The sequence below is a fragment of the Sulfitobacter sp. EhC04 genome (assembly GCF_001650875.1).
Taxonomy (GTDB): Bacteria; Pseudomonadota; Alphaproteobacteria; order Rhodobacterales; family Rhodobacteraceae; genus Sulfitobacter.
The window spans coordinates 170,487-226,568 of sequence record NZ_LXYI01000009.1 but is presented as its reverse complement, the minus strand read 5'-3'; the positions used below and the strand labels follow the sequence as shown (position 1 = coordinate 226,568).

The following is a 56,082-nucleotide window of genomic DNA, read 5'->3' as shown; positions in this document are numbered from 1 at the left end:
CTGAGACGAACCAGCGCGCGGCGGTTCGACGGCTTGCCGTACACGCCGATCAGGTTGACCTTGCGCAGGTTGATGGCGTTCTTGACCGTGGCCTGTTTCGCAACCGAAGTCTTTGACGGGATGCTGGGGGCGACCGTGCGCGGTGCCACGGAGGCTGCACTGGCCACGCGGGTCTCTTCTGCCGGGGCCGTGCGTTCGGCGCGTCTGACAATACGGTCAAAGTTGCGGGGCCGTGTGTCTGGCCGGGCCGAGGCGGCAACGGCAAATTGCGTCGGGTTCTCGAAAGCGACCGGCTGGGCAGGTGTCTCCAGCGCCAATGCCACGGCTTCGGCGGTATCGGCGGGGTTCACTGTTGGCGCGGCGGCTTCTGCCGCCTGTTCCTGTACCGACTGCGGACGCAAGGCGGGTCGGTACTGGGCCAGCTCATCAATCGTCAGCCCATCAAACTGCGCACGTTCGGCATTTTCGACCAGCCCGCCGGGCCGGGTCCTGGGCCGGAACGCGGCCAGCACATTCAGCACCGGAATGTCCTCTGCGGTTTCGCCGGTCTGGGGCTGATAGCGGGCCATGATGCTGTCGGGGGGCAGGATATCCGGTTTGCCCAGATAAATGGTGACACCTTCGGGGCTTACCGTTCCTGACGTTGTGGGAATGACAAGGCCATTCGCGCCGATTGCAAACCGGGTTCCGGCGGCAGCGGGGCTCGCGATCTCGCCCAGGGCGGCATCGGTCAGCAGGCTGTCAAGCGCCGGCAGGGCGATTGCATCCGCAGCTGTACTGACCGGATCAATACTGGTCAGGTAAAGGTCTTCGATCACGACTTCGCCCGCAGGATCAAGCGGCACAACGGGGGCGCGGGGCCAGATCCCGGTCGCTGCATATTTCGCTTCCAGCTCAGCCTCGCTGAGGTCCAGCTCAACCGTGGGCATCGGTTCGCGCAGGGCGTCCAGCACGGCACCGTCTTCCTCTGTCAGGCCACTGTCCAGTGCGGCAGTCCGAACCGGATCGTTTGTTTCGGGTGTCGGCTGCTCTGGCACCGGGGTGTCAGGGACGGCGGCCACTTCAGGCGTGGGGCGCGGACCAAACAGCCGCGACAGGCTCATCCCTTCGTCAAGAAACACCGAAGCCCAGGCCGCGACACCGGCCAGAAAAACCAACAGTACCGCCGTCAGGACAAGGCCAAGGAAACGGGGTTTGCCACCGACCTCGGCCCTGCGCGCGCCGAAAATGGTCATCCGCTCTGCTTCGGACACCGCCGCGCCGCCGGGCTGCGGGGCCGGGGTGGCCAGAATGCGCTTGTCGGGCGCGGAGGTGCCTTTGCGCCTGCGGCTCAGGAAACCGCCGCCTGCGGGCGCAGGTTCGGCGGCGGGGGGCGCGGCAACATCCGGCGTCGGGGCGGGCGTATCGAAGGATGAACTGTCCGGGCGGATGACCGCATCTTCCCCTGAGGGCAAAGCGGCGGGCGCGCCGACCAGCGGCTCGCGCCGCGCGCCTTCAAGCCTGGGTTTCGCCGGTCCGCTGCGTCGGCTGGCAAACCCGCTCGGCTCGGCGCGCAGCGGCGGCAGGGATGCTGCGGTTGCCCCCTTTTCCACCCGCGCGGCCCGCAGGGTCGGCATGACAGGCAGATCCTGTGCTGCACCGGCGCTGTCGGGATTGTCGGATTTGTCAGGAGCAGCGGCATCCGCCTTGTCCGCGGATGTGTCCTGAGCGTCATCTGAGGTTGTTGTCGCAGCGTCCGGCGTGATGATCACCGGCGCGGCCCCGATCGGAGGGGTCACCGCAGCGGGTGCCCCCACGGGGGCCGGGGGCATCTTGACGGTGACGTCCTCACCTTCCGGGGCGGCTGGTTGTGCGGCTTCGGGTTGCGGCGGCGGGGGCGTTGGTGCGCCTTGGGTTTGTGCCGGTGCCTGCGCGGCTGTCACATCGGCCCTGGGTGCGGCGGATTGTCCGGCCTCTGTCGGGCTGGGCCTTTCATCTGGCGGGACACTGCGGGCGGCAGCGGTGTCAGAATGATCGGATGTCTTTTCGGCTGGCGGTGCCTTTGGCGCCTGCGCCTTGGCGGCAGCCTCTGGCTTGTCCTTGGACACCGTGTCGGCGGCAGCCGCGGGCGGCTCCGCGGTGTCGGGCCGTGGGGCCTTGGGGGCCGGTGCCGCAGGCGATGGTTCTGCCGCGACAGGGCCGTCCGGCACGGTGACATTGCCGATCACGACAACGGCGATGCCGTCTGCCTCTACGCTCTCGCCGTCATCCAGAAGCTCCGCAGCCGCCTCTGTCTGGCCAAAGAACGGCTCCCCCAGGTAGGGATGATTGCCGGGGACGGCGGCAAAGCTGACCGGATGAAAGCGGTGTTCGACGGCAAAGGCCTCTGCCTCTGCCAGGGTTTCGCGGGCGACGGCGGCCACATGGGTGCGCGGCCCGTCGAGGCTGATGTCAAAGGCCAGTTCCGCGACCGCATAGGGGGTGGCCCCGTCCAGCGCCGCGCGCGCCGCATCCCGGCGCGCGTCTTCGGCCAGGTCGGGCGTGTCGATGGTCAGGTATTTGATCTGCGCGTCCGGCAGCAGCAGCTTGGTGCGCAACCCGCCCGGTGCCAGCGCGGTGGCGGATTTCCGCAAGACGGCAAGTTCGGCGTTCAGGTCATCGGTGGTCAGCGCCACCTCGCCGACAATACGCCAGCCCCCGGCCGCGCGATGCAGCAGCCGAATGCCTTCAAAAGACAGTGAAAGAGCAAAATCTGGCTTCATCGTCACAACTTTAACACAGTGGTTCTACGCTTTACAGGCACCTTCCCCGTGAAGCCTAGGTTAGCGCAGGGTCCCGCGCAAGAAAAGGTGCGCACCCGGCAGCCAGGACCGCCGGGCAGGGGGCAAGGGCCTGGTTTCGGCCCTTGCCGCCCAGCTCAGCTTGCCGCCTTGCTGAGCGCCTGATCGAGGTCCGCAATCAGGTCGTCAGGGTCCTCGGTGCCGACGGAAATCCGCACGACATTGGGGCCTGCACCGGCGGCAACCTGCTGTTCGGTGCTGAGCTGGCGGTGCGTGGTGGAGGCCGAGTGGATCACCAGCGACCGGGTATCGCCGAGGTTGGCGACATGGCTGAAAATCTCAAGCGCTTCGACCAGTTTCACACAGGCTTCATAGCCGCCCTTGACCGCGATGGTGAACAGCGCACCGGCCCCCTTGGGGCAAAGCTTGGCCCCGCGCTCGTAATAGGGCGAGGATTTCAGACCGGCATAGGTCACCGCCTCGATCCGGTTGTCGTTTTCCAGCCATTCCGCGATCTTTTTGGCGTTGGCCACATGGCGGTCCATGCGCAGGGACAGGGTTTCGATCCCCATCAGGGTGTAATGCGCCGCCTGCGGGTTCATCGTCATGCCCAGATCGCGCAGCCCGATGGCAATGCCGTGGAACGTATAGGCCAGCGCGCCGAAGGTCTCGTGGAATTTCAGGCCGTGGTAGGCGGGTTCGGGTTGGCTGAGGGAGGGGAACTTGTCATTCGCGGACCAGTCGAATTTGCCTGAATCCACCACGCAGCCGCCGGTCACGGTGCCATTGCCGGTGAGGTATTTTGTGGTGGAATGTACCACCAGCGTCGCGCCGTGTTCGATCGGGCGGCAGAGATAGGGCGTGGCGGAGGTGTTGTCGATGATCAGCGGCACGCCGGCCTCGTCCGCGATGTCCGCAATGGCGCGCACGTCCATGATATGGCCGCCGGGGTTCGCAATCACCTCGCCAAAGATGGCGCGGGTGTCGTCATCCACCGCCGCCCGGACCGCATCGAGGTCGTCGAAATCGACGAATTTGCAGGACCAGCCAAAGCGTTTGATGGTCTGGCTGAACTGGGTGACGGTGCCGCCGTAAAGCCGGGTGGAGGCGATGATGTTCTTGCCCGGACCCATCAGCGGAAAGATCGCCATGATCTGGGCCGCATGGCCTGAAGAGCAGCAGACCGCGCCGACGCCACCTTCGAGGGTGGCGATGCGTTCCTGCAGCACGGCGACGGTGGGGTTGGTCAGGCGCGAGTAGATGAAGCCGACTTCCTGCAGGTTGAACAGCGCCGCTGCATGGTCGGTGTCGCGGAACACATAGGCGGTGGTCTGGTAGATCGGCGTCTGGCGCGCCCCGGTGGCGGGGTCGGGGCGGGCGCCCGCGTGGATTTGCAGCGTATCAAAGCCGTAGGTCGGTCCGTCGGTCATGGTCTCTCTCCCAAGAATGTTTGCGATATGGGTAAGCGATTGGCCCGTGCCGCACAAGGGAGCGGCGTTGGTGTTGGCTGGTCGCGGGCGTGATCAAAAGGCGCGGCTGCGCCGCATGCGATTATTGGTGCCTGTGGCTTGCCTGAGCCCCTGGGGGCAGCGCTGTGCGGATGCTGGCGGGGCGCTGTGTATTTGGGGGAACAATGAAGCGGATCAGCGAATCCAGAAGCCGTTTTTCTTGATCCGGTTGCGGATCGCCTGTTCCTTGCGCGGCAGGTCGTTCTGATCGAAAAGCGCGCGCACCTTGTGGCCCCGGCTTTGGTAGACCGTGCGTTTGACCGCTTCGGAGCCCTTGAGCACCTTCTTGAGCTTGTTGGGGGCGGTGACCCGTTCCAGCACCTCGATCGCATGGTCGCTTTCGCGGGCGTAAAGCAGGGGCAGCAGGCGGTAGTGGCAGGTGACGCTGCCGTCCAGCAGGCCCGGCGGCAGGGTGTCCTTGCCGCCGCCCAATGCGTGGATGACCAGCGGCAGGGCGATCTGGTCAAGCCAGGGATCGAAGCTTTGGGCGCAGAGTGCGACCGGGGGGGTGTCGCGGATCGCCAGGGCGTATTGCAGGAATTTCTCGCCAAAGACATGGGGGCAGCGGTAATAGAAGAACCCGGCGTTGAAGTAGAGGTAGCGCTGCCAGTATTCGTCGGGCTGGGTCAGGTCGAGGCTGCTGTCGAAATCCAGGCCGAACTTGTCATAAAGGCTTTGCCACAGGCCCGCGTAGCCTGGCCCGTAAAGCTGGGGGATCGGCCATGTGCCTTCGCGGCGCAGCGAGGCGCTGGGGCGGTCGAAGTCGAAAGGGACCGTGGTAAGGTCGCCCGTGATCAGCGTGTCGGTGTCGAAAAAGACGAATGGTTCGCCCTTTGGCAGGGCGCTGAGCATCTCGATCTTGTTGCCATAGGGATAGCTGCTGCCGAAGTATGTGCTGTCGAAGGGGATGATTTCTGCCCCCAGGTCGGCCAGGGCGGCGCGGATGTCGGCGGCCTGAATCCGGGGGTCGGATTTCCACAGCGGGCCGGGTTGCGGTTCCATCACCAGCAGGCGACCTTTGAAATCCGGGCTCATCTCGCGCAGGGAGGCGGCAAAGATCAGGGCCTCGTAGGACAGCCGTCCGGCCTGTCCCACGATGGCGATGTTGTAGGTTTGCGATTGCACGGGTTTGCGTGCCATACTTCGATTGCCCCTGTGACCTGCCCGGTTTTTTCTTAGGGTGACTATAGGGGTTTATGCAATTTCGCAAAAGGCGGCATTTGGGCCGGGAGTGAGGGATTGAAATGATGTTGGATTTCTTTTTTGCCATTTTGGCGGCAGGTGTGCATGGGGTGGGCGAAGACACGCCCAGGCCCATGGAAACGGCGGTGGCCGAGGCTGTGGCACCGGCGGCACCGGCTGAGCCGCCCGCCAGTGTTTCGGTCGGCCAGGGATCGGTTGTGATCGGGCAGGGGGCCTTGCTGGAGGGGGTGCCTGCCACGCCTGCACCCGCCGCGACGCCTGCACCGGCTGTTGCGGCCCCTGCACCGGCAGCCCCGCCGCCCGCGCAGAACCCCTTCAACATGGCTGTGGTGCCTGCGGGCCTTGTGGCAGAGCCGCAGACCCCCAGTGGCAAGTTCACCACCGCGACCGAAATCAAGCCGATCCTGAATGCGACAAAGGGCAATTGGGTGGCCGTGCGCCAGTACGATGGCAAGGACCTGCTGTATATCACCCATCTGTGGAGCTGGCGCTGCGGTCTGGCTGCGGTCGCGATTTCCGTGAACGGCGAGGCGATGCAGAACTGGCCCTTGCCGCCCTGCCATCTGGAATATGCGACACCCAATGCGATCCTCGAAGAGGACGGGTTACCCTATCTGTCCTTGCGGGAGGGGGCGGTCGAGAGCATCACGATCCAGATCGTCTATGACGATCTGAGCATGGATGTGGCCAGTTTCGACCGTGGTGCTGTTCTGATCCCATGACCCAATGCACCTGCGGTGGCGCGGTCAGATATCCTTCATCAGTCTGAGCGCGTCATAGATCGCCGCATGGGTGTTGCGCGATGAGACGGCATCGCCGATCCGGAACAGTTGATAGCTGCCCTCGGGGTTGCGGGTGATCGTCTGGGGCTGGCCTGCAATCAATGCGCTGTGGTCGACTTCGCCGCCATTGCGCGAGGCCGCGCGCAGGTCGAAATAGAGATCGTCCAGCGGGCGGGTCCCGTAATTGACCACCACCTGATCATAGCTCGCCTGATAGCTGTGATCGCTGTAGTCCGTCCCGATGGTCGCGGTCAGGCGGTTGCCGTCGCGGATGACATCCAGCAGGCGGCGGGTGACGGTAAAGGTCACATCCTTGTCCGACAGGTTCTTGAGGTAGGGCGTCAGCGTCATCCCCATCACCTCGGGGGCGAAGGTGCGGTCCGGTGTCATCACCTCGACCTTCGAACCGGCTTCGGCGGCGATTTCGGCGGCCTGCAGGGCCGGGTGGTCGCCGCTCTCGTCGTAGATCAGCACATGGCCCGCCGGTTTCACGTCGCCTGCGATCAGATCCCAGGCTGTGACGACCTCCGGCAGGTCGCCCTTGGTTTCGTACAGCTCCGTATTGGGCAGGCCGCCGGTGGCGACGATCACAACATCGGGGTTCAGCGCCAGGACATCTGCCGCCTCGGCCCATGTATCGAAGTGGAATGTGACGTCGCGCGCCATGCATTGCGCCATGCGCCAGTCGATGATGCCGATCATGTCGCGGCGGCGCGGGCTTTGCGCGGTCAGGCGGATCTGGCCACCGGGGAGCGGGGCGGCTTCGAAGACGGTCACATCATGGCCCCGTTCGGCGGCGACGCGCGCGGCCTCCAGCCCGGCGGGGCCTGCGCCCACGATCACGATTTTGCGGCGCTTGGTCGCGGGGGGGATGCGGTGCGGCATGGTCAGTTCGCGCCCGGTGGCGGCATTGTGGATGCACAATGCCTCGCCGGCCTGATAGATGCGGTCGAGACAATAGGTGGCCCCGACGCAGGGGCGGATGTCGTCTTCGCGCCCTTCCACGATCTTCTGCACGATATGGGGGTCGGCCATATGCGCGCGGGTCATGCCGACCATGTCGAGCAGCCCGGCCCGCACCGCGTGGCGGGCTGTCGCGACGTCTGGGATCTTGGCGGCGTGAAACACCGGCAGGTCCGCGATCTGTTTGATGCGGCCTGCAAAATCCAGATGCGGGGCAGACTGCATGCCCTGCACCGGGATCACGTTGACCATCGCCGGGTCACTGTGGACCCGCCCCCGGATCACGTTGAGGAAATCAAGCTGCCCGTCAGCACAGAGCCTTTTGGTGATCTCGATCCCTTCCGCTTCGTCGATGCCACCCTTTTGCGCCTCGTCGGCGGTGTAGCGGAAGCCGACGATGAAATCCCTGCCCACCCGTTTGCGCAGGGCGCTCAGCACATCCATGGGAAAGCGCATGCGGTTTTCCAGGGTATCGGCGCCGTAGGGGCCGGTCAGCTGGTTGGTCAGCGGTGACCAGAACTGATCGAGAAGGTGGCCGTAGACTTCCAGTTCGATCCCGTCCATGCCGCCCGCCTGCATCCGTTCGGCAGCATCGGCGAAGTCGTTGATGATGCGTTCAATATCCCAATCCTCGACCAGCTTGGGAAAGGCGCGGTGCGCGGCTTCCCGGTGCCGGGTGGAGGAGACGGAGGGCAGCCAGTCGCCCGTGTTCCAGACAGTTCGGCGGCCCAGATGGGTCAGTTGGATCATGACCGCACAGCCATGGGCGTGCAGGGCATCGGTCAGGTCACGGGTATAAGGCACGACCTCGTCCCGATAGGCGAGGATGTTGTTGAACACCGGCGGGCTGTCCCGCGCGACAGAAGCCGAGCCGGCAGTCATTGCCATGGCCACGCCCGCCTTTGCCCGTTCCTCATGATAGGCGATGTAGCGGTCCCGGGGCATGCCGTCCTGCGCATAGGCCGGTTCATGGGCGGTTGTCATGATCCGGTTCTTCAGGGTCAGGTGCTTGATCTGGAAGGGTTGTAGCAGGGGATCGGTGGACATTGGGGGGACCTTGGGTTGCGGAGCGTTTCCGCGACCGTCTCCGAGCGGGCGGCGGTCTGTCAATCGTCAATCGGTCCGGGGAAGGCGGCCAGGTCGCTGGAAAAGTGGTGGGCGACCCTGGAATCGAACCCGGGCAGTGCGTCTCCGCGAGGGAACCGCAGGTGGCCCCTGCCATATGGGGGGGGCAGGAACGATCCGGGGGATCGTTCGGGTCGGGCGCGCGCCCAGGATAATGGGGAAGCTGACCTTAACGGATGGGAGGAAAGTGGTGGGCGACCCTGGAATCGAACCAGGCGTGCGTCTCCGCGAGGGAGTTACAGTCCCCTGCCACACCTTGCGGCCTGTCGCCCACTTACGCCTGATGCATTGCGCCCGGCGTGGGGGCGTGATTACAAGCGACCCTGAGAGGCGTCAAGGCGAAATTGACGCCGGTGGGGCCGGTCGGGCCAAACGGGGATGATGCGATGAAAAAGCCGAAATGGGTGGTCCAGAAAGAGCAGGACAAGAAAGCCGAGGCGCAGGCGACGGTCTGGCTGTTCGGCCTGCATGCGGTGCGCGACGCCCTGGTCAATCCGGAACGGGAAAAGCTGACACTGATGGTCACGCCAAATGCGCTGGCCAAGCTGGAAGATGCGGTTGCCGAAGCCGGTATCACGCCGGAGGTTGTGGACCCGCGCAAGTTCCGCCCGCCGCTTGACCCTTCGTCGGTGCATCAGGGCGCGGTGCTTGAGGTCAAGCCGCTGAACTGGGGCCGGCTGGAGGATGTCTGCATCGGGCAAACCACCGCGCCGCGCGTGCTGCTGCTGGACCGGGTCACGGACCCGCATAACGTAGGCGCGATCCTGCGCTCTGCCGAGGTGTTGGGGGCGTCTGCCGTGATCGGAACGCGCCACCATTCCGCGCCCGAAACCGGCGCGCTTGCCAAAACGGCGTCAGGCGCGCTGGAGCGTCAACCCTATCTGCGGGTGCGCAACCTGGCTGATGCGATCCGGGCCTTGCAAGGCATGGGTTATCTGGTGCTGGGGCTGGACGGGGAAGCGGAGGTGACCATCGAGGCCGCTGTGGAGGGGCGGCGCGACCGTCCCGTGGCGCTGGTGCTGGGGGCCGAGGGGCCGGGTTTGCGCGAGAAAACACGCGAGACCGTCGATGCCCTGGTACGGATTGACGCAGCCGGTCAATTCGGATCGCTCAACGTCTCAAATGCTGCGGCGATTGCCCTATATGCTGTCAGAGAAAACGGCTGACGGAGCAGAGATTTGGGCTATCCGACAAAGATCGCAACCTGCTGCTATTGCGGGACACGCGCGGCGCTGACGCTGGACCGGGGTCGGCATGAACTGTCCTGTGCGCGCTGTGCTGCCCCCTTGCATGACCTCAAGGCGCTGCCGGTGGCCGATGTGCGCCCGAAACCAGCGGTCAGCCATCTACCGGGATTGCGCCAGTTTCCCGTCGCAAGGAAAGCCGCTGAAAAAGCCAGCCGGAAACCCCGGAAGGTGAAGCCGCGCAAATCGCTGTTTCGCCGCATGGCCGAAGAGGCCTTTGACGTGGTCGAGGATATTTTCGATTGATCGGGGGGATCGGGCGGGATCATGTGGCAGGCCGGGCTCGGCGGAATATTGCCCGGTGTTCACCCGATCTTCACAAAATTGCGCGCCCCCTTTTTCTGCCTCTGAGGATGCCTATCTTTGAGGTAAGACGGCGGGCCCGGAACGCCCGCGCGTCATTTTACTGTCCCTCGTTCCGTACCTCACGCGCCCCCTGATTTTTTCAGGTGGGCGCTTTTTTATGAAATGATTGCAGGATAGGGTTTGCCGATGAATTATTCCGACGCCTTGCTGAAAGAGATTTTGACCCGGACCAAGCGGATCGCGGTGGTGGGGGTGTCGCTGAACCAGGTGCGGCCGAGCTATTATGTGGCGCGCTACCTGGGGCTGCGCGGCTATTCGGTGATCCCGGTCAACCCGGTGCATGAAGGTGCACAGGTTTTTGGCCGCGACGTGTTGGGATCGCTCTCGCAGATCGAGGGCGGGGTCGACATGGTCGATATCTTTCGCCGGTCCGAAGCGGTGCCCGAGATCGTCGAGGAGGCGCTGGCGTGTTTTCCCGATCTGCAGACCATCTGGATGCAGGTCGGTGTCGAGCACGCCGAAGCCGCGGCAATGGCAGAGGCGCGGGGTGTGACGGTGATCCAGAACCGCTGTCCCAAGATCGAATACCAGCGGCTGCATGGCGAATTGCGGATGGGCGGCTTTGCCACGGGGATGATTTCCAGCAAGCTGTGATCCCATGGTCGCGCTGCGCGCGGCACGATCTGATTTTGCTGATGAGGGGGCTTTGCCCCCTCAAACTCCCCCCGAGTATTTCAGGCATAAAGAAGAGGATCAGCGGGAAGCTTTTTCAGCGAGGCCGGATTGCGACTGGCGGCGGGCAAGTTCATCCATCACGTCAGACAGGGGGACATCGCGCGCGGCGAGCATGACCAGCAGATGGTAGAGCACATCGGCGGCCTCCGAGGTGAGGCGTTCGCGGTCGCCCTTGACCGCTTCGATGATCGCCTCGATGGCTTCCTCGCCGAATTTCTCGGCGCATTTTTCGGGGCCTTTTGCCAGCAATTGGGCGGTCCAGCTGCTGTCGGGGGCGGCACCCTTGCGGGCGAGGATTGTGCGATAGAGGTCGTCGAGCGTTGGTGTCACCTGGGTCATGTCAGCCTCATCGGGATGCCGGCAGCGGCCATGTGCTGTTTGGCCTCGTGAATGGTGAATTCGCCGAAATGGAAGATCGAGGCGGCCAGCACGGCGGATGCGCCGCCCTTGGTGACGCCTTCGACAAGGTGATCGAGGGTGCCGACGCCGCCGGAGGCGATCACCGGCACATTTACCGCGTCAGAGATGGCGCGGGTCAGAGGCAGGTTGAAGCCGGATTTGGTGCCGTCGCGGTCCATCGAGGTGAGCAGGATTTCACCGGCGCCTTTTTCGGTGACCGTGCGGGCAAAGTCGACGGCGTCGATGCCGGTGGATTTGCGGCCGCCATGGGTGAAGATTTCCCATTTGCCGGGGCTCACGGTCTTGGCGTCGATGGCAACCACGATGCACTGGCTGCCGAAATGGTCCGCAGCCTCGGCCACCACATCGGGGTTGGCAACGGCGGCGGAGTTGAAGCTGACCTTGTCGGCCCCGGCCAGCAGGAGTGCCCGCACATCCGCCGGGGTCCGCACGCCGCCGCCAACCGTGAGGGGGATGTAGCAATGTTCGGCGGTCCGGCGCACCAGGTCGAACATCGTGCCGCGGTTCTCATGGGTGGCGTGGATGTCGAGAAAGCACAGCTCGTCCGCGCCCGCGGCGTCATAGGCGATGGCCGCATCGACGGGATCGCCCGCATCGCGCAGTCCGACGAAGTTCACGCCCTTGACCACGCGGCCATCGGCGACGTCGAGGCAGGGGATGATGCGGGTTTTCAGCATGTCTTGGGTCCGGGTGTGGGGCGGGGGCGGAGTGTGTATTTTGGGAACAATGAAATCATCGGGACAGGGTTGTCAGCGCAGTGGCAAGATCAATTGCACCGTCATAGAGGGCGCGGCCCGAGATGGCACCTTCGATCACGCCAGTGTCGCGCAGGGCGATCAGATCATCAAGTGAGGACACACCGCCGGAGGCGATGACGGGAATGCTGACCGCGCGGGCCAGGGCAGCGGTGGCGTCGATATTGGGGCCGCCCATGGCCCCGTCGCGCATGATGTCGGTGTAGATTATTGCGGCGACGCCCGCGTCCTCGAAAGACTTGGCAAGGTCGGTGACCAGCACATCGGTTTCAGTGGCCCAGCCTTTGGTCGCGACGCGGCCTTCGCGCGCGTCGATGCCGACGGCGACCTTGCCAGGAAAGGCGCGGGCGGCGTCGCGCACCAGATCGGGGTTTTCCACGGCGACCGTGCCGAGGATGACGCGCGCAAGCCCCTTGTCGAGCCAGCGTTCGATGGTGGCCATGTCACGGATGCCGCCGCCCAGCTGGGCGGGGACCTTGCAGGCTTTCAGGATCGCCTCGACCGGGGCGGCATTGACCGGGGTGCCTGCAAAGGCACCGTTGAGGTCCACCAGATGCAGCCAGGTGCAGCCGGCGTCGACAAAACTGCGGGCCTGGGCGGCGGGATCGTCGTTGAAGACGGTGGAACGGTCCATGTCACCGTGAACCAGGCGCACGGCCTGTCCGTCCTTGAGGTCGATGGCGGGATAGAGGATCATGGGCGGGTCCTGTGCTGCGTTGTCAGCGCGGTTTTGCACGCGTGGGCGGGATTTGCAACGCGACCCGAGGTCAGGCTTGCCAGAAACCGGGCGCTGATCCAGACTATGCCGCAAAAGGGGAGGATATTTCATGAAAAAACTGATGACGGCGGCGCTGCTGGCCTTTGGTCTGGCGGGGACGGCACAGGCGGCGGACCCGGCGGTTGGCACCTGGCAGACGCAGGTGGATGATGGCGCCTATGCCCATGTGAAGATGGCCCCCTGTGGCGGCGCGATTTGCGGCACCATTGCGCGGACCTTCAACGATAGCGGTGAATACAAGTCGCCCAACCTTGGCAAGACGCTGGTGATCGACATGAAGCCGGAAGGCGGCGGGAATTACGCGGGCAAGGTCTGGCGACCGTCGAACGGAAAGATCTACATCGGCAAGATGAATGTCTCTGGCAATGCGTTGAAGCTGTCGGGATGCGTTGCGGGTGGGCTGATCTGTTCGAAACAGACCTGGAAGCGGATCAACTGATCCGCATTCCGGCCATTGCGCCGGGGTGCAGTGTTCTGGAGCCCGCGCCGGTCATGCCGCGACATGCAGGACGCTCGTCTGGACGCGGAACGGATCGTCTTGCCTGAACCCTGCAGCGTCCCGCCTTTAGCCAAAAGCAGATCACATCGCCAATGTCCCGAGAGCGCGCAGCGCGGCAGGGTATTGGCGTTTCAAGTTCAAGGCGGGGCGCTTTAAGGTGCCCATTTCAGGAAGTTCGAGATCAGCCGCAATCCGGTGGTCTGCGATTTTTCCGGGTGGAACTGCATGCCCAGCATGGTGTCGCGCCCGATGATGGCGGTAACGTCGCCGGCATAATCGACATGGGCCAGCCGCTGGGCCGGGTTGGTCACTGCCATGTGGTAGGAATGCACGAAATAGGCGTGGTCGCCAGTCTCGATACCGTCAAAGACCGGGTGCGGATGGTCGATCACCAGATCGTTCCAGCCCATGTGGGGGACCTTCAGGCTGCGGTCACTGGGCGTGATGCGCGTGACCTCGCCGCCGATCCAGTCCAGGCCCGGCGTATCGTGGTATTCACGGCCCATGGTGGCCATCAACTGCATGCCGACGCAGATGCCGAGAAATGGGCGGCCTTTGGCCTCTACCGCCTCGACCATGGCATCAAAGACGCCACCTGCGCCCTTGAGCGCCGCCATGCAGGCGGGAAAGGCCCCGTCGCCCGGCAGCACGATCCGGTCGGCGCGCGCCACCACATCGGCGTCGGAGGTGACGGTGACCTCGCCCGCGTCCGCTTCGCGGGCCATGCGTTCGAAGGCCTTGTGGGCGGAATGCAGGTTGCCGCTTTCATAGTCGATGATGGCGGTCAGCATGGGCTTTGGTCCCTTTGTGCACGGTGGGCTTGAAGTGATGTCCCGAGGGCCGCAGCGGATGGCCTGGGGCAGGGTGGGCCTGCGGGTCGCGAATGAAGACATGTCATAAATGACATGTCTTCATTGGGGTGTCCGGGGTCAAGGGAGGGTAAAGGCGAGAATTCCCTGTTCAGAAAGGATGGGTCTTGCGCGGCGGTGGTCAGACGGCTGGCATATCGCGGCGCACTTTTCGGCGCTTGGTGGCTGTCCGGATCTGTCATCCCCTGCATCCGGATCAAAGCGCACCCTTCGTCGACGGGATATCGCCCGATTTGCGCGGATCGACTTCGACCGCCTCGCGCAGCGCACGGGCGACGGATTTGAATGCCGCCTCGACGATGTGGTGGCTGTTCAGCCCATGCAGCATGTCAACATGCAGGGTGATGCCGCCCTGCGTGCTGAAAGCCTGAAAGAATTCACGCACCAGCTCCGTGTCGAATGTGCCGATCTTGTCGGTTGGCAGATCGACATTCCACACCAGGAAAGGCCGGGCCGACAGGTCAAGCGCAGAGCGCACGAGCGCATCATCCATCGGCAGCAGGCAGGACCCGTAACGCCGTATGCCGCGTTTGTCCCCCAGCGCCCCGGCCAGCGCCTGGCCCAGCGTGATGCCCACATCCTCGACCGTGTGGTGATCGTCGATGTGCAGATCGCCGGTGGCGCGCACTTTCATGTCGATCAGCGAATGGCGCGCCAGCTGGTCCAGCATGTGATCAAAGAAACCCACGCCGGTCTGGTTGTCATAGCTGCCGGTGCCGTCAAGATTGATCTCGACGCTTACATCGGTTTCGGCTGTGGTGCGGGTCAGGCTGGTCTGGCGCATATCGGGCCCCTCTGGCTGGCGTCAGCAGCCTTATAGCAGCGCTGGCCCAGACGCCAAGGCCGGAAGAGGGATTGCAGGCGACCGGGCCTTGTGTCAGCCTGAGCGCAACGCAATTTTCGAGGGTCCGATGACCACCTGTGTTTTTATCCAGATCAGATGCCGCCCCGGTACAACCTACCGTGTGGCAGAGGAAATTGCCCTGCGCGAGATCCATTCCGAACTCTATTCGACGTCAGGCGAATACGACCTGCTGATGAAGCTTTATATCCCCAAGGGGGAGGACGTTGGCGTGTTCATCAATGACCACCTGCTGACCATCGAGGGGATCGAGAGGTCGATGACCACCATGACCTTCAAGGTCTTTTGATGGTCCGTCAGACCTTTCTCGGAACGCTGGTACTTGTTTTCTCTGTCGCCGCCGGGCCGGGCATGGCGGCCGAAAAGGTCTATGAGGGCAAGGAGGCCGCGGCGCTGCGCTGTTCCAATACGCTGGCGCTGACCGCTGTGGCGCTTGCGGGGGCTGAATTGATCAGCGTTGAGGAAAAAGAGGTGATGCTGGGTGTGACGATCCTGATCCTGGAACGCCATGTCAGCGGGACCTGGGCCCAGAAAAAGGCGGCAATGGCGGTGGTGCGCGACCGGCGATCGGTGACCGATACGCTGGAAGACTACCGTCGCAATGCCGCCCGTTGCCTGAGCCAGTTTCCAATCAACTGAGGCCGGTGGGTCAAGGCCTTTCAGCCTTGCTGGGAGATACCGTTGCTAGAGCGATGGCGAGGAAATCGGCAACGATTTCCGACTCGGACATCGCGCAATATCAAAGGGATAGAGCACCGCCATTGATTCAGGTAAACTGGACGGTGCTCTAAAACACACCCGCCGGTGATTTTCCGCTCATCTTCGACCTTAGGGCCGCATTGCTGCGGCTGCGCATCATGGCGCGGTCGATGGCGCGGTCGAATGTCTTTTTCACCCGCTGGTTGCGGTTGGTATAGGGCGGGATCGGGTTGCCGATCGACACCCTGAGGTCCATTGGTGTGCCGTCGGTATAGACCGCCGAGCCGGAATCCAGCAGAGCGTGGGTCCGGTCCTCGATCTCGGGCCATTCCGGCGGCTCAACCCCCTGACTGATGGCCAGTATCATCCCTTTGCCTTCGTATGCCAGCAACAGGTTGGGATGATCGACCACTTCGACGATGGCGTCGACGATCTCGCCCAGGGCAATGGCATATTCCTGGCTGGTGCAATTGTTGTACAATGCTTCGATCTCTTCGATCCGCACCGCAAAGACACAGCATTGGTCCAGCGCCTGCCGCGAGAGTTGCGACAGGTAGTTGCCCAGCGAGAAGGGCAGGATCAGCTGCTCGTGATGGTTGAGCCGGACGGGACAGCCGATGCCGAAGGCATGGTTGCCCTTCTCCGCGTCGACGGCGGGCAAGAGGGGGTCGAGACGGGGCGCGCTTTCGGTGGTTTCCGACATGCGTTTCGCCACCCGGATCCGGGTTGTGATTTCTTTGACGTCAAAGGGCTTGGTGACATAGTCATTGGCCCCGGCGGCAAAGGCACTTTCGATCTTGATGCGGTCCCTGACCGAGGTCAGCATGAGGATCGGCGTTTCACGGTAGTCCGGCATGGTCCGGATCTTGCGGCACAGTTTGATCCCGTTCATGCCCGGCATCTCGATGTCGAGGATCAGGCAATCGAAGCGGGTGTCACTTTCCTCCAGCATGGTCAGGGCCTGGTCGGCGGACTGGGCGCAGGTGATATCGGGCATATCATCCTGACCAAATACGACGGTCAGAAGGTCAAGAACAACCGGATCATCATCAACAGCGAGAAGTCGCATATATCACCTTTTTATCTTGCCACGTGGGGCCTCAGCACCCGCAGTATTCAATGACTGCGCTTGCTATACCTAAACGGGAAAAGCGGGCGAAATTATGACGACAATGCAATTAAAGATTGTGCAAACGCGCCAATATAGGGGGAGTCTGGCGTTTACAGCGATAAATCGCTCATGATTTCTGCCTTGGGGTAGTCCAATTTGTCGCGGCTTCGCTTGACCCGGCCACCCTCCATCACGACAAAGGAGTCGCCAAGCCGATAGGCGAAATCGGCGTTCTGTTCGACCAGCACAATGGCCATCTGACCCTGTTCCCGCAAAAGCTCCAGCGCGTCGCCGATCTGTTGTATGATATTGGGCTGAATGCCCTCCGTCGGCTCGTCCAGCAGCAGCACCTTGGGGCGGGTGATCAGGGCGCGGGCGATGGCAAGTTGTTGTTGCTGCCCGCCCGACAGATCGCCGCCGCGCCGCGATTTCATGTCGCGCAGCACCGGGAACAGCTCAAACACATGATCGGGAATCACATGATCGGATTTCGGCAGACAGGCAAAGCCGGTTTGCAGGTTCTCCTGCACGCTCATCATGGGAAAGACTTCGCGGCCCTGCGGCACATAGGCGATGCCGGCCCGCGCCGCGCGCACGGCCGATGACAGGGGCAGGGTGGCACCGCCGACCTCGGCCCGGTCAGCGCGCGCGGGATGCCGCCCGGCAATGGCCTTGAGCAGACTGGTCTTGCCCACGCCATTGTTGCCCATGACGGCAGTGATATGCCCCACATATGCGGTCACCGAGACACCGAACAGGATCTGGCTTTGTCCGTATTTCAGGTCGAGATTCGCGATATCAAGCATGACCGCGCCCCAGATAGACGTCGATGACCGTCGGATCGGCAGTGACGTGATCAAGCCGTCCCTCGGCCAGCACGGCCCCTTCGTGTAATACCGTTACCTTGCAGTCCAGGCGGCGCACGAATTCCATGTCATGTTCCACCACGACCACCGCGCGGGTCTTTGCCGCCTCGCGCAAAATGTCAGTTGTCTTTTCGCGTTCTTCCGCCGTCATCCCGGCGGCGGGTTCATCCACCAGCATCAGGCGCGGTTCCTGCGCCAGCAGCATGCCGATCTCCAGCCATTGTTTCTGGCCATGGCTCAGCTCGCCCGCGACGCGGGTCAGGCTGTCGCTCAGGCCGATATCCTCGGCGATCTTTTCGATTCTCGCGCCATTGGCAGCGGTTTTCTTGTGCATCAGCACCGCAAAGGGCCCGCGCGGGTTCTTCAGCGCCATTGCAAGGTTCTGCCGCACCGTCTGATCCTCGAACACGGTGGGCTTCTGAAATTTGCGCCCGATGCCTTCCTTGGCGATCTCGCTTTCTGACATGCCAAGCAGGGAAATGTTGCGCTCGCCCCAGATCACCTCGCCCTTGTCCGGCCTGGTCTTGCCGGTGACGATGTCCATGAAGGTCGTCTTGCCCGCCCCGTTCGGCCCGATGATGGCGCGCAACTCGGCTGGGGCAAAGTTGATCGACAGGTTGTTGATCGCCCGGAACCCGTCAAAGGTGACGGTGACGCCGTTGACCTCAAGCAGCATGCTCATGATTGTTTCCTCACCAGATAATCGAACAGCCCGCCAATGCCCTTGGGAAAGAACAGTGTCACGGTCACAAAGCTGAGGCCCAGCAGCACCAGCCACCAGTTGGTCCATTGGATGGTATAGACCCAAAGGTTGATGTCCGGCGCACCGCCGCCGGTGAACCAGGACGACAAGAGCGATACAATGGCCGCCCCGATGACGGCACCGTAAAGCCGCCCGCGCCCGCCGATGGCGACCCAGACCGCCAGATAGATCGAGGCGATGGGCGCGATCTCTCCGGGGTTGATGATGCCCGCCTGCGGGTAATAAAGCGCCCCGGCGATGCCTGACACGATGGCTGTGATTGTAAAGATGAACAGCTTGTAGCTTTCGACGTGATAGCCCAGGAACCGCACCCGCGCCTCGTTATCGCGGATGCCCTTCACCACGCTGCCCATCTTGCCCGATACCACCCAGGCAAAGAACAGATAGGCTGCCCCAAGCGCAAAGGCGGAGACCAGGAAGAACACCAGCGATATGGCGGCCTGCGAGGTGTCCTCGAATCCGGGAATATTCTGCAACCCGGACAGCCCGTTGTTGCCGCGCAGCCCGCTGTCGTTCTGGAACAGGTACAGCGACAGCGCCAGCGTCATCGCCTGGGTCAGGATTGACAGGTAGACGCCGGTCACCCGGCTGCGGAAGGCCAGCCAGCCGAACACCAGCGCCAGCAGACCGGGAACAACGATGACCATCAGCAGTTGCAGGAACAGATTGTCCGCAAAGGCCCAGATCAGCGGAAACTCGGAACTGCCGACAACGCCAAAGATCTGGTTGCCGATGGTGTCCGAAATCTCTGCCGGGGTGGGGGGCAGGGGCTGGCCCGCGAGGCTGCCCATCACGATCCCTTCGGTGCGCGCGTACATCAGCCACATGCCGATGGCATAGCCGCCGATCCCGAAAAAGGCGAAATGCCCCAGGCTGAGGATGCCGCAATAGCCCCAGACCACATCCATCGCGATGGCGATCAGGCACAGGCACAGCGTCTTGCCCAATGTCTTTACAAAAGAAGTTGAGATCACGCCGATGCCGAAGCCTTCGGACAGGATGGTGACACCCAGCGTGAACAGCGCAAGCGCGCAAAGAAACCACAGGATGGACGGGTTCTGCGCGATGAAACTGCGTCTCATGGCGCGACCCCCCCAAGGCGGGGCGTCAGAAGAGCTGTTGCACCCGGCGCGACAGCATGAAGCCGTGCCCCTCTGCATTGCGGCAGGTCAGCCCGCTGCGTTCCGACTGGCAGGTAATCTCTGCGAAATGCCCGGTTTCGCCGTAGGGTGCCACATCCGTGTAGCTTGATTTGCGTGGTGCGGCCTGGCTGCATTCCATCTGCACCGGCCCATAGCGGTTCAGCGTGAAGGTATGCCCCCAATAGCCGTTGCACCAGCCGGGGCGCGGCAGAACCGGCCCCGACGACCGCTCTGCAATGGTGCAGCTGATGTCGCCGCCGTCCAGCGAGCCGTTGCAATAGATATTGCCTGACGGTGTTCTGAACCCGTAGCCGTCGGCCTGCGCCGATGTGGCCAGCAAAATGACTCCGAGGAATGCGGGAATAAGCTTCATCTGAAATTTCCGTCGTTGAATGGGATTGAACCCGCAGGATACCGCGATCATGCATCATGTGAAGCCTCAATCTGCTGCCGCCCGGCCCTTGAGGGCGACAATGCCCTTGGGACGGAACTGGATGAAAAGGATGATGAAAAGGATCATGTAGGTCTGCGCCGCCAGCGTGTTCGAAGGGTTCAGCCATTCGATGCCCTTTTGCAGGAAGCCGATCATCGACGCCCCGGCAAGCGTGCCCCAGACGTTCCCGACGCCGCCGACCACCACGGTCATGAAGCTTTGCACGATGTAATCGGCACCCATCTCGGAGGTGACTTTTGCGTAAAGCCCGATGGCCACGCCTGCGATTCCAGCGATGCCGGACCCCAGACCAAAGGTCAGCATGTTGATCCGGTCCGGGTTGATCCCCATGGAGGCCGCCATGCCGGGGTTCTGGGTCACCGCGCGGACCTCAAGCCCCAGGCGGGTACGGTTCAGCACCAGCAGGATCAGCGCCAGAAACATCAGCGCCAGCACAAAGATCGCGATGCGGATATAGCTGATGGCGATCACGTCATTGATCACCAGCGCCCCGTCCAGCCAGCCGGGCGAGGTCAGGGGCCGCGCCTGGGTGCCAAAGATGTTCTTGGCCAGTTGTTGCAGGGCAATGGAGATGCCGAAAGTCGCCAGCAGCGTCTCCAGCGGGCGATGATAAAGATGGCGGATCACCAGGCGTTCCATCGCCACGCCCGCGCCAAAGGTCAGGGCAAACGCCAGTGGCAGGGCGATGATGATCGACACGGTGTAGTCGGGCACGAACTGCTGCACGACAAAGCCGGTATAGGCCCCCATCATGATGAATTCGCCATGCGCCATGTTGATCACGCCCATCACGCCAAAGGTGATGGCCAGGCCGATGGCGGCAAGAAAGTAGATCGAGGCGAGCGAAAGCGCATCAAGGCCCAGGTCTGCGGCCTGACTGAACGACACCCGCGTCTCGATCCCGTTCAATACGGCACGGGCGGCGTCGGTGACGGCGGGGTCAGGTTCGGTATAGCTTTGGAAAAAGACGTGGTTCGCAATCGCCTCCGCCTCTTCTTGGGCGCTTACACGCGGCGGCACCGCGCCTTCGGCGGCCAGCGCGTCATAAGCGGCGGCGCGATCCGCATCATTGTCAAGCTGTGCAACGGCAGTGCCGCCGACCGTACCGTCGACGATGTTTGCGATCAGGGCGGCGCGGATATCACTGCGGGTCACAAGGGCGGGGGCCAGACCGGCCTCCGCGAGCCGCGCATAGGCTTGCGGCGCGGTCAGATCGGTGCTGGTTTTCAGGATGCGCGCGATATTGGCGTCGTTGGGCTGTTCCTTTGCCACGCCGTCCTGTGTGGCCAGAATGGTGTTCAGCACCGCACGCACATCGACGGACAGATCCCCCGACAGCGCCTCGATGGCTGCCACGCGCCCCTCGGTCGTTTCGGCAAAGAGCGCGCCCAACATCCCGGCCAGGCGGGATTTTACCCGTTTCAGCCGGGGGTCGCTCTCCGCCGCGATGGAGGCGGTCAGCGGTTCAAGCTGGCTGGCCTCCATGCTGCGGGCAATCGCCTCGACCGCCGCGCGGCGCTTGTCGATATCGGGATCGGACAGCTGGAATTGCACCAGCGCCTCGCTGATCGCGCGGCGCACGCCGCCGTTGGGGCGGGCCTCTGTCAACGTGGCACCTGCGGCGGGGCCTGCAACTATGGCGGTGTCCAGGTCGATCAGATCACCACCCTTGCGCCGAAAGAACAGCCCGTCGCCCGCGCGCTGCACGATCTCGCGGTCGCGCCAGGCCTCAAGAAAGGGGACCGCCTGCGGCAGGCCGCTGGCCACCAGATCAACCAAAACCACATCGACGCTGCGCCGACCGGGCTTGAGAACCTCTTCGGCATGGCTTTGCAGGATCGGTTGCAGGCTTTGCGCGCTGACGACAACGGGAAAGGTCAGGCAAAGCGCCAGGGCCAGGAAAAACGGGCGAAGCATCAGGGGAAGCCAATCATTCAATCAGGAAAGTCGGCGCGAGGGGGAACCCCGCGCCGCGCTGGTTCAGTAGTTGGATGTCAGCTGTACGCAGGACTTGGTCTCGGTGTTGTACATGCCGCAGCCCAGGTCCTTCCAATCCGATGTCAGCACAGCGGATTCCGGCAGGAAGTCGGTCCAGGCGTCGCCCGGCACTTCGCTGGTCTGGCTGACGATATCGAACTGGCCTTCGGCGGTGATTTCACCAATCAGCACCGGCTTGGCAAGGTGATGGTTCGGCAGCATCACGGCTGTGCCGCCGGTCAGGTTTGGAAATTCCTGCCCGTACATCGCGCTGCGCACCGCATCCACCTCCGTGCTGCCTGCCGCTTCAACCGCGTTCACCCACATGTTGAACCCGATGTAATGCGCTTCCATCGGGTCGTTGGTCACGCGGTCTTCGCCCATCTTGGCTTTCCATGCGGCAACCCAGGCATCGTTGGCTTCGGATTCTGCCGACTGGAAATAATTCCAGGCCGCCAGATGCCCGACAAGGTTGGAGGTATCGAGGCCTGACAGTTCTTCCTCACCGACGGAGAATGCCACCACGGGGATGTCATCGGCAGAGATGCCCGCCGCCGCCAGTTCCTTGTAAAAGCCGATGTTGGCGTCGCCGTTGATGGTGGAGATCACGCCAACCTGTTTGCCGTCCGCACCCAGTGCCACCACATCGGCCACAATGGTCGCCCAGTCGGAATGACCAAAGGGTGTGTAGTTTACAAAGATGTCCTCCTGCGCGATCCCCTTGGACTTCAGATAGCTTTCAAGGATGTTGTTCGTGGTGCGCGGATAGACATAGTCGGTGCCCAGCAGCGCGAATTTCTCGACGCCCAGTTCCTCAAGGAAATAGTCGGTCGCGGGGATCGCCTGCTGGTTCGGCGCGGCCCCAGTGTAGAACACGTTCTTCGAGCTTTCCTCACCTTCGTATTGCACCGGATAGAACAGCAAGCCGTTCAGTTCCTCGATCACCGGCAGTACGGACTTGCGGGAAACGCTTGTCCAGTTGCCAAAGATCACATCGACATCATGCACTGTCAGCAGTTCACGCGCCTTTTCGGCGAAGAGCGGCCAGTCGGAGGCCGGATCGACCACAACCGCCTCGATCTGGCAGCCCAGAACGCCACCCTTGGCATTCTGTTCCTCGATCAGCAGCAGCATCGTGTCTTTCAACGTGGTTTCGGAAATCGCCATTGTCCCGGAAAGGGAGTGCAACACGCCGACCTTCACAGGGTCGGCACATTCGGCGGCAGCCATAACGGCGGAGCCCATCAAGGCGCCGGTCACAAGAGCAGAGGTTTTCAGTTTCATTTATCAAACATCCCGGTTGTCGCTGCGGACGATCGGAATACCGCGAACGGCACTTCCCAACCGGTGGCTGACCCGTGTAGTCAGACCCCGCAACTGTTGTTGTAGTCGCGTGGGGGAAGTATCTGCCAAGATGGCCCCCGCGCGGCGCTGTTGCCCGGATTGGGCAGCGCTACTAGGCGGGATGCCTCCGGGGATTCACTAGAATTTGCAGCCGATTTAGGGGGACAGCAGGGCAATCTGCATAATTGTTGCCCGCGCAGGGGGCGCTTTGCACAAATTTTCGCCGGTTGCGGAATCTGTGATGTGGATGCGGCGCGCCTCCCCGAAGGGTCAGAGGCTCGGGAAACGGCATGGCCGCCCCGAGATTCTGCTGTTCGGCATGTTCAGAAAATGAAATCCGTCGCGTCCAGATCACCCAGATTGACGTTCAGCAAGGTAATCGTATTGCCCCCGCCTGCGTCGATCAGCACGTTCGAGCCGACCTGATTGGTGTGATTGTTCAGTAGATCGCTGAGGTTGGTGATAGAGGCGACCCGGCTGAGGTCGATCCGTTCGAACACATTGGTGGCGGCGAAATCGGCAATCGTGTCCTGTCCGAAACCGCCCCCGAAGTCCGCGAAGATAAAGACATCGGCGTTGAACAGGCCCCAGAGTTCGTCGTTTCCGGTGCTGCCGACGATGGTGTCGAAACCTGCACCGGCATAGATGGTGTCATTGTCGGCACCGCCGTCAATCATGTCATTGCCGGAGCCGCCAAAGAAGCGGTCGTTGCCAGCCTGACCAAACAGCGTGTCATTGCCTGCTTCGCCGAACACCCCGTCCCCGGCGCTGCCGCCATAGGCCAGGTCATTGCCGTTGCCGCCAAACAACCTGTCGAAACCGGCACCGCCCAACAGCGTATCATTGCCATTCTCACCGAACAGGTTGTCCGCCTGTGCGCCGCCGTCGATCAGGTCATCGCCCGCGCCGCCCGACAGGCTGTCAAAGCCGCTGCCGCCGAGGATGGTATCGTTGCCAAGACCCCCAACTGCCGTGTCGTTGCCGGCGTCGCCAGCGATCAGGTCGTTGTCATCGCCGCCGTTCAGAAAATCCGCCCCGTCCGCGCCGATCAGGGTGTCATTGCCGGCCTGGCCAAGCAGGGTGTCGGCGCCATCGCCGCCGATCATGTGGTCGTTGCCGGCGCCGCCGTCCATGCTGTCTGCACCGTCATCGCCGCGCAGGACATCCTGCCCGCTGCCGCCCAGGATCGTATCCGTCCCTTCGCCGCCAAAGATGGTGTCGTTCCCGGCATTTCCTTCCAGGCGCTGGTCCGTGTTGTTCCCGCCGATCAGGTCACTGCCTGTTCCTGCCAGGACAATTTCAAAGTTGGCGGCTGTCCCCGTCGCGCTGCCATTAGCATTCCGGAAGGTGCCGATTTCCGTATTCAGGCGATAGTCTGCGGTAAAACCGGAAAAGTTGAAGGTGTCGATGCCCTCACCGCCGTCATAGACTTCACCGCTCACCAGTTCGCCGACGCGCGCCAGGATCGTGTCATTGCCGCCATTGCCGAACAAACTGTAGACCGCATTGACGTTGTCGCCTGCGACCAGGGAATCGTTGCCGCTCCCGGCGGACGCCTCTTCGATGCTGGTCAACGTGGTCGCAAAACCACCGTTAATGGTAGAAAATACGCCGTTCAGCAGATCGGCGATATATGAGACCGATTGATTTGTGAAATCGAACCTGTCGGTGCCCGCACCGCCATCGAAAATCTCCCCGCCAGCAACTCCGGATCCCGCCGTGGCAAGCGTGTCATTGCCCAGCCCGCCATGAAGCGTGGATTGCACGCCGGTCTGCTCGCGTATGAAGTCATTGCCACTCCCGGCAAAGATTTCTTCAAAGCCCGAAATCGTCGCGGTGAAACTGCCTGTGTTGAAGCTTCCGGCGTTCATGTCGATGACAAAATCCGTGGTCAGATTGGAGAAATCCAGAACATCCGTGCCGCTGCCGCCGATGTATTCTTCGCCATTAAAGATCCCGGCGCTTCCCGGCGAGATGGTGTCATTGCCAGCACCACCGTCCAGATTGTACGCCACTGCGTCGGTGCCGCCGATCATGATGTCATTGCCGTTGCCGCCAATGCCTTCTTCGAAATTCAACATGGTTCCGACAAAGTTGCCATCCGTGGTGGCAATGACTTCGTTTGAGAAATCAAACAGATAGTTGTTGTTCAGCGACGAGCCATCAATCGTGTCCTGCCCGCCAAGTCCATCAAAAACGTCGCCGTTGAACAGGTTGTTGAAGTCAAACAGGTCGTTGCCGGAAGTTCCTGTGTAGTCGGGCATTGAGTTAGTCCTTTCATCTTGAAATCACTGAAGCCCGCGCTGTCTGGCCGGGCCGATGAGGATCGAAACTGACAGTTCAGAAAAATCGAAGGATCGAAAATAGCAGAGTATATTCAGCGCAATGTAACAGACATTCAGGATATCGACAAATTGGATGAAACGGGGAGGGGTAGCGCGGCTCACGCGCCCCGGCTCGAGCCGCGTCAGATCGGCGAAAGGTGACGATGACAGCGCGCACGGCCAGAAGAGCATGACCTGAAATGAAAAAGACCGCCAACTGGCGGTCTGTTTCAAAAGGTCCCATTGGAGCGGGCGAGGCGATTCGAACGCCCGACCCTAACCTTGGCAAGGTTATGCTCTACCCCTGAGCTACGCCCGCATCCTTGGGTGAGGGGGAGATACCCATCCCTGCCGCGCGCCGCAAGGGGGAAAAGGCGGTTTGAGGCGAAATTTTTTCGATCTCTCCCACCGTGGTCCAGAACAGCGCATGTCCGATCAGGCCAAGAGCGCGCTGCAGGATCATGGCCGATGTGATCACCTTGCCGATCTGTTGCAGGATCAACTTTTTCAGGGCGGAGGAAAAGCCCGCCGCAAGCAGGATGCGTCCCGTCAGCAGCGATGCGCCCTGCAGGCGCGGCGCGATCCCCGGCGCAGCGTTCAGGTCGCTGACACACAAGAGCAGCAGACCGCGCAGCGGTGCAGGATCACCCGCGCGCTCAGGATCAGGAACAACAGCGCGATCAGCGCCGTAAGAGCGACATCACGGGTACTTGCGCGCAGCCCGTGCAGTGGCCAGCGCGCCGCCGTTTTTCTTGGTCTGGGCGGTCGCGGTCCATTCATAGGTATGGCGGCCGCTGGGCGGGCAGGGGCTTTTGTACTTGAAGGCACCGGGCGCAATGACCTTCTGACCGTTATAGGCCACCACCCCGCCGCCGTGGTTGTAATTGGGCACGTCGCGGTCGGTCAGTTTGAACCGGATGAACTTCGTGCCGGCAGGGACGCCATTGACCTGAAATGCGGGATTGTTGACGGTATTGGGCCGCCCGTTGGTGCAGGATTTCAGCCCGGACCAGTCAAAGCCGACGTCAAAAGCAAGGGCAGGGCCTGCGGCAAGAACGCAGGTCACAGCGAGAAATATCTTTTTCATAAGCAAACCTCGAATGTTGTCTTGTCAGATTTCACGCGAGCGGCGCTTCTGTCAATCGCACCAAATGCAAAAGGCCCCGACGGATGTCGGGGCCTTGTGATGTTTTTCGCAGCCTTAGTGGCCGTGCTTGATGTCCCAGTCTTCCTGTTTCGGAAGCTGCTCGAACGTGTGTTCGGGCGGCGGGCTGGGCAGGGTCCATTCCAGCGTATCGGCGTATTCGTTCCAGGGGTTGTTCGCCGTCACCTTCGCACCGCGTGTCAGCGAATAGGCGATGATTCCGAAGAAGAACAGGAACGATGCAAAGCTCAGGAATGCGCCCATCGAGGACCAGTGGTTCCAGTAGGCGAATGCCTCGGGATAGTCGATGTAGCGGCGCGGCATGCCCTGACGGCCCAGGAAGTGCTGCGGGAAGAACGTCAGGTTGGCCCCGATGAACATCGCCCAGAAGTGCAGCTTGCCAGCCCATTCGGGATACATGCGTCCGGTCATCTTGGGGAAGTAGAAGTAGACCCCCGCAAAGATCGCGAACACGGCACCAAGGCTCATCACATAGTGGAAGTGCGCCACGACATAGTATGTATCGTGGTAGTAGCGGTCCACGGCAGCCTGTGACAGCACGATGCCGGTCACGCCGCCCACGGTGAAGAGGAACAGAAAGCCAAATGCCCAGAGCATCGGTGTCTTGAACTCGATGGAGCCGCCCCACATTGTGGCGATCCAGCTGAACACCTTGACCCCAGTGGGCACCGCGATGACCATGGTGGCCAGCATGAAATAGGCCTGCTGGTTCAGGGTCATGCCCACGGTGTACATGTGGTGCGCCCAAACGACAAAACCCAACGCGCCGATGGCAATGATCGCCCAAACCATCGGCAGGTAGCCGAAGATCGGTTTGCGGCTGAACGTGGCGATGACGTGGCTGATGATGCCGAAACCGGGCAGGATGATGATGTAGACTTCCGGGTGGCCGAAGAACCACAGGATGTGCTGGTACAGGACCGGGTCGCCGCCGCCGGCAGGATCAAAGAAGGCAAAGCCAAAGTTGCGGTCCATCAGCAGCATGGTGATCGCACCGGCCAGAACGGGCAGGGCCAGCAGGATCAACCAGGCGGTGACAAAGATCGACCAGGAGAACAGCGGCACCTTGAACAGGGTCATGCCGGGGGCACGCATGTTCAGGAAGGTGGTGATCATGTTGATCGCACCCAGGATCGAGGAGGCGCCGGAGACGTGAACCGCGAAGATCGCAAGGTCCATCGACATGCCGCCTTCTTTCACCGAAAGCGGCGGATACAGCACCCAGCCAACGCCGGCACCGGCCTGGCCGTTGCCGCCCGGTGCCAATACGGAACAGACCGCAAGGGTTGTCCCGGCGACATAGAGCCAGAAGGAAAGGTTGTTCAGCCGCGGGAACGCCATGTCCGGCGCGCCGATCTGCAAAGGCATGAAATAGTTGCCAAAACCGCCAAACAGGGCGGGAATGACGACAAAGAACATCATCAGGATGCCGTGGCCGGTGATCAACACGTTCCACAAATGCCCGTTTGGCGTACAGGTGGCTGCGGAATCGGCGAACATCCGTGCGCCTTCCATGCACATGTACTGAACGCCGGGGTTCATCAGCTCAAGCCGCATGTAGACGGTGAAGCCTACCGAGACGAAACCCGCAAGCGCGGAGACGACAAGGTACAGAATACCGATGTCTTTGTGGTTGGTGGACATGAACCAGCGGGTGAAGAAACCGCGCTCGTCGTGGTGGTCATGGCCTTGAATGGCTGCGTCTGCCATGCGGTGCCTCCTGAAACTTGAACTCATGGGTCACACCACGCCTGTTGGCTGTCACGCGGTGCGGATTGAGAGCCGTTCTAAAGCGGCTTGGCGCAGGGGGCAATGGGCGAGGTGTCGCAGGGCGGGGTTATTTTGCGGCTGCGGCGCGGTTTTTGCACATGATATTGGACCTCGGGTGATCTGGACCCTTGCGTCCTCAATTGGCGCAAATGGAAAACCGGAACTTCGCGCAGATCGCCGCCAGCGACCGGAACGCATCCTTCTTGAACCTCGGATGCGAATCGCAAGTCGGGCCAGCGCCTGCCCGGGGTGGGCGATACTGACCTTGGCTCATGCCACTTTATTTCTCAGCCATGATGAATCCTATCGAGGGAGTGCCCAGCCTCACCAAATCGCCTACCCGAGGGGCGGGCAGGCGATGGCCCGGCGCCTGCGGCTTGTTCCGGGCCTGGAGGATCTGCGGCTGCGGCGCGGTTTTTTCGAAGCGGGCGGGGAAGGTCGGAGGGTTCCGGGCTTTCGCTCAGGCGGTTACAGCGGGCAGGGGGCCGAACACCTGATCGAAGGCCGCGTGCAGCGCCACGTCAACGTCGGCCATGCTGACCGGCAGGCCAAGGTCCACCAGTGACGTAACCCCGTGGTCACTGATCCCGCAGGGGACAATGCCGGAAAAATGATCCAGCTCCGGCTCCACATTGATGCTGATGCCGTGAAAGCTGATCCATTTGCGCAAGCGGATGCCGATGGCGGCGATCTTGTCCTCGGCCGGGGTGCCGTCGGGCTGGGGCAGCTTTTCGGGGCGCTGCACCCAGACGCCGACGCGGCCCGCGCGGATTTCGCCGGTGACATTGAACTGCTCCAGCGTGGCGATCACCCAATCCTCCAACTGGCGGACAAAGCAGCGCACGTCGCGTCCGCGCGCAGCAACGTCCAGCATCACATAGGCAACGCGCTGGCCCGGCCCGTGGTAGGTGTATTGCCCGCCCCGCTTGGTGTCATAGACCGCAAAGCGGCCCGGATCGGTCAGATCCTCCGCCCGTGCGGATGTGCCGGCGGTGTAGAGCGGCGGGTGTTCGACCAGCCAGATGCATTCATCTGCCTCGCCTGCGCTGATCGCGGCCACGCGCGCCTCCATCCACGCCTCGGCGGCGCGGTAGTCGGTCAATCCGTCCGTGACGATCCATTCCACCATGGCGGATGTTTAGGCGCGATTGGCAGGCGCGACAAGATCATCCGTGCCGGGACTGAACCGGTACGCCCGCGTCAGGGCGGTTGAAATGCGGCAGGGAAAGACATATAATAATTTTTGAATGTTTTATCATGCTCGCGCGCCGCGATGTGCCCGGCGGGCGCTGAGCCTTGGAAAGGGAACCCGACCATGACATTGAACAAGGGCAACCTTGACCCTGCTGCCATTGGTCCGGCGCGGAGGGCGCGGTGATGGAGACCGCTTTCACACCATTTCAATCCCTTGCAGGCGGCGCGCTGATCGGCGTGGCTTCCGTTCTGCTGATGGGGCTGATGGGCCGGATCATGGGCGCAACCGGCGTTCTGGCCGGTCTGCTGATGCCTGCGAACCTTGCGGACTGGTCGTGGCGTGCGGCTGTCGTGGCGGGGATGGTCAGCGGGCCCATTGCCGTGATGCTGGTCACGGGTGAATTCCCGCAGGTGCAGGTTCCGGTCTCCAGCACGATGCTGGTCATCGGCGGGTTGATCGTCGGGGTTGGCGTGACCTTCGGGGCGGGCTGCACCTCGGGCCATGGGGTCTGCGGGATGGCGCGGCTGTCGCCCCGCTCCATCGCGGCCACGCTGACCTTCATGCTGGCCACTGGCGTCACGGTCTATGTGCTGCGCCATGTGATGGGGGGCTGAGCCATGCGTATCGTCATCTGCTATCTGATCGGCCTTGTCTTTGGTGTCGGCATCTCGATCTCGGGCATGGCCAACCCGGCCAAGGTTCTGAATTTCTTCGATGTCGCGGGCAGCTGGGACCCCAGCCTTGCCTTTGTCATGGGCGGCGCGCTGATTGTCACCTTCATCGGCTACCGGGTGGTGCTGAAACGCCCTGCGCCGCAGTTTGACAGCCGCTTTGACCTGCCGACAAGCAAAGATTTCGACCTGCCCCTGATCGCGGGCTCCGCAACCTTTGGCATTGGCTGGGGCATTGCCGGTTTCTGCCCCGGCGGCGCGCTGCCCGCATTGGGCACAGGGCAGGCCGAGGTTGTGATCTTTGTTGCCGCGTTGATTGGCGGTATCGTGATTGCACGGCTCATGCAGACGGCCCTGCGACGCAGGTCCGATGTTGCAGCTTAACGGAGGAAATCCAATGACCTACCCCGTGGACATGTCCGTCAAACCCGAAGTCTCGGCGCATTTTGACGAGGCGACAAACACCATCAGCTATATCGTGCGTGACCCGGCAAGCGTGCATTGCGCGATCATCGACAGCGTGATGGACATCGACTATGCCGCTGGCCGCATCACCTATGACCATGCCGATGCCCTGATCACCGAGATCGAGGGCAAGGGCCTGAAACTGGACTGGATCATCGAAACCCATGTCCATGCGGACCACCTGAGCGCCGCGCCCTATATCCAGCAAAGGCTGGGGGGCAAGATCGGTGTCGGGGAAAAGATCATGGTGGTGCAGGAAACCTTCGGCAAGATCTTCAACGAAGGCACCGAGTTTCAGCGCGACGGCTCGCAGTTCGATGCGCTGTTCAGGGATGGCGACACCTACAATGTGGGCGAGATGACCTGCTTTGCCATCTACACGCCCGGACATACTCCGGCCTGCATGGTGCATGTGATGGGCGATGCGGCCTTTGCGGGGGATACGCTGTTCATGCCCGATGGCGGTTCGGCACGGGCGGATTTTCCCGGCGGTGATGCGGGCCAGCTTTTCGACAGCATCCAGAAGGTGCTGTCACTGCCCGACGAGATGCGCCTGTTCATGTGTCACGACTATGGCCCCAACGGGCGCGCAATCCAGTGGGAAACCACGGTAGCGGCGCAGAAGGCGGACAACATCCATGTCGGAGGTGGCAAGACCCGCGAGGATTTCATCAAGTTCAGGACAGAACGGGACGCGCAACTGGCGGTGCCAAAGCTGATCATCCCGTCGCTTCAGGTGAACATGCGGGCCGGTGAATTGCCCCGTGACAAGGATGGCAACCTGATGCTCAAGGTGCCCGTGAACGGCATCTGAGGCAGCACCGCCGGGCGTTTTCGCGCGCGCCGGGGATGATCAGGCGGCATCCTTTTCGTTCAACACCTTGGTCAGCATCTGCGCATAGGTTTCAGCACCCTGCGCGCCGGTCAGCAGATAACGTCCGTCGAACACCATCGACGGCACACCCGATATCCCGCGCGATGTCCAGAATTCCTGACGGGTGCGGGTTTCCTGCGCATGGCTGCCGCTGTCCAGCACCACCCGCGCCGCATCGCGGTCAAGTCCGACGGAGGCCGCAACCTCAAGCAGCACATCATGATCCGACACATCGCGCGCTTGTGTAAAATGGGCATCGAACAGGGCCAGCTTCAGCGGATGCTGCAACTGTGCCTCCTGCGCCCAGTCCAGCAATTGATGCGCGGCAAAGGTATTCACGATGCGGCTGTCCGCATCGAAATTGAAGGTGAACCCCAGGTCCTGGCCCAGTTCCACCAGCCGTTTGCGGTTTTCGGCGGATTGCGCGGCGCTGGCACCGTATTTCTCGGCAATATGCTCGGTCAGGTTCTGCCCTTCGGGGGCCATGGCGGGGTTCAGCTCGAACGGATGCCAGCGGATAAAGGCCCCGGCCCCGACCATCGCGAGGGCCTGTTCAAGCTGTTTGTAGCCGACGATGCACCAGGGGCACATGACGTCCGACACGATATCCACCTGCACGACCTTGTCCTGCGGCGGAGGGGCGGTATCGGGCATTGATGTATCCTTTCGGCTGGCATTCACCTTTCTACTTCGGTGTTCGAGCGTATTTTTTCAATATTAAAGCTTTCCGGCAGGCCCAAAAAGGTTCCCGCGCCGGATTATGTTGTGTTAGCCTTTTTCCCAATACCCTTAAAACGATTCATTTTCGGAGCGGACAGATGATTTATAAACTTATGACAGGGGCTGTTCTGGCCCTTTCGGTGGCGGTTATTCCAGCAGAGCGGGTCGAGGCGGATGCAGGTGATTTCATCGCCGGGGCCATCATCGGGGGCATTGTGGGGGCCAATGCGAAAAAGCAGCGGCGCACGACAACGCGGCGCACCTATCGCAAGAAATCCACCCGGTCATCGCTGCCCTCCACGCAGGAAGGCAAGAACATCCAGGCATCGCTGAATTATTTCGGCTTTGATGCCGGGTCGGTGGATGGCCAGCTGGGGCGCAAGACGCGCAATGCCGTGTCGCAGTACCAGGCCTACCTTGGCTATCCCGTCACCGGGCAGCTTTCCGCCTTTGAACAAAACCTGCTGATCTCCAGCTACAACCGCGCGCAGGCGGGGGGCTATGCGGTTCAGCAACAGGTCGCCGCGACGCCGGATGGCACCCGTGGCCTGCTCAAGAGCTACCGTGCGGAAATGGCGGGCCAGTCTCCGGCAGGCAACGTCACGGCACCCACGACAACCATCGTCGTCGCACCGCAGCAAGTCCCGCAGTCCGGTGCCACAATGGCGGCCACGGCCCCGGCGGCCCCGCTGTCGGGGGTTTCCTCGCTGGCGGCGGCGGTTGCACCTGCTCCGGCACCCGGTGCCAGCACGGGCGGCTTGCCGAACTTCCTCGGGGCAGGGACCCAGGCCTCGCTTGCCTCGCACTGCAATACCGTGTCGCTGATCACCAACACCAATGGCGGCTTTACCACACTGGCCAGCATGACCGACCCGAATGTGGCGCTGAACGAGCAATTCTGCCTGGCGCGGACCTATGCCATTGCCGAGTCGGAAGAACTGGTCAGTCAGATCCAGGGTTTCACCCCCGATCAGATCGCCCAGCAATGCGCCGGATTCGGCCCCGCAATGAAGGACAAGGTTGCGGCATTGTCGCTGAAACCGCGTGAAGCAGTGGTGCAGGACGTTTCGGCATTTGTGCTGACCACCGGCATGTCGCCCGCACAGCTTCAGGGCACGGCCAAGATTTGCCTTGGCGTCGGCTATCGCACCGACAATATGGACGTGGCGGTGGGGTCTGCCCTGCTGCTCTATGCAATGGGTGAAGGGGTCTATGGCGAATTGATGGGCCACCACCTGAGCCAGGGTTTCGGCCCCGCCAAACGTGTGGACATGGCGCAAAGCTGGTATGAGGCCGGGCTTGCCGCTGCCGATTCCGGCGCGGCGGCGGTCTTTGTTCCCGGCCAGCCTGAGCGGACGGAACTGATCCGCGCTGCGGCGATGCGTTCGGGCGGCGTTCAGGGCTCTGCCCTGCCGACACCGCAACCGGCGTCCGGCAGCGCCCTGCCCACGTTCTCGATCAGCGAATAAACCTCGGTTCTACCCGAGGCGACGGCCCCCCGCAGTTGAAGCGCTGCGGGGGGCCTTTTTTGTTTTCTTTTCCTCTTCACAAGCAGGGCCGCTTTGTCTAAACCGCCTTCACCATCCATGGCGTGCGGTCGTGGCGGAATGGTAGACGCGCAGCGTTGAGGTCGCTGTGGGGTAACACCCGTGAGAGTTCGAGTCTCTCCGACCGCACCAGTTATTCTCCTTCCTGAACAGTAAGTTGTTCAAAATCAGGAGGTTGAGACGCTCTTAGTGGTACACAAGAGTGGTACACACGGAAATGCGTATGCCTAGCCCGACGAAGTTAAAAAGCGGAATTTATGCTTACCGCGTTCGAGTCCCCGCCGATGTGGCCGAAGCTTTTGGCAAAGCGATAATCAAGAAAAGCCTTAACACCAGAGATCCTGTCGAGGCCAAGCGGCTATTCAACTTGATGCACGGTGAGAATGAGGCAATCTGGGCGCAGTTGCGTAAAGGACTGGTGCAGCTTAGCCAACGGCAACTAGTCGCATTGAGCGGTGATTATTATCGCAGTTGGATGGAGCAGTTCCACGAAAACGCTGGCGACACAGCAGCATACCAAAATTTGACCGAAATGACTGAGGGGCTTGCAGGCAATGATGAGAGACTTACTGTCTGGTACGGACGTGCAACAGATGCGCTCCTTCAGTCAAAAGGTCTGAGGCTTAGCGCCGACCAACGGACCGCGCTGATCCGTGAAATGCACAAGGCTGACGTACAGGCACGGCTGCAACTTCAAAAGAACGCTGAGGGGGACTACAGGCAAGATCCTGATGCCGATAGGTTCCCCAAGTGGACCACTACTGAGGCAAATGTGGGGAAGAAGTTAGATCAGGCAAATATGCAAAAAACACTAAGTGATTTGTTCGCAGCTTGGGAGGCCACACACCGCGCCAATGGAAAAAGCGTCCGTACAGTGAAAGACAGTCGGCATAAGGTTGACAGTTTCCGGTCCTTCTTGGGTCACGAACTCGCGGAAAAGATCACCAAGCAGGACGTCGATAGATGGTGTGAATACCTAAGAGATGAACTCGGAATCGCTCCGCGAACAATCAGCACGAAATACTTGAGCGCAATAAAAGCGACTTACAGACATGCCATAGACAAGGGCCGCATCGAACACGACCCAACGAAAGGTTACAGTTTCAGTTTTGAGAAGAAGGCAAGATTGAGGCCGAAAGGATTTACGGACCACGAGGTCAGAGAAATTCTTCAAGCCACCTTGGATCCCGCTAGATTGCCGAAGGGGACACATGCGCACAACAGACGGGTTGTCAGATGGTTGCCTTGGATTTGCGCCTATACAGGGGCGCGGGCTGGGGAGGTAGCACAACTCAGAGCAAGCGATCTGCGAATGGAAAAAGGCGTCTTGTATCTGCACATCACACCTGAAGCCGGATCAGTAAAAAGCCGCAATTTCCGGCAAGTGCCGCTGCATCCCCATCTGCTGGAGCAAGGTCTCCCCGATATCTTTGAAAAAAGGGTGGGGATGTACGTGTTTGCCGATCTGCACGAAAACAAGCGGATCGGAAGCAGGTCTGCTGGGCTGTACGGGAAAGTGGCTGAGTGGATTAGGAACGAAGTAGGCATCACTGACCCAGAGGTGCAACCGAACCATGCTTGGCGGCACAGATTTGCGACGGTTGCGAGAGCGGCAGACATACCCCCTGAATACAGCGACGTCCTTAAAGGGCACGAAGAGGGCCGCGCAGCTGAGAGCTATGGGGAGACTTCGGTGGCGGTGCTTTTCCGCGAAATCTGCAAGATACCTCAGATCGACCTCAGCGCCGATTATGGAAACTAGGTGCTGAGTATTCAGCGGGTAGGCTATCTAGCAAACACGATAACTAATTTCCACCCTACGATGGCAATTGCTCCACCACATATGAGGAGAAACTGAAAACGACGCGCCCACTCGGATTTCTTGGCCTGTGTGGTTGTTGCCTCCTTAAAGATTGGCTTTAGCTGAACAGCGCCAAACGACTGACCTATCGGGCCATCTAAATCTTCAAGGTATCGGTGGTTTGCCCATAACAGGCCTTCGTCAACTGCCAAAAAACGATGACCGAAATAGAAACTAAATGCCCACAACGCCAAGGCTCCTATTAAAAGAAGGCTTGATGGATCAGGCGTAAGCTGGTCCATTTGTGTAACTGCAAAAGCAATACTCGCGCCAGCTGCTGACATTAGAAATTAGCAGTATTTCTCTCGGATAGCTCTGATTTCACCACGCAACGTGTTGGTTAGGCTTGTCAACTTTGGGTCCTCTTACGGCTGAGAAAACAGCGGTTTAGAATTTCGCTTGAAGTCGTTTGTTGGTCATATTCATATCAGCAGTTCGAAGTGGATCCAATGGTCGACCAGTACAGGGAATACGACGCCCAGTCCCAGTAAGGGACACCATTGAAGGACACGACGAGGTGATGCCGCCTGTGCGCATCTAAGGCACGTCCCAAGCCCTTCCTGTGACTGGTCCGCAGTGTCTCGTCGCCGTGGTTCTCTTAGGAGGTCTGCGGGGCGCAAATGCGCCTCTTAGCCATATACCCCTAATGCCCTTTTTCAAATCAGTCCATCGAGATTGCCCATTTAAGTCGGCATGGCGGTAAAACGCGTTCCCCGACATAGCGATATTAGGTTTCATGAATCTGACCCCAAATCATCTCAGAGGTTGTTGGCGCTGTGAACCATTGCCACGATCTCTTCTATCCGTTCATTTAGATCGAGTGGAGCAAAGTCTGCGGACTGGTCACAAATCAAGGCCGCAGCACCTACCTTGTCGCCAGTAGTGTGCGTCTTGTTGCGTCCTGGGTTGTCTGGATCTTTTCGGTAGAAGTAAAAAGCGTGGTCGAATGGGCCTGTCTTTCCCGCTTTTTTGTAAAGCTGAGGATGCACGTCTTTCATGACGGCTTGCAGCGTGTCGCCGTCTAAGTAGTTTTCGATTTCCCTACCTTTCGTGATCCAAACAACACCTGACCCTTTACTCATTTCGTCTACTATGCGCTGGGCGTGGGGCTTGAGTTCGTCTTGAGGCTTGCTCCTATCGCTGTCCAGCACGATCGCCATATTGCGGTTGAGTTTGCGCAGGCTGATGAACTCTTCAAGCGCCTCATCAGATGCAGACAGGTGACGGATCAATGACCCGCCATAAAACATGATGGTGTAATGAATACCTTCTTCCAACTCAGGATCTTTGGCTTTGATCCAGTGGTTAAGATACAGTCTATCAGATGGGCCTTCTACCCAGATCACTGCATTGGTTTGCAAGAGGTCGGAGGCTTGATAGCCCAGATCATCCAGTATCTCGCGCCGCGCTTCATCTGTGAGAACCGCACGGATGCGGGTCTGTTCACCATCGTTTGTCACATGGAAGATGTGAGAGTTTGGCGTGTCGATAAAGGAAGATGAATGGGTGGCGATAAAGTATTGGCTTGAGGTGTTTTCCTGCAAGTATCTGACCAGCTTGCGTTGTAAGAGCGGGTGCAGGTGTATCTCCGGTTCTTCAATGCACATGATGCTCTTGTCATGGATGGTGCAGAAGGCGGCGATGAGAATTACTTCGTGGATGCCTGTACCCAGCGACTCCAGCGGTAAAACTTTATTGTCCATATGCACCAAAAGGTGTTCCCGCTCGCTTGGCACCTCAAGGGTCGCATTTTTTTTGCCCGTCACCTCACGAAGGAAATGGTTGATCCGTTCAAATTTTTCTCGATCACCTTGCTTGTCCCATTTTGGGTTTTGGAGGGTTGCCAAGTGGTCAATAAGTCCGCGCCCGCTTAGGTCATCAAAGTTTTCTCCCTTCCCGCCAAGGGTTCGCTTAGCCGGAATTAAATGGATTTTGGGGAGTGTGGGTACACAACTGCGGAGTACTCTGTCGATAGTTTGTGGATACCAATGCCCTGAAAAGTTGCCATTAACTGAACCTGTTATCCGAGTCCAAACTTGTTGCCACTCAATGTCCCAACTCTCGGCATCCTTTGAGTTGACGTTCGGGTGTGGTGACCAGTCATGTTTTCTGCCGAATGGCGCAACCCAAATATGATCAAGGTGACCGAGTTTTTCAAAGATTGTATAGATGTGTTCTTGGGCCGTTCTTTGTGAGTGGCGGAGGCGCTGAGTCAACTTATCTTCATGCTCACTTACGAACTTGCTAAATGACTGCTCAAGGTTCATGCCAAGTGCAACGAAAAACTTTCCAGATTGTTGGCCACGATACTCTTCAGGACCAATTAATTTCGTTGGCATATCTCCATCAGCAACCGTCCTTAGATGAGACGCAAGCAAATTCAGAACGATAGATTTGCCTGCATTGTTCGCCCCAATGAAAAAATTCATCCGTGAGAATGGGGCAATGTACTGCACTTCATTCCCAATACCTCGATAGAATTGCGCGGCGATACCATCTAAGAAAACAGGCATTAGAGTTGAACCTTTGAAAATGCGTAGCCCCCGACAATAACCGCTTATACCAGACAACCCAAGTGCTGAGAGGCCTTTCTATCGAATGGGTGAGCCGGGTTGGGCGTTCCTCTGATTAGGGGCCACCATTGTACAACCAACCAACTCCCCCGCAAAGATCTCAAAAGGATAAGTAATCTCATGCAAAATTCACAGAAAATAACTGAAGCAATCGGCCAGATCGTTCGCCAGCTAACAATCTATGGAAGTTGTGAGAGCGCTATGGAAGCTCAATTGGTTATCACAGTAGCCATAGAACCGATCTGTACCACTAGGTACCTAAGAGAGACGCTTGGCGTTAGTCAGGCCACGATTAGTCGCATTACACGAACAGTTGGCGATGGCTACGGCAGGCATAGGCGCAAAAGGAGATGGGTGGGACGCGATCTCGTCTGCGGTTATAAAGACCCAAAAGACACGAGATGCTATCGATATAAGCTGACCGAGAAGGGAGAAAACCTTCTAGCGAGTTTTCACAACAGCCTTGCGGAAGCGTTCGGCGTAGATGACATTTCTGCGCCAACTTAACGGCAGCACAATTAAGGGCCACCATTACAGGAACAAGCTTTCTGTGGGAATCTCTCTAGCAGCATCGTGCAATCTCAAGACGCACTGCAGTTCCTCCTTTACCCTCATAACTGTGGGGGCTTAAGGGGGGAACATCTGCAGATACATCTCAATACACTTATAGTGTAAATCCTATGAGTAATCTTAAGTGTCTCTTATGAGGTCTTAAGTATGCTGATGATTGACGTGGTGTGGTTCATCCCCTCGACAATACCTAACCTAAACACAGCGATCTTCTATGGTGTCTCCTTTCGCAGTTGAGACCATATACAATCCCACTCCCAAACCCAAGGAAATCCCACATGCAGTATGCGCGTAAGTTGAACCTGAACACCCTAGAACAGCGTGGCGTAGTCCTCAGAGAAGAGGCACTAGAAGTCCAATGTCCTCGCTGTGAAGCCCCTGTAGGGGAACCATGCCAAGGTCGTCGAGGTAACCGTAAGTCTTGTCACGCGGAACGCCACGCAATGCGGCTATCATTGAATACAAAATCAAGTCTTGTCGATCAGATTACAGATAAAGCTGCTGAACTTTTGACGCTGGTTCGTAGGCTCCCTGATGTGCGGCAGCGTGGCATTGCGGAAGCGAAGATCACGACAGCTTCCAATATGGCGATCAATCTGCGCGAGGCATATCTGCTAGATTAATCCAAACCCATTCCAGCCCAAGTGATCTTGCACATATGCGAGGCCTTGGGCTTTTTTGTTTCATCTCAGGTCCCAGCCATGTTTTCACTGCAAATATCTGAGGGGCCAATCTAAAGAGCGTTTCAGAGCGCTTTACCCCCATCGCCTTTTAGGGGGGTGGCCCTGTCACGCTCCTAAGAAGCACGGCAGGGCCACACGGGTTAGAAGCGGGGCAGCCGGGCGGGGGTAATCTTATGACCCCCCCAACCAGCGACAGTCTGACGCCAGTACACACAGGGACACTCAGGCGCACTATAGATGTGAATAAGCAGTGACGCATTTTAGGTGGTGAATGAGCTTCAACGTGATTGTGGCGAAATCTGGCGTTTGTGCTATTTCATCTTGGACTTACGCCGAACTACCCAGTCAAGCCAAACCGAACGCCTTGCTCTAGAACCATGCTTTTCGGGCAAGCCCCAGATGAAGATAGTTGAATAAGCCCCGCAAATGATTGCAATGCCTCCAATTAACGAAAATATGCCGCCGTCGAGGATTAGTGCTTTTCGCAGATCAGCAAGGAGCAGGAGCAGTGGAAGCAGCAAGACACTAGTCAATCCAAGGATTGCGAAAGTCATCACATAGCCTTCGATGTAATTTGCGAGCATCTGCAATACTCTATTGGGAGTTGGCTTCTCTCGCTCTTTCGCCTCTCGAACGGCATCATCGATTTGCATAAGAACGCTGCGAATATCTTTGGACATGTTCAAAGAGCTATGCCGGTTTTTCTAAAGGGTCAACATAGCCAAGGAGTTGGTAGTCGAATACATGATTGGTTCGATTTGCCCACTTCCTAGGCCGCACAGCTTCTGTCTAAGCGAGGTTGCAGTTATGGATATCATCAAGCATTGTGGCGAGTTAAACGTGCAGGCTGCAAGTTAACGCTTGTGGTGAGCAAGAAGTGGGAACGGAAGTGATGAAAAAGTTGTTCGGCGTTGCCGCACTGCTAGTTGCTGGCTTCGTTGGCTATGAAGCCTACAAGATGCAGCAAGGTGGGTACTTTGATATGCCCGAAGTTGGGGTGGATGATTTCTCTCTTTCATTCAAAAGTGGTTTGCGTGGAATAATGCGCGACATGGTCGATGAGCGCCCGCAGAGGCGCTACCTTGCGTACAATGCAAAAGATGTCCCAACTTGGTTCCAAAAGGTATGGTCAGAATGTAGGCCTCCCGAAGAAAACGAACGCGCCTCTTTCGAGCATTACGTTGATGTCGGTCCCGGTGGGCGACTGGAAGCACTTTGCGAGATTGATGCCGATGGGGATGTTTTCGTTAGGGGATGGTTCGTATCAGTTCCGAACCTTTAGTTTGTCAACTAATCTAAGCTTGCCGTAATTCGTGACAGTTCTTGTCGGAGAGTTGTACCTGTCCGATAGGGTATAGTGCAGTGGACAGTCTGAAGTCGGCTTGTTTTTTGTCCGTAAGGGTTGTTTTTTGTTATAGGACATGTTTATCAGCGGACATAACCTTAACGAACGCTCAAGGAACAGCATGTCTCAGACCATCCTATATGCCCGCGTCAGTACTGCGGATCAGAACATTGACCACCAGAGAACCCAAGCAGAGGCCGCAGGCTTTGTGATCGACGAGGTGATTGCAGATCATGGCGTCTCAGGTCTCAGCACCAAGTTGGCGGACCGACGAGAGGGCAGGAGGCTCTGTGACAAGTTGAGGCGAGGTGACGTCTTGGTCGTGCGGTGGGTGGACCGACTAGGCCGCAACTATCAGGACGTCACCGATATAATTCGTGCGTTCATGCGGCAGGGTGTCGTCATCCGTACGGTAATCAACAACATGACCTTCGATGGAGCCACCACAGATCCGATGCAGGAGGCCGTGAGAGACGCTCTCATTGCGTTCATGGCCGCAACGGCACAGGCTCAGGCAGAAGCAACGAAAGAGGCCCAGAAGGCTGGAATACAGGCCGCAAAGGGCAATCCTACAAAGTATCGTGGGAAGAAGCCTAGTTATGACCAAGGTACACTCGAAACTGTGCAAGAAATGCTGTCGCAGGAGCAGGGGGCCACGGTGATCGCAAAGGCTACCGGAATATCGCGACAGGCCGTGCTGAGGATAAAAGAGAATCCAGTAGCAGCGCAGGCAGCGATTGAAAGGTGGAGCGCCTAGACTATCGGGTTTGCTTCAGTATTTATACTTTTCACCTCTAAGTTGCGTTTCACATTGCGGAAACCTGATTTATGTTGCTGTTTGTACATGTGTTTTTACTGAGGTGATTTCTCCAAATGACTACATTGAATGTTCAAAGACCAAGCGCTGATGCACTAAGTATCGAAGTTGCTGAAGGGGAGGCACTCTACGTGCTGGGCGCAAATGGATCTGGCAAGTCAACACTGCTCTTCAATTGGGGCAAGCAGGACAAAACCTCAAACCTGATTTCGGGCAACAGAGACATTAGCTTCACTTCAGCTGCTGTGACGACAAGCGCAGAACAGAGTTCCCAACAGGAAGCGCAAGCACGGAATCAAATCGACCATGGCGCTACTGCACGTTTCAGTCGGCAAAATCACAACAATGCCAACTGGCTAAATGGTCTGATCTTTAAGCTAAAATCCCGTGGGGACTATCAAAACGCCGAGTACGTAAAGGCTGATCAGGAGGGCAGAGAAGACGATAAGGTAAGAGCTTACTCAGATATGCCCATCAAACTGCTTAACTCGGCATTTGTGTCTGCAAATTTGCCTATCAGCCTGAATTGGGACGACAAGTCGAAGCTGAACGTCAAGAAGGAAGGTATAGAAGGCGAATACGGGTTCAATGAGATGTCAGATGGTGAAAGGTCTGCGTTCATCATCGCTGCTAGCGCTATCCTTGCCATGCAAGCGACAACCATTTTTCTTGATGAGCCGGAAAGACATCTCCACAGATCAATCTCTAGCCCATTACTTTCATATCTTCGGCAGATACGGCCAGACCTCAAGTGGGTCATTTCAACACACGACTTGAGCCTGCCAAGGTATGATCAAGAAGCTCAAATTCTTATTGTCTACGCTTTTGACGGCTCGAACTGGCAGGCGGACAAGATTGACAATATTAGCTCTCTCGATCCGTTAGTTGCAGAAGCGATCTATGGTGCGCGTGAAAAGGTCATTTTTGTTGAAGGCGGTGCTGAAGCGAGTCTGGATCTGCCCCTCTATAAGTTGTTCTTCGCAGGGACAACCATCGTGCCGTGTGGAACGTGTAAGGATGTGAGAAACTCTGTAGTCTCGCTGAACAATTCTAGTGGTCTTCATCACATGGTGGCAGGCGGCATCGTCGATTCTGATAACCGTCATGATCTAAGTTCGTTACAGGCCGACGGTATTGCAGCTTTGGGTGTCTACGCTATTGAATCAGTTTACTATCATCCAACTGTGATTGACGCGGTCCTCCAAGTTGCAGGAGTAACCGTAGCACTTTCAGATGTCCTCGCCGCAGCTTGTGCTTCGATATCGGATGACAACATTGAAGCCCTAGCAAAGGACGCAGTCTACAAATCCTTTCGACAAGAGTTTGAGAGCAAGCGCTTAAGTTCAAGTGAGCTACTGGAGCAAACATCAGACTTTCAGCTAACTTTCGACGACCCAACTGCAAAGCTGCAGGAACTTAAAGAGGACTTGAGGGCGTTAAAGGATTCTGGGAACTGGGAGGGCTTGATCCAAAAGATGAAGATCAAGTCTACGCCGTCCACAGGACGAGTTGCAGGCACACTAGGTTATAAAGGGACGAAAGAGTATGAAATTGCTGTCCGAAAGCTGTTGGCAAAGGATGACGCGTTGCGCCAAAACTTGGGGGCGGTCATCCCAAATCCATTTTCAGGACCTGCAGGCGATGCGCCACAAGCCAGACGTATTCCTGTAAGGAGGCCCGCTGAGCATCAAACGTAAAGCAAGTGGCGTATCACAATTGGCAGAACCTTTGTGGGAGGTGTGTCTTAACTTGCTGTTGTGAACGGACACAGTAGTGGTACACTGGGCTTGCTAACGGGTACTTATATTCCCATTAAAACAACAACTTAAAATCACACTGCAAGAGTTCGAGTCTCTCCGACCGCACCAATCTCTCAAGTTCGATTGGCTTGGCCGGTTTTATGATCAGGTTCGAACTTTGTTCGAACGGTCGCACCATTTTTTGTTGTGCTACCGCGCGGAGCGCTACTTGAGCACAGGTTTGGTTCGAGGTTTGTCCTCTCACCCGCACCACTCTCTCAAGGTCGATTGGCTTTGCCGGTTGTATGATCGGGTTTGATCCTTGTTCGAACGGGCGCAGAAAATTTCAATTTTTCCAATGTGGTGGCGCGTAACGCGCGCTGTTTTCTGTCAGAGAATCGGATGGCAATAATCTCCTTGCCCCCGAGCATTTTGCTCAGGACCATTCCCTGCCACAATGGGCGGGCGGTCCGCGCGGTGCTTTTGCTCTGAACCGGGGGCCCTAACGGAGGTAGGCTGATGGAACTCAAATTGCGTGACAAACATGTTCTGGTGACCGGCGCGTCGAAAGGCATCGGGCTGGCGATTGCGCGTTCATTCGCGGAAGAGGGTGCGCGGATCACACTTGTCTCGCGCCGGGAGGATGCATTGCGTGGTGCCTCAGCTGAGTTGAGGGATCACACTGGCGGGATCATTGACCACATCACCGCGGACCTGTCGAAAGATGCCGATCGCGCAGCCCTGTTCAGGCAGGCACCGGACATCGACCTTCTGGTAAACAATGCCGGTGCGATCAAGTCCGGCCCGCTCTCCGCGCGCAGCATGGACGACTGGCGAACAGGTTTTGAGCTGAAAGTATGGGGGTATATCCACCTTTGCATGCTCTATGCCCCCCGGATGCGGGCAAGGGGCAGCGGCACGATCATCAACATCATCGGGATGGGCGGACGGGCTGTGCGGCCATCCTACATCATCGGTGCTGCCGGGAACGCGGCCCTGATCGGCTTTACCAATGCGCTGGGGGCAGAAACCCCACAAGACAATGTGCGGGTATTCGGCATCAATCCTTCCGCCACAGTCACCGACCGGATGACAGACCGGCTGCGCGCCGCCGCGCAGGACCGGTTTGACGACGAGAGCCGCTGGGAAGAGCTGCTGGACCCGGACGCATTCCCCTTCGGGCGGCCGGCGCAGCCACAGGAGGTGGCTGCCCTTGCTGTCATGCTGGCCAGCCCAAGGGTGCACTACCTGTCCGGCACCGTGATCGACATGGACGGCGGCGGGCAATGGGCGGGCTGAGCGGCCGGGCCTGGGTTCAGGCCAGAATTTCCAGCCACAGCCAGACCGTCAGCAGCGACGCGCCGGTTGCGATCAGTACGGAAGACGCGGCGACGCGGCGGCTTTTGCCGTACATATTGGCAAAGATATAGGCGTTGAACCCCGGTGCCATCGCCGCTGTCAGCACGCCGGAGCGGAAGCCATCCTGCGGCAGCGACAGGGCCGTGCCAAAGCACCAGACCAGCGCGGGATGCACCAGCAGCGCGATGATGCAGACCATGGCGATGGCGATCTTGTCACCTTCGGGCCTGTATTGGATCAACACGCCACCCAGCGCAAAAAGTGCTGCGGGCAGGGCGGCGCGGGCGATCAGCGACAGGGCGTCATCGACGACACCGGGGATCGGCTGACCGGTCAGGTTGTAGGCAAAACCGCCCAGGATCGCCAGCACCAGCGCGTTGCTGAACATCGCCCGTCCGACAGCACCTGCCAGTTTCACCGTTGACTGGCCCCGGTTGCGCACGACCTCCATCACGGTGATGCCCAGCCCGTAGCAAAACGGCGAGTGCAGGGCGATGATCGCGAAGTTGCCGGTCAAGGCATCCGGTCCATAGGCGCGTTCGGAGATCGGCAGGCCGAGCAGGACCGAATTGGAAAACAGGCAGCAAAACCCGATGGCCACGCAGTCCTCCCAGGGGCGGCGCAGCAGCAGCCGCGCGCCAAAAAGCCCCAGCGCAAAACAGATCGCGGCCCCGGCATAAAAGCTGACCAGCAGGGCGGGGTCGAAATCACTGCCGAGATCCAGTTTCGCGATGGCCTGGAACAGCAGGCAGGGGATGGCGAAGTTCTGGGTGAACTTCATGACCCCATCAATGCCGGAGATCGGGAAAAGCTTGCGCCAGACAGCCATATAACCAAAGCCGATGACCAGAAAGACAGGCAGGATGACATCGAGAAGGTTCTGCACGGTCGGGGCTTTCGCTATGCCGGGAGCGCCGGAGGGTTCACACCCCCGGACCCCCGTGGGAATATTTGGGGCCAAAAAGAAATCAGGTCAGGGGAAAACTCAGCACCATGCCGTCATAGGCAGGCTCGATATGGTCCGGGGTTTCGGCGGCAAGGGTGCGGTAGTCGAGATCGTTGTGCATGTTGGTCAGCACGGCGCGCTTTGGTGTCAGCTGTGCGATCCAGTCCAGGGTCTGCGCCAGGTGGCTGTGGGTTGGATGCGGCGTGCGGCGCAGGGCGTCCACGATCCAGCAGGTCAAGCCATGCAATTGGGACCAGGCGTCTTCGGGAATGCTCACAACATCAGGCAGATAGGCGACATTGTTCATCTTGAAACCCAGTGCATCCATGCCGCCGTGATTGACCAGAAAAGGCGAAAAGGTCAGCGCGCCGCCAGGCCCTTCGATGGTGACATCGCCGTCAATGTCGTTCATTTCGAGGATGGGGGGATACATCGACCCCTCGGGCCGGATAAAGGCATAGCCGAACCGGTCCAGCAGGGCGGTGCGTGTGGGGGCGTCGGCCCAGACCGGCAGGCGGGCGCGCATGTTAATTACGATCATCCGCAAATCGTCCAGCCCGTGGACGTGATCGGCATGGGCATGGGTATAGAGCACCGCGTCCAGCCGCCCCACGCCTGCGTCAAGCAACTGGCTGCGCATGTCGGGGGAGGTGTCGATCAGCACGGCGGTGGTGCCCGCATCGGTGATCCGCTCCACCAGCGCGGAACAGCGGCGGCGGTGGTTGCGCGGCTCGGCGGGGTCGCAATCGCCCCAATGCCCGCCAAGACGCGGCACACCGCCGGAAGATCCACAGCCCAGTATCGTGACCCGCATCTCGGCCATCAGGCGGCCTTTTCGTATTGCGCGGCCTTGCTGAACAGCCGGTCGAAGTTTTCCTGCGTGCGCGCGGCGAAATCGGCGTAGTCGAGGCCGAAAGTCTGGGCAGCGCGGCGCGCGGTATGGGCGGAAAAGGCGGGCTCATTCGTCTTGCCCCGGTGCGGCGGCGGAGCAAGGTAGGGGGCATCGGTTTCAACCAGGATGCGGTCCAGCGGCGCATTGGCAAAGATGTCGCGCAGTTCTTGCGATTTTGGAAAGGCGGTGATGCCCGACATGCTGAGGTAGAAGCCCAGATCAAGCGCGGCGCGGGCCAGTTCAGCCGATGAGGAAAAGCAATGCATGACGCAAGGATATGCGCCGTTTGCGTATTCCTCTGTTAGGATCGCGGCCATGTCGTCATCGGCGTCACGGGCATGGATGATCAGGGGCAGGCAGCTGTCGCGCGCCGCGGCAATATGGATGCGCAGCGATGCCTTCTGCACTTCCGCGCTTTCGGCGGTGTAATGGTAATCCAGCCCGGTTTCACCGATGCCGACCATCTTGGGGTGGCGGGTCAGGGCCATCAGTTGGTCGTGGCTGACCAGCGGTTCGGCGGCGGCGGACATCGGGTGGGTGCCTGCGGCGTAGAACACCGGGGCATGTGCCTCGGCAATGGCGCGCACGGCGGGTTCATTGCGCAGTTTGGTGCAGATGGTGACCATACGTGTCACACCCGCCTCTGCCGCGCGGGCGATGACCTGGGGCAACTGGCCTTCGAAATCGGGGAAATCGAGATGGCAGTGGCTGTCGGTGATCTGCGGGGTCATGCCTGTATTCCTAGCGCGGCGCGTTTTCTGCGATCTTGAGCAGGGTATCTAGGACCAGCGCGGCAGGGTCAAGGTTGACCGCCAGCCCATGTTGCGCGCGGTCGGATACCTGTTGCGCCAGATTGGCCCAGACCCGGCCTTGTTGCGCGGTGGGGGCCAGCCGCGCCAGGGTCTGTGCCTCGCCCCTTGCGGCCTCGACCGCCGGGGGTGCGCCTGTGGCCCCGGTCCGGGCCAGCCGCGCCAGCATCAGGTCGATCAGCGTGAACAGCAGGGTCAGCTTTTCCTCGGCTCCGCGCTGGGCCGCTGCCTCGGCCAGTTTGATGGCGCGGGCGCGGTCCATGCGCGGCATGGAGGACAGCAGGTCGATCAGTTCCGCATAGATCTGCAATCCGCCCATCAGCGACAGCCGCAAGGCCCCGCCGACCGAGCCGCCGGAAAGTTCGGCCAGGGCCGCCGGATCGCCATCGACACCGGAGGCCGACAGGGCCGCCGCCATCTGTTCGGGGTCCAGCGTGCCCAGCCGCAGGGTGCGGCAGCGCGAGCGGATAGTCGGCAGCAGGCCGGAGGGCTGGTGGCTGATCAACAGCAAAATGGCCCGCGCAGGCGGCTCTTCCAGCATTTTCAGCAGGGCGTTTGCGGCATTGACGTTCATTACGTCCGCGTCGTCGATGATCACCACGCGGCGTCCCCCGTCGGCGGCGGACATCTGGAAAAAGCCGTTGAGCGCGCGGATGTCATCGACCACGATCTGTTTGCGCATCCGCTTGGTTTCCGGATTCACGCTGCGGGTGACGGATTTCAACGCGCCTTCGCCGCCCGAGGCCACGCGCCGTGCCACGGGATGGTCGGCGTCGATGTCCAGGCTGTCCGGGGCAGGGGTGGCGAACATGCCGCCCGCATCAGGATCGGGTGTGGCCAGCACGAACCGCGCAATCCGCCAGGCCAGGGTCGCCTTGCCGACCCCGCGCGGACCGCTCAGCAGCCAGGCGTGATGCAGTTTGCCGCTGTTCCAGGCGTCAAGAAAACCGGCTTCGGCCCCCGCCTGTCCGATCAGGGCAGGCGTATCGCGCGGATGCAGCGCACCGCTGAGTTGGTCGGGATGTGGGGCCTCGTCGCTCATGGGTTTCGTTTACCACGGATCGCGGCGGTTGAAAGGGGGCGGTGGCGCTCTGGCAGGCCCGTTTCGGATGGCCAGACCGGACGGGTGTGCCGACGGCAACAACCTGTGGTGGCAACTCCTGATCGAAACGGCACATTAATACCACGAATTGCCCCTGCATCCCCCGATTGGGGGAGTGACCAAAGGTCATTTCACAATGCAATTGATGGCATGGTTTCGCCTGTTCGCTGCGATTTCTTTGCAGGGCAGCATGGCACCCATCTGAATGTGTTTTGAGCCACGAAGGGGAAATTATTGTGAACTATCAAAGTATTTTGCGCGCGGGTCTGCTGGGGGCATCCTGCCTTTCGATGGCGGCCTGTTCCAACAATGCTCTGGGCGGCGGCGGCGGAGGTGGCGGCGGTGGCGCTGGACCGGCTGCAAACCGCGCCGATTACGACGCCAAATTCGACGAATTGTCGAACACGACAAGCCTGGCACCGACCAGCGTCGAACTGGTGGGGCAGGGCACCTTCCGCGGGTCCACCCTGTTGAATATCACCGCCAATGATAACACCAACACCACCGGCTATGCCCTTGGCGATCTGGAAGTTCAGGCGGATTTCGACAACGAAACCATCGCCGGGACCGCCACCAACTTCCGGGGCGAGTTGGGCGGCGACGCCTTCACGCTCGACGGCACCCTCGACAGTGCGGACGGCATCGCGCCTTCGGTCCTGTCCGAACAGACGCAGCCGATCATTCTGCCCCCCGGCGTACCGCCGATCCCCGGTGCGCCCACCGAGGTGGTGACCAACGTCTTTACCCTGAACATGGGTGGCGAACTGGTTGATCCGGTCAGCGGCAGCATCGGTCAGGTCAACCTTGGCCTTGGCGGTTCCTTCCTCGGCCCGATTGGCGGCGGTCAGGCGCAGGCGGCTGTCGGACCGGCCACGGTTGTCGTGACAGACCGTCCCGGCGGCGCGCCGATCCTCATCGGCGGTGGCGGGACATTCGTGCTGGAACGCGAATAACACCTCCCCAACCTCGTACCTCCGGAGAAGGCCCCGTTCGCGGGGCCTTTTGCCGTTTTTGCGGGCAGGTATTTGTCGAAAGCTGAATGATCCTCCATCCACAAGGAACACCGACGGGAAGTATCAAACACGACCAACATCCGCGTGCAGGCGAACTGCCGATGCGGACATTGGTGCAGCGTGCGGCGAATGGCGGGAAGGAGCTGATTTTGTTGAGAAACTCGGTCCCGAACAAAACGGTTAAAATTCTCAGAACCCACGTTCTGCCAAACTACGGCAACGCCTAGCTGGGATGACAAAATCGACCGCGTCCAGAACGAAATTCCGTTTCAAGGCCTGCATTCGCAGAGCGATGGAGCTTTTCAACAAAATCAGCCCTGAGTGACGCGAAGCGCAAGCCGGGCCATCGCCTGCCCGGGGTGGGCGATCCTGACCTCTGTCCATGCCACTTGATTTCTCAGTCATGATGATCCCTGTCAGAGTCATACCCGGCCTCACCAAATCGCCTACCCGAGGGGCGGGCAGGCGATGGCCCGGCGCCTTCGGCTTGATTCCGGGCTTTGGCGAAAGTCTGCTGCGTCCCGCATAATGACCGTCGGCAGGTCGGCGGATGTATGGCGGCTGTGCTCAAGACCATCCTTATTCGATGCTTGGGCAGGATCAACACTGACGACCACGGGGGGCGGTTTTCCGGCCTGCCAGCCGTCAGGCGCGCCGCTTCGGTAAAAAACCGTCCGCAACCGCGCGGACATCTGAGGCCACGTCATCAACAGCCCGCGCGCCGTCGATCACCCGGAACCGATCCGCAGATTCATCGGCCAGCGCCAGGAACCCCGCGCGCATGGCCTTTTGCAGATCCTCGCCGAAATCCTCGAACCGTTCCTCTGCCCCCTTGCGGGACAGCGCGCGGCTCAACCCTTCGGCGGGGTCCATGTCGATCAGGATGGTCAGGTCCGGCTCTACCCCGATCATCAGGTCATGCAGCCGGTCCACAACGCCGCGCAGGTCGCCGCGCGACAGGCCCTGATACATCCGGGTTGAATCCGCAAAGCGGTCGCAGATCACCACCTTGCCCGCCGCAAGCGCGGGGCGGATGGTGCGTTCAAGGTGGTCGCGGCGTGCGGCGGTGAACAGCAAAATCTCGGTTTCCGCCGACCAGCGGTCGGGATCGCCCTGCAAGACCAGCGCGCGGATTTCCTCTGCACCGGGGGAGCCGCCGGGCTCCCGCGTCAGGATCACCTCACGCCCAGAGCCCCGCAGATGATCGGCCAGCAGCCTGGCCTGGGTGGATTTCCCTGAACCGTCGATGCCTTCAAAGCTGATGAACAGCCCCTTGTCGCTCACGAGGCTTCCTGCGGACCTGCATTGATCCGCGCCAACAGATGCTGCGCCGCCGCGGCCAGTTTGATCATGAAGCCACCCGGGGCCACATCATCGGCAGCCACCAGCGGCACGCGCACCTCGGGCAGACCTTCGCGGGTGATCAGCAGCTCGCCCATCTCGGCACCCTTTTCGATCGGGGCCTTGAAAGGCGTCTGATAGATCGCCTCCGCCGTCACCTCTTTGCTGCCGGTATAGGGGGTCAGCATTTTCAGCGTGTCTTTCAGCTCAAGGCCCACGGTCTGAACCGCACCCAGCGCCACAGGCACCTCGGTGATGCGTGTGCCGGCCTCGCCCAGCGTGCGTTCGGAGAATTGGCGGAAGGCCCAGTTGACGATGGCCTCGGATTCCTGTGCGCGTGCCTCTGCGGTGTCGAGCCCCGAGATCACGAAAACCACACGGCGGTTCCCCTGCTTGGCCGATCCGACCAGCCCATAGCCCGCCTCGGTGGTGTGGCCGGTTTTCAAGCCGTCCGCCCCAATCCCCAGCTTGAGCAGCGGATTGCGGTTATACCGGTTTGCGGCCTCGTTGGCATCAAACAGGAACTCCTCTTCGGCGAACATCGGGTAGAACTGCGGGAATTCCGTGATCAGTTTGGTCGCCACCAGCCCAAGATCGCGCATCGACATGCGGTGACCGGGCTTGGGCCAGCCGTTGGAGTTCATGAAGGTCGAATTCGTCATGCCCAACTGCTGTGCGCGGGTGGTCATGTCGCGGGCAAAACGCGCTTCGGTCCCCGACAGCGCCTCTGCCAGCACAACGCAGGCGTCATTGCCCGACAGCACGATGATGCCGCGCAACAGATCCTCGACCGATACGCGCTCTCCCTGTTGCAGGAACATGGTGGACCCGCCATAGGCCGCCGCATCGGCAGAGACGAGCAATTCGTCATCCAGTTCCAGCCGCCCGTTCTCCAGCGCCTCGAACGTCATGTAGAGCGTCATCAGCTTGGACATGGAGGCAGGCGGCAGCGGTTGATCGGCATTCTTGGCCAGAAGCACCGTGCCGGTGGTCAGGTCATAGACATAGGCGGCACTCGCCTTGGTCTCGAAGGCTTGGGCGGGAAGGCTGAACAGGATCAGCGCCAGGCAGGCAGCAAAGTGGCGGATCATGGTCTGGGAAAGCTCCTGTGATTAGCTCGACACGGCGTAGGCGTCCGAGAACCCTTCGCCCTTGATCTTCTTGATCAGGCTATTGAGTTCGGACGGGCTGGTGACCGGGCCGACGACGACGCGCCAGAACGGCTTGCCATTGATTTCTGATTTCTTGACCGTCGGGACCAGGCCCGCGCCGCGCATCTGCTTGGCCGCGCGTTCGGCATTGGCTTCGACACTGAAAATGCCGATCTGGACAAAGGGTTTGGACAGGCTCGAGGCCGGTTTGGGAGCGGGCGCAGGCGGTTTTGCCGCCGCAGGGGCCACAGGGGCGGCTGCCGCGGGCGCGGGTTCTGCCGCGTCAATCGCCTGTTCGGCCGATGCGATCGGGTCCAGCGTCGTTTCCGTCACATCCGATGGGGCTTGTACGCTTTGTGCGGCGGCCTCCGCTTCGGCGGTTTCCTCGGCCTCTTCGCGGCGCAGGGCGATCACGTTCAGCGGTGCGGGCGCTCCGGCCAGCACGTTGAGCGCCGCAGCGGCATCCGATGACATCTGCAGGTTCGGGCCGGGCAGTTCACGCTCGCGCCGGAACAGGGCACCGATCACGAACTTGCCGTTCGCCTCGTTGCGGATGATCACCCGTTCGGGTTCGGTCACGTCCGGATGGGCCACCCAGACCCCCCCCAGCGAGGGGCGGCCATCCCACAACCCCTGATCGGTCACATTAAAGACTTCGGGCGCTTCCACATCGCGCTCCACCAGCTTGGTGGACCGTGTGGACCCTGCCGTGCTGGCCGCAGCCTTCGGCTTGAGAAAGCCTAGCTGCCCGGTATCCTCGCAGCCCGCCAGCAGCCCCACCGACAGGGCCAGACCTGTCATCACGGTCAAACGGCCTGCGCGGCTGTCGGGGCGGGAAATAAGCCTGCTCATCATTTTCGTCCTTGCCTGCTGGCCTGATGGGCCATTTCACGCCGCATCTTGCGGCAACGCTCAACACCCCCTTGGACGAGGGTTTTGCGGCACTCTAACCTGCAAGGGACAGCCTGAAAAGGCTGGGCTGCGCCGATCGGCAAATTTCCCCGTGCTTTGGCCCGCAAATCCAGCGCATCAGAGCATTTGCCGAATCGATTGCGGCCCACTAGGAGAGGGGCGTTGCGGAGGTTTGGCAGAGTGGTCGAATGCACCGGTCTTGAAAACCGGCGGGCGTGAGAGCGTCCCCAGGGTTCGAATCCCTGAGCCTCCGCCAGTGAGCTGAATATTATGATTATTTTTCAATCGGATGTGCGATAATCTATCGGTAGCGCCCCCCATTTTAACCGCCATTTTGCATTTTTATGCGGGCCGCGTTGATACGCAGTCGGTCCAGTAATGAGTATTGTCGTGCTGCGAGCCGATCCGCGATTTGGTCCCATCGGAGGTGTCCACGTAGCGCCGAGCATTGCTGCGCCCCTCGATTTGGTGCCGCGACAACAGCCTTGAAGGTCTGATCCAGGATTTCTTTAGGCGTCTCCAAGGCTTCGGATAGCCAAAACAGCATCGGCGCGCATTGAATGTGATTATAGACAAACCGCGCGTCTCGCTCGGCGTGAGACCGGCCATACGCGCCAGGACCATCATATTCGGCCAACCAGCCCAACCAATGTTCTTTCTGGGACCGATACCACGCGCGGTCAAAGCCGACACCTACCTGAATTTGGCGTTCCAAGTCCCTCGTGCACGGCATGTTCTCGGGAAGTGGTCGGATGTAGGCGCGCAGGACCTTGGGCGTGATGGACTGATTGTTTTCCATTAGTCTTGTTGCAGATCAGGGACAAAAATCTGCTTTAGCGGAATTAAAGCCCGATAGCGCGGCGATAACTTCGCATAGTGCTCAAAAACTAGTTCGACAAACTGTTCGCCATTAATGAGACGTAACTTCGCGCGGTTACGTTCAAGTTCGACGGCACCTCTGGCGAATGAGCCAAGGTTCACGAACAGACCGTATTCGCCGTCACCCAAAGTTCCCAGTAGCTGATCCACATCGGGTCGCGGGGTCTGCCCTGTCGTCCGCTTGCATTGCACTTTCACGATGGGCGGCTGAAACCCAAGCGGGTCCATGTGCGCAATGACGTCAACGCCACCGTCGCCTGACTTCGGGGTGACGCGGGCGGTGTAACCCATGCATTCCAGAAGGTGTGCGATGAATTCTTCGAACTGATGTCCAGTAAGGTCGGTCATTAGTCGCTTGACAATGAAATCGCTGGTGCTGGCCTCGGCTTGGATGGCGGCTGAGACCGTCGCGGTGTCGTCATCGGCAATTTCGTCTTGCTGGTCTGTAAGGGCCTCCGGTGGTGTCGTAATGCCAACGGGGGCTACCAGATTGATCTTTGCCAAGAACTCGTTCGCGTAACGGCGGACGCGAAACATGGTCAGGAAAGAGCCGATTTCGTTCAGTGCGGCTTGGCTGAATTCGTCGCGGGGAACATGCTTGAGCCATTCGACCTTTTGCCATGTTGGGTATTCGTCAGGGTCGCCTTCGACATAAACGGCTTCGCCAGTGAACCGCCCGATATTCACCATGCGGTCCGCTTTCGACGGATAAACCACAATGTCACCCGCTTGGATTTCATGCAAGAACTTGAACATGGAGCCAGCATCGACCGGAATGGCCCCCGCTTTCTTGTCGGGGTAGGCGACGATCAATGCGGCTTTGAACGCTTCGCGGTCAGGCGCAATCTTAGTCAGGTCGCCAATAGCGGGCAAACCGATACCAACATAGCCGCCTTCGATGGGGCGGTCTCCGACATGTGCGCCCATATGGACGCCCCAAACAGTTATTCTGGCCATGCATCACCTGCGTTTTTTGAGGTACTCGAAGTTTTTCATCCGAAAGTCAGACAAGTACATGAAGGCATGTGTTCATGAAGTGAGTCGCGCGTTCGAAATTCCCATCTTGTTCCTCGAAGCCGTAATCAGCCTTTCTGCCATGAAACAAATTGTTCCGAAGACGGTAGCAAACTGCTGCGCAAGCTCGAGTTTTTTGATGGTCGTTCGCGTCATCGGCCAGCCCGGACTGAATGCATAACCGAAGGTTTTCACCCCTATCACCCAACAAAATGTCAAATCTGTGGGTTGCATCATCAGCGTCTTGGTAGCGGTGTTTGAAAAAATGGAAATCTGCTGCTGTTTGCTCTGCGATCTCTGCGTGAAGCCCTCGGTACCAGTATTCCTGTATTCTCACTGCAACGTCTTCACTCTGAAATACACGGCCTTCGAATAGCTGCCAAACCAACGAAAATTCGAACATCCGGACAAGCCTCCGAGGTTCAAGTTGATCGTATCCGGGAATCAATCGGCGCGTATTCTGAGAAGTTGCTGGGTCAAAATGCATGAATAACTCTTGGGTCATACAGAATCTCCACTTGCCCGCTCTTGGTTTAGCTTGAACAGGCGGGCCAGGATTTCATCTTCGGTCAGCGCACCCGCGCGCTTGTAGTCGCCCCAGTCGTATGCTTCGGCCACAGCTTCGTCCAACGTCTTGTGGGCGTGGTCGAGCCATGCGGGGCGGGTGTTGTAGAGGTTCGTCAATGTGCGCCTCTTAAGTTCCTTGGCGGCGGCCTCGGTCTTGGGAAGGTTGCGGTCGGGATAGCCGGGAACGACTTCTGGTACGTGGTCCACCAGATCGGCGGGATTAAGCCAGTTTTCCCGCAATTCGTTCAGGCGCTGGGCAGCGGCGGCGATTTTGATGGCGCGGGGGTCATCGGCGTAATCGGCGGCGGGGATGTTGGGGGTGAGACCTTCGGGGAAGGGGAAGGTTTCGAAAGTCGTGGACGACGTATAGCGTGGACGGTCTTCTAGGGAACTACCGCTGGCCAACGCCCACGTTGTATGAGCAAATGATTGTAAGATGCCAAATGTCGTATCGTCGTCACGCGGAATGACGATCAAGTTCTTGTCCGGCAGTATCGGATGAGACAGCCAACAGAACAGCCGATATTGTGCGGTTTCGGGCGTAACAATATACCGCTCTAACGCCTCAATTCTTCGGCGCATTTCAGGGCGCGGTCTCCAAGGTTCCCACCATC

Annotated in this window: 55 protein-coding genes and 4 tRNA genes (2 of these 59 running past the window's edge); 20 read left to right on the top strand and 39 right to left on the bottom strand. The window is 59.9% G+C overall.

Going from position 1 to position 56,082, the window contains the following annotated elements; genetic code table 11:
* The 3 genes from A8B82_RS05375 to A8B82_RS05365 all read right to left on the bottom strand — a co-directional run.
* Positions 1–2,741 carry the 5' portion of a hypothetical protein gene (locus A8B82_RS05375; RefSeq protein WP_067289172.1) on the bottom strand. 130 nt of this gene lie to the left of the window's left edge, so the window shows 2,741 of its 2,871 coding nt (coding positions 1–2,741); the start codon lies at positions 2,739–2,741; its stop codon lies off the left edge, out of view.
* Positions 2,742–2,896: 155 nt separating this feature from the next.
* Entirely contained in the window at positions 2,897–4,189 is a 1,293-nt protein-coding gene (locus A8B82_RS05370) for an O-acetylhomoserine aminocarboxypropyltransferase/cysteine synthase family protein (protein ID WP_067289170.1), read from the bottom strand.
* 213 nt (positions 4,190–4,402) lie between these two features.
* A complete protein-coding gene (locus tag A8B82_RS05365; protein ID WP_067289165.1) occupies positions 4,403–5,407 on the bottom strand; it encodes a hypothetical protein in 1,005 nt (334 codons plus the stop codon).
* A gap of 107 nt (positions 5,408–5,514) precedes the next feature.
* On the opposite strand from A8B82_RS05365, the gene A8B82_RS24475 reads away from it, so the two are divergent.
* Complete coding sequence (locus A8B82_RS24475) at positions 5,515–6,192, top strand: hypothetical protein (RefSeq protein ID WP_235604619.1); 678 nt, start codon at positions 5,515–5,517, stop codon at positions 6,190–6,192.
* Positions 6,193–6,216: 24 nt separating this feature from the next.
* On the opposite strand, the gene A8B82_RS05355 is transcribed toward A8B82_RS24475, so the two are convergent.
* Positions 6,217–8,262, bottom strand: coding sequence for an NADH:flavin oxidoreductase (locus tag A8B82_RS05355; RefSeq protein WP_067289162.1), 2,046 nt, complete (start codon positions 8,260–8,262; stop codon positions 6,217–6,219).
* Between the two features lie 266 nt (positions 8,263–8,528).
* Positions 8,529–8,612 (bottom strand) — tRNA-Tyr (locus A8B82_RS24100).
* 114 nt (positions 8,613–8,726) lie between these two features.
* Here A8B82_RS24100 and rlmB point away from each other — a divergent pair.
* The 3 genes from rlmB (at position 8,727) to A8B82_RS05340 (ending at position 10,544) form a co-directional block, all read left to right on the top strand.
* Complete coding sequence (gene rlmB, locus A8B82_RS05350) at positions 8,727–9,506, top strand: 23S rRNA (guanosine(2251)-2'-O)-methyltransferase RlmB (protein WP_067289159.1); 780 nt, start codon at positions 8,727–8,729, stop codon at positions 9,504–9,506.
* A gap of 12 nt (positions 9,507–9,518) precedes the next feature.
* The gene (locus A8B82_RS05345; RefSeq protein ID WP_067289156.1) at positions 9,519–9,830 is read left to right on the top strand and encodes a hypothetical protein; all 312 of its coding nucleotides are present in this window, start codon (positions 9,519–9,521) and stop codon (positions 9,828–9,830) included.
* 246 nt (positions 9,831–10,076) lie between these two features.
* Entirely contained in the window at positions 10,077–10,544 is a 468-nt protein-coding gene (locus tag A8B82_RS05340) for a CoA-binding protein (protein ID WP_067289154.1), read from the top strand.
* A gap of 99 nt (positions 10,545–10,643) precedes the next feature.
* Here the strand turns inward: A8B82_RS05340 and A8B82_RS05335 are convergent, their stop codons facing one another.
* From A8B82_RS05335 to hisA, 3 genes are read right to left on the bottom strand one after another with little or no spacing between them, the layout of a single operon-like run.
* Positions 10,644–10,964 (bottom strand): phosphoribosyl-ATP diphosphatase, encoded by a 321-nt coding sequence (locus tag A8B82_RS05335; RefSeq protein ID WP_067289151.1) that lies wholly within the window; start codon positions 10,962–10,964, stop codon positions 10,644–10,646.
* Entirely contained in the window at positions 10,961–11,722 is a 762-nt protein-coding gene (gene hisF / locus A8B82_RS05330; RefSeq protein ID WP_067289148.1) for an imidazole glycerol phosphate synthase subunit HisF, read from the bottom strand. The genes A8B82_RS05335 and hisF overlap by 4 nt, the downstream gene beginning before the upstream one ends.
* 55 nt (positions 11,723–11,777) lie before the next feature.
* A complete protein-coding gene (gene hisA, locus A8B82_RS05325; protein ID WP_067289145.1) occupies positions 11,778–12,497 on the bottom strand; it encodes a 1-(5-phosphoribosyl)-5-[(5-phosphoribosylamino)methylideneamino]imidazole-4-carboxamide isomerase in 720 nt (239 codons plus the stop codon).
* A 130-nt stretch (positions 12,498–12,627) separates the two neighbouring features.
* Here hisA and A8B82_RS05320 point away from each other — a divergent pair, with 130 nt between their 5' ends.
* Positions 12,628–13,017 (top strand): DUF2147 domain-containing protein, encoded by a 390-nt coding sequence (locus A8B82_RS05320; RefSeq protein ID WP_067289143.1) that lies wholly within the window; start codon positions 12,628–12,630, stop codon positions 13,015–13,017.
* 212 nt (positions 13,018–13,229) lie between these two features.
* Here the strand turns inward: A8B82_RS05320 and hisH are convergent, their stop codons facing one another.
* The gene (gene hisH / locus A8B82_RS05315; protein WP_067289140.1) at positions 13,230–13,868 is read right to left on the bottom strand and encodes an imidazole glycerol phosphate synthase subunit HisH; all 639 of its coding nucleotides are present in this window, start codon (positions 13,866–13,868) and stop codon (positions 13,230–13,232) included.
* Between the two features lie 274 nt (positions 13,869–14,142).
* A complete protein-coding gene (gene hisB, locus A8B82_RS05310; protein ID WP_067289139.1) occupies positions 14,143–14,730 on the bottom strand; it encodes an imidazoleglycerol-phosphate dehydratase HisB in 588 nt (195 codons plus the stop codon).
* Between the two features lie 127 nt (positions 14,731–14,857).
* On the opposite strand from hisB, the gene A8B82_RS05305 reads away from it, so the two are divergent.
* Together A8B82_RS05305 and A8B82_RS05300 are read left to right on the top strand one after the other, a co-directional pair.
* Positions 14,858–15,097, top strand: a complete 240-nt coding sequence (locus A8B82_RS05305) for an Lrp/AsnC family transcriptional regulator (protein ID WP_067289136.1) — start codon at positions 14,858–14,860, stop codon at positions 15,095–15,097.
* Positions 15,097–15,447 (top strand): hypothetical protein, encoded by a 351-nt coding sequence (locus tag A8B82_RS05300; protein WP_067289133.1) that lies wholly within the window; start codon positions 15,097–15,099, stop codon positions 15,445–15,447. The genes A8B82_RS05305 and A8B82_RS05300 overlap by 1 nt, the downstream gene beginning before the upstream one ends.
* A 148-nt stretch (positions 15,448–15,595) precedes the next feature.
* Here A8B82_RS05300 and A8B82_RS05295 read toward each other — a convergent pair whose 3' ends face one another.
* The 14 genes from A8B82_RS05295 to lipB form a co-directional block, all read right to left on the bottom strand.
* On the bottom strand, positions 15,596–16,576 hold the full coding sequence (locus A8B82_RS05295; RefSeq protein ID WP_067289131.1) for a response regulator: 981 nt from the start codon (positions 16,574–16,576) through the stop codon (positions 15,596–15,598).
* A gap of 152 nt (positions 16,577–16,728) precedes the next feature.
* The gene (gene urtE / locus A8B82_RS05290; protein ID WP_067289129.1) at positions 16,729–17,424 is read right to left on the bottom strand and encodes an urea ABC transporter ATP-binding subunit UrtE; all 696 of its coding nucleotides are present in this window, start codon (positions 17,422–17,424) and stop codon (positions 16,729–16,731) included.
* Positions 17,417–18,166: an urea ABC transporter ATP-binding protein UrtD gene (gene urtD / locus A8B82_RS05285; protein WP_067289126.1), complete on the bottom strand. Its 750-nt coding sequence runs from the start codon at positions 18,164–18,166 to the stop codon at positions 17,417–17,419. The genes urtE and urtD overlap by 8 nt, the downstream gene beginning before the upstream one ends.
* Positions 18,163–19,329: an urea ABC transporter permease subunit UrtC gene (gene urtC, locus A8B82_RS05280; protein WP_067289124.1), complete on the bottom strand. Its 1,167-nt coding sequence runs from the start codon at positions 19,327–19,329 to the stop codon at positions 18,163–18,165. Before urtC ends, urtD begins: the two co-directional genes overlap by 4 nt.
* Positions 19,330–19,354: 25 nt before the next feature.
* Positions 19,355–19,762 (bottom strand): DUF6636 domain-containing protein, encoded by a 408-nt coding sequence (locus tag A8B82_RS05275; RefSeq protein ID WP_067289123.1) that lies wholly within the window; start codon positions 19,760–19,762, stop codon positions 19,355–19,357.
* A 66-nt stretch (positions 19,763–19,828) separates the two neighbouring features.
* Positions 19,829–21,760 (bottom strand): urea ABC transporter permease subunit UrtB, encoded by a 1,932-nt coding sequence (gene urtB / locus A8B82_RS05270; protein WP_067289121.1) that lies wholly within the window; start codon positions 21,758–21,760, stop codon positions 19,829–19,831.
* A 63-nt stretch (positions 21,761–21,823) separates the two neighbouring features.
* Positions 21,824–23,104 (bottom strand): urea ABC transporter substrate-binding protein, encoded by a 1,281-nt coding sequence (gene urtA / locus A8B82_RS05265; protein ID WP_067289118.1) that lies wholly within the window; start codon positions 23,102–23,104, stop codon positions 21,824–21,826.
* A gap of 383 nt (positions 23,105–23,487) precedes the next feature.
* Positions 23,488–25,428 (bottom strand): calcium-binding protein, encoded by a 1,941-nt coding sequence (locus tag A8B82_RS05260; RefSeq protein ID WP_067289115.1) that lies wholly within the window; start codon positions 25,426–25,428, stop codon positions 23,488–23,490.
* A 24-nt stretch (positions 25,429–25,452) separates the two neighbouring features.
* Positions 25,453–25,722, bottom strand: a complete 270-nt coding sequence (locus A8B82_RS05255) for a hypothetical protein (protein ID WP_067289113.1) — start codon at positions 25,720–25,722, stop codon at positions 25,453–25,455.
* Between the two features lie 10 nt (positions 25,723–25,732).
* A tRNA-Gly gene (locus tag A8B82_RS05250) sits at positions 25,733–25,807 on the bottom strand.
* Positions 25,787–26,104, bottom strand: coding sequence for a hypothetical protein (locus tag A8B82_RS23460; protein ID WP_082899151.1), 318 nt, complete (start codon positions 26,102–26,104; stop codon positions 25,787–25,789). Before A8B82_RS23460 ends, A8B82_RS05250 begins: the two co-directional genes overlap by 21 nt.
* Positions 26,105–26,188: 84 nt before the next feature.
* Complete coding sequence (locus A8B82_RS23455; protein WP_082899150.1) at positions 26,189–26,575, bottom strand: YbhB/YbcL family Raf kinase inhibitor-like protein; 387 nt, start codon at positions 26,573–26,575, stop codon at positions 26,189–26,191.
* A gap of 114 nt (positions 26,576–26,689) precedes the next feature.
* Positions 26,690–28,363, bottom strand: a complete 1,674-nt coding sequence (gene ctaD, locus A8B82_RS05235) for a cytochrome c oxidase subunit I (protein WP_067289110.1) — start codon at positions 28,361–28,363, stop codon at positions 26,690–26,692.
* 520 nt (positions 28,364–28,883) lie between these two features.
* Positions 28,884–29,552 carry a lipoyl(octanoyl) transferase LipB gene (lipB, locus tag A8B82_RS05230; RefSeq protein WP_067289109.1) on the bottom strand — a complete coding sequence of 223 codons (669 nt, stop codon included), beginning with the start codon at positions 29,550–29,552 and terminating at the stop codon, positions 28,884–28,886.
* Between the two features lie 248 nt (positions 29,553–29,800).
* Between lipB and A8B82_RS05225 the strand changes: the two genes are divergently transcribed.
* Genes A8B82_RS05225 through A8B82_RS05215 form a run of 3 tightly spaced genes read left to right on the top strand, consistent with a single transcriptional unit; the run spans position 29,801 to position 31,568 of the window.
* On the top strand, positions 29,801–30,232 hold the full coding sequence (locus A8B82_RS05225) for a YeeE/YedE family protein (protein ID WP_067289107.1): 432 nt from the start codon (positions 29,801–29,803) through the stop codon (positions 30,230–30,232).
* 3 nt (positions 30,233–30,235) lie between these two features.
* Positions 30,236–30,673, top strand: a complete 438-nt coding sequence (locus tag A8B82_RS05220; protein WP_067289105.1) for a YeeE/YedE family protein — start codon at positions 30,236–30,238, stop codon at positions 30,671–30,673.
* Positions 30,674–30,686: 13 nt separating this feature from the next.
* Positions 30,687–31,568 carry an MBL fold metallo-hydrolase gene (locus tag A8B82_RS05215; RefSeq protein WP_067289103.1) on the top strand — a complete coding sequence of 294 codons (882 nt, stop codon included), beginning with the start codon at positions 30,687–30,689 and terminating at the stop codon, positions 31,566–31,568.
* Positions 31,569–31,607: 39 nt separating this feature from the next.
* Here A8B82_RS05215 and A8B82_RS05210 read toward each other — a convergent pair whose 3' ends face one another.
* Entirely contained in the window at positions 31,608–32,282 is a 675-nt protein-coding gene (locus tag A8B82_RS05210; RefSeq protein WP_067289101.1) for a DsbA family oxidoreductase, read from the bottom strand.
* Between the two features lie 164 nt (positions 32,283–32,446).
* On the opposite strand from A8B82_RS05210, the gene A8B82_RS05205 reads away from it, so the two are divergent.
* From A8B82_RS05205 to A8B82_RS05195, 3 genes are all read left to right on the top strand, one after another.
* The gene (locus tag A8B82_RS05205) at positions 32,447–33,817 is read left to right on the top strand and encodes a peptidoglycan-binding domain-containing protein (RefSeq protein WP_082899149.1); all 1,371 of its coding nucleotides are present in this window, start codon (positions 32,447–32,449) and stop codon (positions 33,815–33,817) included.
* A 124-nt stretch (positions 33,818–33,941) separates the two neighbouring features.
* Positions 33,942–34,027 (top strand) — tRNA-Leu (locus A8B82_RS05200).
* Between the two features lie 85 nt (positions 34,028–34,112).
* Positions 34,113–35,657, top strand: coding sequence for a DUF6538 domain-containing protein (locus A8B82_RS05195; RefSeq protein WP_067289098.1), 1,545 nt, complete (start codon positions 34,113–34,115; stop codon positions 35,655–35,657).
* Positions 35,658–35,680: 23 nt separating this feature from the next.
* Here the strand turns inward: A8B82_RS05195 and A8B82_RS23860 are convergent, their stop codons facing one another.
* Together A8B82_RS23860 and A8B82_RS05190 are read right to left on the bottom strand one after the other, a co-directional pair.
* A complete protein-coding gene (locus A8B82_RS23860; RefSeq protein WP_161489423.1) occupies positions 35,681–35,998 on the bottom strand; it encodes a hypothetical protein in 318 nt (105 codons plus the stop codon).
* Between the two features lie 516 nt (positions 35,999–36,514).
* Complete coding sequence (locus A8B82_RS05190) at positions 36,515–38,269, bottom strand: AAA family ATPase (RefSeq protein WP_067289096.1); 1,755 nt, start codon at positions 38,267–38,269, stop codon at positions 36,515–36,517.
* 908 nt (positions 38,270–39,177) lie between these two features.
* On the opposite strand from A8B82_RS05190, the gene A8B82_RS23855 reads away from it, so the two are divergent.
* Entirely contained in the window at positions 39,178–39,522 is a 345-nt protein-coding gene (locus A8B82_RS23855; protein ID WP_138069677.1) for a zinc finger domain-containing protein, read from the top strand.
* 371 nt (positions 39,523–39,893) lie between these two features.
* On the opposite strand, the gene A8B82_RS05185 is transcribed toward A8B82_RS23855, so the two are convergent.
* Positions 39,894–40,262, bottom strand: a complete 369-nt coding sequence (locus tag A8B82_RS05185) for a hypothetical protein (RefSeq protein WP_138069676.1) — start codon at positions 40,260–40,262, stop codon at positions 39,894–39,896.
* Positions 40,263–40,474: 212 nt separating this feature from the next.
* Between A8B82_RS05185 and A8B82_RS05180 the strand changes: the two genes are divergently transcribed.
* The 4 genes from A8B82_RS05180 (at position 40,475) to A8B82_RS05165 (ending at position 44,782) form a co-directional block, all read left to right on the top strand.
* Positions 40,475–40,864 carry a hypothetical protein gene (locus tag A8B82_RS05180; protein WP_067289089.1) on the top strand — a complete coding sequence of 130 codons (390 nt, stop codon included), beginning with the start codon at positions 40,475–40,477 and terminating at the stop codon, positions 40,862–40,864.
* Between the two features lie 184 nt (positions 40,865–41,048).
* Entirely contained in the window at positions 41,049–41,684 is a 636-nt protein-coding gene (locus A8B82_RS05175; RefSeq protein ID WP_067289087.1) for a recombinase family protein, read from the top strand.
* Between the two features lie 116 nt (positions 41,685–41,800).
* Complete coding sequence (locus tag A8B82_RS05170) at positions 41,801–43,441, top strand: AAA family ATPase (protein WP_067289081.1); 1,641 nt, start codon at positions 41,801–41,803, stop codon at positions 43,439–43,441.
* Positions 43,442–44,002: 561 nt separating this feature from the next.
* On the top strand, positions 44,003–44,782 hold the full coding sequence (locus A8B82_RS05165) for a short-chain dehydrogenase/reductase (RefSeq protein WP_067289079.1): 780 nt from the start codon (positions 44,003–44,005) through the stop codon (positions 44,780–44,782).
* Between the two features lie 16 nt (positions 44,783–44,798).
* Here the strand turns inward: A8B82_RS05165 and A8B82_RS05160 are convergent, their stop codons facing one another.
* The 4 genes from A8B82_RS05160 to A8B82_RS05145 form a co-directional block, all read right to left on the bottom strand.
* Positions 44,799–45,728 carry an AEC family transporter gene (locus A8B82_RS05160; RefSeq protein WP_082899148.1) on the bottom strand — a complete coding sequence of 310 codons (930 nt, stop codon included), beginning with the start codon at positions 45,726–45,728 and terminating at the stop codon, positions 44,799–44,801.
* Positions 45,729–45,810: 82 nt separating this feature from the next.
* Positions 45,811–46,611 carry an MBL fold metallo-hydrolase gene (locus tag A8B82_RS05155; RefSeq protein WP_067289076.1) on the bottom strand — a complete coding sequence of 267 codons (801 nt, stop codon included), beginning with the start codon at positions 46,609–46,611 and terminating at the stop codon, positions 45,811–45,813.
* A complete protein-coding gene (locus tag A8B82_RS05150) occupies positions 46,611–47,411 on the bottom strand; it encodes a TatD family hydrolase (protein WP_067289072.1) in 801 nt (266 codons plus the stop codon). The genes A8B82_RS05155 and A8B82_RS05150 overlap by 1 nt, the downstream gene beginning before the upstream one ends.
* Before the next feature lie 10 nt (positions 47,412–47,421).
* Positions 47,422–48,531 (bottom strand): DNA polymerase III subunit delta', encoded by a 1,110-nt coding sequence (locus A8B82_RS05145; RefSeq protein ID WP_067289069.1) that lies wholly within the window; start codon positions 48,529–48,531, stop codon positions 47,422–47,424.
* Between the two features lie 296 nt (positions 48,532–48,827).
* Between A8B82_RS05145 and A8B82_RS05140 the strand changes: the two genes are divergently transcribed.
* The gene (locus tag A8B82_RS05140; protein WP_067289066.1) at positions 48,828–49,544 is read left to right on the top strand and encodes a hypothetical protein; all 717 of its coding nucleotides are present in this window, start codon (positions 48,828–48,830) and stop codon (positions 49,542–49,544) included.
* A gap of 705 nt (positions 49,545–50,249) precedes the next feature.
* On the opposite strand, the gene tmk is transcribed toward A8B82_RS05140, so the two are convergent.
* The 3 genes from tmk to A8B82_RS05125 are packed head-to-tail and all read right to left on the bottom strand — an operon-like array spanning position 50,250 to position 52,951.
* Positions 50,250–50,888 (bottom strand): dTMP kinase, encoded by a 639-nt coding sequence (gene tmk, locus A8B82_RS05135; RefSeq protein WP_067289064.1) that lies wholly within the window; start codon positions 50,886–50,888, stop codon positions 50,250–50,252.
* Complete coding sequence (locus A8B82_RS05130; protein ID WP_067289060.1) at positions 50,885–52,036, bottom strand: D-alanyl-D-alanine carboxypeptidase family protein; 1,152 nt, start codon at positions 52,034–52,036, stop codon at positions 50,885–50,887. Before A8B82_RS05130 ends, tmk begins: the two co-directional genes overlap by 4 nt.
* A gap of 21 nt (positions 52,037–52,057) precedes the next feature.
* The gene (locus A8B82_RS05125) at positions 52,058–52,951 is read right to left on the bottom strand and encodes an SPOR domain-containing protein (protein WP_082899147.1); all 894 of its coding nucleotides are present in this window, start codon (positions 52,949–52,951) and stop codon (positions 52,058–52,060) included.
* A 223-nt stretch (positions 52,952–53,174) separates the two neighbouring features.
* Here A8B82_RS05125 and A8B82_RS05120 point away from each other — a divergent pair.
* A tRNA-Ser gene (locus A8B82_RS05120) sits at positions 53,175–53,264 on the top strand.
* A 66-nt stretch (positions 53,265–53,330) separates the two neighbouring features.
* On the opposite strand, the gene A8B82_RS05115 is transcribed toward A8B82_RS05120, so the two are convergent.
* The 4 genes in view from A8B82_RS05115 to A8B82_RS05100 are tightly spaced (at most 46 nt apart) and all read right to left on the bottom strand, a layout consistent with a single transcriptional unit that may run on beyond the window.
* On the bottom strand, positions 53,331–53,807 hold the full coding sequence (locus tag A8B82_RS05115; protein ID WP_235604618.1) for a hypothetical protein: 477 nt from the start codon (positions 53,805–53,807) through the stop codon (positions 53,331–53,333).
* Positions 53,807–54,844, bottom strand: coding sequence for a restriction endonuclease (locus A8B82_RS05110; protein ID WP_067289058.1), 1,038 nt, complete (start codon positions 54,842–54,844; stop codon positions 53,807–53,809). Before A8B82_RS05110 ends, A8B82_RS05115 begins: the two co-directional genes overlap by 1 nt.
* A gap of 46 nt (positions 54,845–54,890) precedes the next feature.
* Complete coding sequence (locus A8B82_RS05105; protein ID WP_161489422.1) at positions 54,891–55,388, bottom strand: hypothetical protein; 498 nt, start codon at positions 55,386–55,388, stop codon at positions 54,891–54,893.
* Between the two features lie 14 nt (positions 55,389–55,402).
* Positions 55,403–56,082 carry the end of a class I SAM-dependent DNA methyltransferase gene (locus A8B82_RS05100; RefSeq protein WP_067289054.1) on the bottom strand. It continues 2,230 nt past the right edge of the window, so the window shows 680 of its 2,910 coding nt (coding positions 2,231–2,910); its start codon lies off the right edge, out of view; its stop codon occupies positions 55,403–55,405.

Coding starts and splice junctions, on each gene's coding strand:
- A8B82_RS05305 (WP_067289136.1), top strand. CDS start 14,858: ATGACCACCTGTGTTTTTATCCAGATCAGATGCCGCCCCGGTACAACC.
- urtA (WP_067289118.1), bottom strand. CDS start 23,104: ATGAAACTGAAAACCTCTGCTCTTGTGACCGGCGCCTTGATGGGCTCC.
- A8B82_RS05300 (WP_067289133.1), top strand. CDS start 15,097: ATGGTCCGTCAGACCTTTCTCGGAACGCTGGTACTTGTTTTCTCTGTC.
- hisF (WP_067289148.1), bottom strand. CDS start 11,722: ATGCTGAAAACCCGCATCATCCCCTGCCTCGACGTCGCCGATGGCCGC.
- lipB (WP_067289109.1), bottom strand. CDS start 29,552: ATGGTGGAATGGATCGTCACGGACGGATTGACCGACTACCGCGCCGCC.
- A8B82_RS05355 (WP_067289162.1), bottom strand. CDS start 8,262: ATGTCCACCGATCCCCTGCTACAACCCTTCCAGATCAAGCACCTGACC.
- A8B82_RS05165 (WP_067289079.1), top strand. CDS start 44,003: ATGGAACTCAAATTGCGTGACAAACATGTTCTGGTGACCGGCGCGTCG.
- urtC (WP_067289124.1), bottom strand. CDS start 19,329: ATGAGACGCAGTTTCATCGCGCAGAACCCGTCCATCCTGTGGTTTCTT.
- A8B82_RS05115 (WP_235604618.1), bottom strand. CDS start 53,807: ATGGAAAACAATCAGTCCATCACGCCCAAGGTCCTGCGCGCCTACATC.
- A8B82_RS05185 (WP_138069676.1), bottom strand. CDS start 40,262: ATGTCCAAAGATATTCGCAGCGTTCTTATGCAAATCGATGATGCCGTT.
- A8B82_RS05190 (WP_067289096.1), bottom strand. CDS start 38,269: ATGCCTGTTTTCTTAGATGGTATCGCCGCGCAATTCTATCGAGGTATT.
- A8B82_RS05210 (WP_067289101.1), bottom strand. CDS start 32,282: ATGCCCGATACCGCCCCTCCGCCGCAGGACAAGGTCGTGCAGGTGGAT.
- A8B82_RS05170 (WP_067289081.1), top strand. CDS start 41,801: ATGACTACATTGAATGTTCAAAGACCAAGCGCTGATGCACTAAGTATC.
- hisA (WP_067289145.1), bottom strand. CDS start 12,497: ATGATCCTCTATCCCGCCATCGACCTCAAGGACGGACAGGCCGTGCGC.
- urtE (WP_067289129.1), bottom strand. CDS start 17,424: ATGCTTGATATCGCGAATCTCGACCTGAAATACGGACAAAGCCAGATC.
- A8B82_RS05105 (WP_161489422.1), bottom strand. CDS start 55,388: ATGCATTTTGACCCAGCAACTTCTCAGAATACGCGCCGATTGATTCCC.
- A8B82_RS05180 (WP_067289089.1), top strand. CDS start 40,475: ATGAAAAAGTTGTTCGGCGTTGCCGCACTGCTAGTTGCTGGCTTCGTT.
- A8B82_RS05205 (WP_082899149.1), top strand. CDS start 32,447: ATGATTTATAAACTTATGACAGGGGCTGTTCTGGCCCTTTCGGTGGCG.
- urtD (WP_067289126.1), bottom strand. CDS start 18,166: ATGAGCATGCTGCTTGAGGTCAACGGCGTCACCGTCACCTTTGACGGG.
- A8B82_RS05125 (WP_082899147.1), bottom strand. CDS start 52,951: ATGATGAGCAGGCTTATTTCCCGCCCCGACAGCCGCGCAGGCCGTTTG.
- A8B82_RS05260 (WP_067289115.1), bottom strand. CDS start 25,428: ATGCCCGACTACACAGGAACTTCCGGCAACGACCTGTTTGACTTCAAC.
- hisH (WP_067289140.1), bottom strand. CDS start 13,868: ATGCTGACCGCCATCATCGACTATGAAAGCGGCAACCTGCATTCCGCC.
- A8B82_RS05175 (WP_067289087.1), top strand. CDS start 41,049: ATGTCTCAGACCATCCTATATGCCCGCGTCAGTACTGCGGATCAGAAC.
- hisB (WP_067289139.1), bottom strand. CDS start 14,730: ATGCGCCAGACCAGCCTGACCCGCACCACAGCCGAAACCGATGTAAGC.
- A8B82_RS05370 (WP_067289170.1), bottom strand. CDS start 4,189: ATGACCGACGGACCGACCTACGGCTTTGATACGCTGCAAATCCACGCG.
- A8B82_RS05335 (WP_067289151.1), bottom strand. CDS start 10,964: ATGACCCAGGTGACACCAACGCTCGACGACCTCTATCGCACAATCCTC.
- A8B82_RS23860 (WP_161489423.1), bottom strand. CDS start 35,998: ATGGACCAGCTTACGCCTGATCCATCAAGCCTTCTTTTAATAGGAGCC.
- A8B82_RS05155 (WP_067289076.1), bottom strand. CDS start 46,611: ATGGCCGAGATGCGGGTCACGATACTGGGCTGTGGATCTTCCGGCGGT.
- A8B82_RS05220 (WP_067289105.1), top strand. CDS start 30,236: ATGCGTATCGTCATCTGCTATCTGATCGGCCTTGTCTTTGGTGTCGGC.
- urtB (WP_067289121.1), bottom strand. CDS start 21,760: ATGCTTCGCCCGTTTTTCCTGGCCCTGGCGCTTTGCCTGACCTTTCCC.
- A8B82_RS05195 (WP_067289098.1), top strand. CDS start 34,113: ATGCGTATGCCTAGCCCGACGAAGTTAAAAAGCGGAATTTATGCTTAC.
- A8B82_RS24475 (WP_235604619.1), top strand. CDS start 5,515: ATGTTGGATTTCTTTTTTGCCATTTTGGCGGCAGGTGTGCATGGGGTG.
- A8B82_RS05365 (WP_067289165.1), bottom strand. CDS start 5,407: ATGGCACGCAAACCCGTGCAATCGCAAACCTACAACATCGCCATCGTG.
- A8B82_RS23855 (WP_138069677.1), top strand. CDS start 39,178: ATGCAGTATGCGCGTAAGTTGAACCTGAACACCCTAGAACAGCGTGGC.
- A8B82_RS05215 (WP_067289103.1), top strand. CDS start 30,687: ATGACCTACCCCGTGGACATGTCCGTCAAACCCGAAGTCTCGGCGCAT.
- A8B82_RS05150 (WP_067289072.1), bottom strand. CDS start 47,411: ATGACCCCGCAGATCACCGACAGCCACTGCCATCTCGATTTCCCCGAT.
- A8B82_RS05295 (WP_067289131.1), bottom strand. CDS start 16,576: ATGCGACTTCTCGCTGTTGATGATGATCCGGTTGTTCTTGACCTTCTG.
- ctaD (WP_067289110.1), bottom strand. CDS start 28,363: ATGGCAGACGCAGCCATTCAAGGCCATGACCACCACGACGAGCGCGGT.
- A8B82_RS05145 (WP_067289069.1), bottom strand. CDS start 48,531: ATGAGCGACGAGGCCCCACATCCCGACCAACTCAGCGGTGCGCTGCAT.
- A8B82_RS05340 (WP_067289154.1), top strand. CDS start 10,077: ATGAATTATTCCGACGCCTTGCTGAAAGAGATTTTGACCCGGACCAAG.
- A8B82_RS23455 (WP_082899150.1), bottom strand. CDS start 26,575: ATGAAAAAGATATTTCTCGCTGTGACCTGCGTTCTTGCCGCAGGCCCT.
- A8B82_RS05110 (WP_067289058.1), bottom strand. CDS start 54,844: ATGGCCAGAATAACTGTTTGGGGCGTCCATATGGGCGCACATGTCGGA.
- rlmB (WP_067289159.1), top strand. CDS start 8,727: ATGAAAAAGCCGAAATGGGTGGTCCAGAAAGAGCAGGACAAGAAAGCC.
- A8B82_RS05130 (WP_067289060.1), bottom strand. CDS start 52,036: ATGATCCGCCACTTTGCTGCCTGCCTGGCGCTGATCCTGTTCAGCCTT.
- A8B82_RS05275 (WP_067289123.1), bottom strand. CDS start 19,762: ATGAAGCTTATTCCCGCATTCCTCGGAGTCATTTTGCTGGCCACATCG.
- A8B82_RS05320 (WP_067289143.1), top strand. CDS start 12,628: ATGAAAAAACTGATGACGGCGGCGCTGCTGGCCTTTGGTCTGGCGGGG.
- A8B82_RS05225 (WP_067289107.1), top strand. CDS start 29,801: ATGGAGACCGCTTTCACACCATTTCAATCCCTTGCAGGCGGCGCGCTG.